This window comes from Plantibacter sp. ME-Dv--P-095, from assembly GCF_030209365.1.
Lineage (GTDB): Bacteria > Actinomycetota > Actinomycetes > Actinomycetales > Microbacteriaceae > Plantibacter.
In genome coordinates this window covers 399,375-456,569 of the sequence record NZ_JARVSB010000009.1, presented here as the reverse complement: position 1 = coordinate 456,569, position 57,195 = coordinate 399,375, and the positions used below count along the sequence as shown (strand labels likewise).

At 70.1% G+C, this 57,195-nt stretch carries 48 protein-coding genes and 1 riboswitch (2 of these 49 running past the window's edge); of the genes, 25 read left to right on the top strand and 23 right to left on the bottom strand.

The window, feature by feature from the left end; genetic code table 11:
- A protein-coding gene (locus tag QRN26_RS14200; RefSeq protein ID WP_285037270.1) for a CPBP family intramembrane glutamic endopeptidase crosses the window boundary here: on the top strand, positions 1-1,010 show its 3' portion. It extends 76 nt beyond the left edge of the window; only the last 1,010 of its 1,086 coding nucleotides appear in the window; the start codon falls outside the window, past its left edge; its stop codon occupies positions 1,008-1,010.
- Positions 1,011-1,099: 89 nt separating this feature from the next.
- Positions 1,100-2,566, top strand: coding sequence for an LCP family protein (locus QRN26_RS14195; protein WP_285037269.1), 1,467 nt, complete (start codon positions 1,100-1,102; stop codon positions 2,564-2,566).
- Between the two features lie 11 nt (positions 2,567-2,577).
- Here the strand turns inward: QRN26_RS14195 and QRN26_RS14190 are convergent, their stop codons facing one another.
- Both QRN26_RS14190 and QRN26_RS14185 read right to left on the bottom strand, forming a co-directional pair.
- On the bottom strand, positions 2,578-3,483 hold the full coding sequence (locus QRN26_RS14190; RefSeq protein WP_285037268.1) for a LysR family transcriptional regulator: 906 nt from the start codon (positions 3,481-3,483) through the stop codon (positions 2,578-2,580).
- On the bottom strand, positions 3,480-4,340 hold the full coding sequence (locus QRN26_RS14185; protein ID WP_285037267.1) for an endo alpha-1,4 polygalactosaminidase: 861 nt from the start codon (positions 4,338-4,340) through the stop codon (positions 3,480-3,482). Before QRN26_RS14185 ends, QRN26_RS14190 begins: the two co-directional genes overlap by 4 nt.
- Positions 4,341-4,417: 77 nt before the next feature.
- Between QRN26_RS14185 and QRN26_RS14180 the strand changes: the two genes are divergently transcribed.
- The 3 genes from QRN26_RS14180 (at position 4,418) to QRN26_RS14170 (ending at position 7,638) form a co-directional block, all read left to right on the top strand.
- The gene (locus tag QRN26_RS14180; RefSeq protein WP_056012984.1) at positions 4,418-4,612 is read left to right on the top strand and encodes a hypothetical protein; all 195 of its coding nucleotides are present in this window, start codon (positions 4,418-4,420) and stop codon (positions 4,610-4,612) included.
- Positions 4,613-4,708: 96 nt separating this feature from the next.
- On the top strand, positions 4,709-5,284 hold the full coding sequence (locus QRN26_RS14175) for an isochorismatase family protein (protein ID WP_285037266.1): 576 nt from the start codon (positions 4,709-4,711) through the stop codon (positions 5,282-5,284).
- Positions 5,285-5,376: 92 nt separating this feature from the next.
- Positions 5,377-7,638, top strand: a complete 2,262-nt coding sequence (locus QRN26_RS14170; RefSeq protein WP_285037265.1) for an MMPL family transporter — start codon at positions 5,377-5,379, stop codon at positions 7,636-7,638.
- Between the two features lie 20 nt (positions 7,639-7,658).
- On the opposite strand, the gene QRN26_RS14165 is transcribed toward QRN26_RS14170, so the two are convergent.
- The gene (locus QRN26_RS14165; protein WP_285037264.1) at positions 7,659-8,453 is read right to left on the bottom strand and encodes an alpha/beta fold hydrolase; all 795 of its coding nucleotides are present in this window, start codon (positions 8,451-8,453) and stop codon (positions 7,659-7,661) included.
- 64 nt (positions 8,454-8,517) lie between these two features.
- Positions 8,518-10,224 (bottom strand): thiamine pyrophosphate-binding protein, encoded by a 1,707-nt coding sequence (locus QRN26_RS14160; protein WP_285037263.1) that lies wholly within the window; start codon positions 10,222-10,224, stop codon positions 8,518-8,520.
- 223 nt (positions 10,225-10,447) lie between these two features.
- Here QRN26_RS14160 and QRN26_RS14155 point away from each other — a divergent pair, with 223 nt between their 5' ends.
- Positions 10,448-11,635, top strand: a complete 1,188-nt coding sequence (locus QRN26_RS14155) for a DUF4192 family protein (RefSeq protein WP_285037262.1) — start codon at positions 10,448-10,450, stop codon at positions 11,633-11,635.
- Here the strand turns inward: QRN26_RS14155 and QRN26_RS14150 are convergent.
- Positions 11,620-13,077 carry a helix-turn-helix domain-containing protein gene (locus QRN26_RS14150; protein ID WP_285037261.1) on the bottom strand — a complete coding sequence of 486 codons (1,458 nt, stop codon included), beginning with the start codon at positions 13,075-13,077 and terminating at the stop codon, positions 11,620-11,622. The genes QRN26_RS14155 and QRN26_RS14150 overlap by 16 nt on opposite strands.
- Positions 13,078-13,200: 123 nt before the next feature.
- Here QRN26_RS14150 and QRN26_RS14145 point away from each other — a divergent pair, with 123 nt between their 5' ends.
- Positions 13,201-15,066, top strand: a complete 1,866-nt coding sequence (locus QRN26_RS14145) for a phosphoenolpyruvate carboxykinase (GTP) (protein WP_285037260.1) — start codon at positions 13,201-13,203, stop codon at positions 15,064-15,066.
- A gap of 377 nt (positions 15,067-15,443) precedes the next feature.
- Positions 15,444-16,196 (top strand): putative endonuclease domain-containing protein, encoded by a 753-nt coding sequence (locus QRN26_RS14140; protein ID WP_285037259.1) that lies wholly within the window; start codon positions 15,444-15,446, stop codon positions 16,194-16,196.
- Between the two features lie 69 nt (positions 16,197-16,265).
- Here QRN26_RS14140 and QRN26_RS14135 read toward each other — a convergent pair whose 3' ends face one another.
- From QRN26_RS14135 to QRN26_RS14105, 7 genes are all read right to left on the bottom strand, one after another.
- Positions 16,266-18,194 carry an ABC transporter ATP-binding protein gene (locus tag QRN26_RS14135; protein WP_285037258.1) on the bottom strand — a complete coding sequence of 643 codons (1,929 nt, stop codon included), beginning with the start codon at positions 18,192-18,194 and terminating at the stop codon, positions 16,266-16,268.
- A gap of 170 nt (positions 18,195-18,364) precedes the next feature.
- A complete protein-coding gene (locus QRN26_RS14130) occupies positions 18,365-19,711 on the bottom strand; it encodes an MFS transporter (protein WP_056012961.1) in 1,347 nt (448 codons plus the stop codon).
- Positions 19,712-19,915: 204 nt separating this feature from the next.
- Positions 19,916-20,386: a 6,7-dimethyl-8-ribityllumazine synthase gene (ribH, locus tag QRN26_RS14125; protein ID WP_056781598.1), complete on the bottom strand. Its 471-nt coding sequence runs from the start codon at positions 20,384-20,386 to the stop codon at positions 19,916-19,918.
- A 79-nt stretch (positions 20,387-20,465) separates the two neighbouring features.
- The gene (gene ribA / locus QRN26_RS14120; protein ID WP_285037257.1) at positions 20,466-21,743 is read right to left on the bottom strand and encodes a GTP cyclohydrolase II; all 1,278 of its coding nucleotides are present in this window, start codon (positions 21,741-21,743) and stop codon (positions 20,466-20,468) included.
- Positions 21,740-22,438 (bottom strand): riboflavin synthase, encoded by a 699-nt coding sequence (locus QRN26_RS14115; RefSeq protein ID WP_056012952.1) that lies wholly within the window; start codon positions 22,436-22,438, stop codon positions 21,740-21,742. The genes ribA and QRN26_RS14115 overlap by 4 nt, the downstream gene beginning before the upstream one ends.
- The gene (ribD, locus tag QRN26_RS14110) at positions 22,419-23,537 is read right to left on the bottom strand and encodes a bifunctional diaminohydroxyphosphoribosylaminopyrimidine deaminase/5-amino-6-(5-phosphoribosylamino)uracil reductase RibD (protein ID WP_285037256.1); all 1,119 of its coding nucleotides are present in this window, start codon (positions 23,535-23,537) and stop codon (positions 22,419-22,421) included. The genes QRN26_RS14115 and ribD overlap by 20 nt, the downstream gene beginning before the upstream one ends.
- Before the next feature lie 80 nt (positions 23,538-23,617).
- Positions 23,618-23,779: riboswitch (FMN riboswitch) on the bottom strand.
- Between the two features lie 98 nt (positions 23,780-23,877).
- Positions 23,878-24,864: a sugar-binding transcriptional regulator gene (locus QRN26_RS14105; protein ID WP_285037255.1), complete on the bottom strand. Its 987-nt coding sequence runs from the start codon at positions 24,862-24,864 to the stop codon at positions 23,878-23,880.
- 134 nt (positions 24,865-24,998) lie between these two features.
- Here QRN26_RS14105 and QRN26_RS14100 point away from each other — a divergent pair, with 134 nt between their 5' ends.
- The 3 genes from QRN26_RS14100 (at position 24,999) to glpK (ending at position 29,250) form a co-directional block, all read left to right on the top strand.
- The gene (locus tag QRN26_RS14100) at positions 24,999-26,735 is read left to right on the top strand and encodes a glycerol-3-phosphate dehydrogenase/oxidase (RefSeq protein WP_285037254.1); all 1,737 of its coding nucleotides are present in this window, start codon (positions 24,999-25,001) and stop codon (positions 26,733-26,735) included.
- A 149-nt stretch (positions 26,736-26,884) separates the two neighbouring features.
- Positions 26,885-27,637, top strand: a complete 753-nt coding sequence (locus QRN26_RS14095; protein ID WP_082456118.1) for an MIP/aquaporin family protein — start codon at positions 26,885-26,887, stop codon at positions 27,635-27,637.
- 98 nt (positions 27,638-27,735) lie between these two features.
- Entirely contained in the window at positions 27,736-29,250 is a 1,515-nt protein-coding gene (glpK, locus tag QRN26_RS14090; RefSeq protein WP_285037253.1) for a glycerol kinase GlpK, read from the top strand.
- 116 nt (positions 29,251-29,366) lie between these two features.
- Here glpK and trpS read toward each other — a convergent pair whose 3' ends face one another.
- The 3 genes from trpS to QRN26_RS14075 form a co-directional block, all read right to left on the bottom strand.
- Complete coding sequence (trpS, locus tag QRN26_RS14085; RefSeq protein ID WP_285037252.1) at positions 29,367-30,371, bottom strand: tryptophan--tRNA ligase; 1,005 nt, start codon at positions 30,369-30,371, stop codon at positions 29,367-29,369.
- Positions 30,372-30,441: 70 nt separating this feature from the next.
- Entirely contained in the window at positions 30,442-31,287 is an 846-nt protein-coding gene (locus QRN26_RS14080) for an exodeoxyribonuclease III (RefSeq protein ID WP_056012940.1), read from the bottom strand.
- A 48-nt stretch (positions 31,288-31,335) separates the two neighbouring features.
- Positions 31,336-32,619, bottom strand: a complete 1,284-nt coding sequence (locus QRN26_RS14075) for a YihY/virulence factor BrkB family protein (protein WP_285037251.1) — start codon at positions 32,617-32,619, stop codon at positions 31,336-31,338.
- 111 nt (positions 32,620-32,730) lie between these two features.
- Here QRN26_RS14075 and ptsP point away from each other — a divergent pair, with 111 nt between their 5' ends.
- The gene (gene ptsP, locus QRN26_RS14070) at positions 32,731-34,389 is read left to right on the top strand and encodes a phosphoenolpyruvate--protein phosphotransferase (RefSeq protein WP_056781614.1); all 1,659 of its coding nucleotides are present in this window, start codon (positions 32,731-32,733) and stop codon (positions 34,387-34,389) included.
- An 83-nt stretch (positions 34,390-34,472) separates the two neighbouring features.
- Here ptsP and QRN26_RS14065 read toward each other — a convergent pair whose 3' ends face one another.
- The 5 genes from QRN26_RS14065 to QRN26_RS14045 form a co-directional block, all read right to left on the bottom strand.
- Positions 34,473-35,240, bottom strand: coding sequence for a succinate dehydrogenase iron-sulfur subunit (locus QRN26_RS14065; protein WP_056012929.1), 768 nt, complete (start codon positions 35,238-35,240; stop codon positions 34,473-34,475).
- A gap of 2 nt (positions 35,241-35,242) precedes the next feature.
- A complete protein-coding gene (gene sdhA / locus QRN26_RS14060; protein WP_285037250.1) occupies positions 35,243-37,045 on the bottom strand; it encodes a succinate dehydrogenase flavoprotein subunit in 1,803 nt (600 codons plus the stop codon).
- Positions 37,046-37,071: 26 nt separating this feature from the next.
- Positions 37,072-37,518 (bottom strand): succinate dehydrogenase hydrophobic membrane anchor subunit, encoded by a 447-nt coding sequence (locus QRN26_RS14055; protein ID WP_056012923.1) that lies wholly within the window; start codon positions 37,516-37,518, stop codon positions 37,072-37,074.
- Entirely contained in the window at positions 37,518-37,946 is a 429-nt protein-coding gene (sdhC, locus tag QRN26_RS14050; protein WP_255353633.1) for a succinate dehydrogenase, cytochrome b556 subunit, read from the bottom strand. The genes QRN26_RS14055 and sdhC overlap by 1 nt, the downstream gene beginning before the upstream one ends.
- A gap of 195 nt (positions 37,947-38,141) precedes the next feature.
- Positions 38,142-39,266, bottom strand: a complete 1,125-nt coding sequence (locus tag QRN26_RS14045; protein ID WP_285037249.1) for a magnesium and cobalt transport protein CorA — start codon at positions 39,264-39,266, stop codon at positions 38,142-38,144.
- A gap of 107 nt (positions 39,267-39,373) precedes the next feature.
- Between QRN26_RS14045 and QRN26_RS14040 the strand changes: the two genes are divergently transcribed.
- Together QRN26_RS14040 and QRN26_RS14035 are read left to right on the top strand one after the other, a co-directional pair.
- On the top strand, positions 39,374-40,489 hold the full coding sequence (locus tag QRN26_RS14040; RefSeq protein ID WP_056012915.1) for a mannose-1-phosphate guanylyltransferase: 1,116 nt from the start codon (positions 39,374-39,376) through the stop codon (positions 40,487-40,489).
- A gap of 13 nt (positions 40,490-40,502) precedes the next feature.
- Positions 40,503-40,991, top strand: coding sequence for a hypothetical protein (locus QRN26_RS14035; RefSeq protein WP_285037248.1), 489 nt, complete (start codon positions 40,503-40,505; stop codon positions 40,989-40,991).
- A 4-nt stretch (positions 40,992-40,995) separates the two neighbouring features.
- On the opposite strand, the gene QRN26_RS14030 is transcribed toward QRN26_RS14035, so the two are convergent.
- A complete protein-coding gene (locus tag QRN26_RS14030; RefSeq protein WP_285037247.1) occupies positions 40,996-41,985 on the bottom strand; it encodes a LasA N-terminal domain-containing protein in 990 nt (329 codons plus the stop codon).
- 263 nt (positions 41,986-42,248) lie between these two features.
- Here QRN26_RS14030 and QRN26_RS14025 point away from each other — a divergent pair, with 263 nt between their 5' ends.
- The 10 genes from QRN26_RS14025 (at position 42,249) to QRN26_RS13980 (ending at position 53,400) form a co-directional block, all read left to right on the top strand.
- Positions 42,249-43,952 (top strand): ABC-F family ATP-binding cassette domain-containing protein, encoded by a 1,704-nt coding sequence (locus QRN26_RS14025; RefSeq protein WP_285037246.1) that lies wholly within the window; start codon positions 42,249-42,251, stop codon positions 43,950-43,952.
- Positions 43,953-44,248: 296 nt separating this feature from the next.
- Positions 44,249-45,355, top strand: a complete 1,107-nt coding sequence (locus QRN26_RS14020) for a BMP family lipoprotein (RefSeq protein WP_056012905.1) — start codon at positions 44,249-44,251, stop codon at positions 45,353-45,355.
- A gap of 138 nt (positions 45,356-45,493) precedes the next feature.
- The gene (locus tag QRN26_RS14015) at positions 45,494-47,008 is read left to right on the top strand and encodes an ABC transporter ATP-binding protein (protein WP_056012902.1); all 1,515 of its coding nucleotides are present in this window, start codon (positions 45,494-45,496) and stop codon (positions 47,006-47,008) included.
- Entirely contained in the window at positions 47,005-48,291 is a 1,287-nt protein-coding gene (locus QRN26_RS14010) for an ABC transporter permease (protein ID WP_082456121.1), read from the top strand. The genes QRN26_RS14015 and QRN26_RS14010 overlap by 4 nt, the downstream gene beginning before the upstream one ends.
- Positions 48,288-49,589, top strand: coding sequence for an ABC transporter permease (locus QRN26_RS14005; RefSeq protein ID WP_056012898.1), 1,302 nt, complete (start codon positions 48,288-48,290; stop codon positions 49,587-49,589). The genes QRN26_RS14010 and QRN26_RS14005 overlap by 4 nt, the downstream gene beginning before the upstream one ends.
- Before the next feature lie 2 nt (positions 49,590-49,591).
- Complete coding sequence (locus QRN26_RS14000) at positions 49,592-50,011, top strand: cytidine deaminase (RefSeq protein ID WP_285037245.1); 420 nt, start codon at positions 49,592-49,594, stop codon at positions 50,009-50,011.
- Complete coding sequence (locus QRN26_RS13995) at positions 50,008-51,300, top strand: thymidine phosphorylase (RefSeq protein WP_056012892.1); 1,293 nt, start codon at positions 50,008-50,010, stop codon at positions 51,298-51,300. The genes QRN26_RS14000 and QRN26_RS13995 overlap by 4 nt, the downstream gene beginning before the upstream one ends.
- 112 nt (positions 51,301-51,412) lie before the next feature.
- On the top strand, positions 51,413-52,543 hold the full coding sequence (locus QRN26_RS13990) for an adenosine deaminase (protein ID WP_056782009.1): 1,131 nt from the start codon (positions 51,413-51,415) through the stop codon (positions 52,541-52,543).
- A 120-nt stretch (positions 52,544-52,663) separates the two neighbouring features.
- The gene (locus tag QRN26_RS13985) at positions 52,664-53,131 is read left to right on the top strand and encodes a PTS sugar transporter subunit IIA (protein ID WP_285037244.1); all 468 of its coding nucleotides are present in this window, start codon (positions 52,664-52,666) and stop codon (positions 53,129-53,131) included.
- Positions 53,128-53,400, top strand: coding sequence for a PTS sugar transporter subunit IIB (locus tag QRN26_RS13980; RefSeq protein WP_285037243.1), 273 nt, complete (start codon positions 53,128-53,130; stop codon positions 53,398-53,400). Before QRN26_RS13985 ends, QRN26_RS13980 begins: the two co-directional genes overlap by 4 nt.
- A 74-nt stretch (positions 53,401-53,474) precedes the next feature.
- On the opposite strand, the gene QRN26_RS13975 is transcribed toward QRN26_RS13980, so the two are convergent.
- Positions 53,475-55,175 (bottom strand): phospho-sugar mutase, encoded by a 1,701-nt coding sequence (locus QRN26_RS13975; protein ID WP_285037242.1) that lies wholly within the window; start codon positions 55,173-55,175, stop codon positions 53,475-53,477.
- The gene (locus tag QRN26_RS13970; RefSeq protein ID WP_285037241.1) at positions 55,172-56,005 is read right to left on the bottom strand and encodes a purine-nucleoside phosphorylase; all 834 of its coding nucleotides are present in this window, start codon (positions 56,003-56,005) and stop codon (positions 55,172-55,174) included. Before QRN26_RS13970 ends, QRN26_RS13975 begins: the two co-directional genes overlap by 4 nt.
- A 128-nt stretch (positions 56,006-56,133) precedes the next feature.
- Between QRN26_RS13970 and QRN26_RS13965 the strand changes: the two genes are divergently transcribed.
- A protein-coding gene (locus QRN26_RS13965; RefSeq protein WP_285037240.1) for an NAD(P)H-quinone dehydrogenase crosses the window boundary here: on the top strand, positions 56,134-57,195 show its 5' portion. Its footprint extends 375 nt past the window's final position; only the first 1,062 of its 1,437 coding nucleotides appear in the window; its start codon is at positions 56,134-56,136; the stop codon falls past the right edge of the window.

Sequence of the window (57,195 nt, the reverse complement as noted above, 5' to 3'; positions counted from 1 at the left end):
TCGCCCAGCAACCCGAGTCGGCCGCCGACCGCCAACGCCGCCGCAACCGTGAGGCGGCGCCGATCCTGCCGTCGCGGGTCCCGTGGGTCGCGGTGACCGTCTTCACGGTCCTGGCGATCGGGCTCGCCTGGCTCGTCGCGTCCCCGCTGTGGTTGTCCGGCGAGGGCCTCGCGAACCCGTGGTTCCAGCTCATCGCGCTCGGCATGATGTACACGCCGATGGTCGCGGCGGTCGTCGTGGTCTGCTTCGTCGCCCGACCGCGGAGCATCCCGCGGCTGCTCGGCCTCGCGCCACTGCGTCCGCTCGCCCGCACCCTCGGGCTGTGCGCGGCCGCCCTCGTCGGCTTCCCGGTGCTCGCGTTCGGTGCCATGCTGCTCGGGCAGGCCATGGGTCTCATCTCCCTCGACCTCGTCAACCTCTCCGGTCTCGCCGCCATCCTGGCCGCATCCGGTGCCGGGGAGCCCTCGCGGGATCAGCTCACCACGATCGCCCTCGCCCAGATCCTCACCCTGCCGATCAGTGTGCTCGTGGCCTCACTGTCCGCGTTCGGTGAGGAGCTCGGGTGGCGGGGCTGGTTGTTGCCGAACCTCCTGCCGCTCGGCACCTGGCCCGCCCTCCTCATCTCGGGGGCCGTCTGGGGCGTGTGGCACGCGCCGCTCATCCTCCTCGGCTACAACTACCAGCGGACGGACGGCGTGGGCCTCCTCCTGATGGTGGGCTGGTGCATGCTCCTCGGCGTCGTCATCGGGTGGTTGCGACTGCGCTCGGCCTCGGTCTGGCCGGCGGTGATCGCGCACGGTGCCGTGAACGCCGCCGTCGGGGCGCTCCTGCTGTTCGCCAGCCCCACGTCCATGCAGGACACCGGGAGTGTGTTCGGCACCCTGCTCGGCTGGCCGGGCTGGATCCTCCTCGCCATGACCGCCCTCCTCCTCGTGGTGACGGGGCAGTTCCGTCGGCGTGCGGTTCCGGGGCTCCGGGCCGCCGAGGTAGCGGAGCGGACGCCCGCCTAGCGCGGTTCGGACGGCCGCATGCGCGTCGTGCATGCGTCGTGCCGCGGAGGGTGCTTGTCCTCCGAGCAGGCACTTGGTGCACTGGTCCGATGCGCAGACCCGACCTCCCCGAGGCGCCCAGCCGCCCGCACGCCTCCCACGCTCGCCGCCGCGGTGGTGACGCGAGCCCGCGGGTCCGTCGGCGCCGCCTCGTCGTCGGGATCGCCGGCGGCCTCGTGCTCGCGATGCTCGGCGGTCTCGGTGCCCTCGCGCTCCGGCTGCAGGGGAACCTCAGCTCCGAGGCGATCGCCGCTCCGACCGGCCGTGCGACGGAGCCGGCGGAGCCTGGCGCGCCGGACCCGGCGATCAACGTCCTCCTCCTCGGCTCCGACAGTCGTGACCTCGCGCTCGGCGACTACGGCGAGGACACCGGCACCAAGCGCAGCGACGCGATGGTGCTCGTGCACGTGTCCGCGGGCAACACCCGGATCGACGCGATGCAGATCCCACGTGACACGCTGACCGACCTGTCGATGTGCACGGACACCGGGCGGGGGACACCCGACGACTACGGCATGGTGAACGCCGCCCTGAACTCCGGGGCCGCCTGTTCGGTCGCCGCGGTGCAGGCGATGACCGGTGTGCCGATCGACCACTTCGTCGAGCTCGACTTCAGCGGCTTCCAAGCGATCGTCAACGGCATGGACGGCTTGGCCGTGTGCCTGCCGACGGACATGGAGGACCCGTATTCGAACCTCGCCCTGCCCGCCGGGGCACAGGTCATCGACGGGACGCAGGCGCTCGCGCTCGCCCGCACCCGGCACGCGGTGGGCGACGGCAGCGACATCTCGCGCCTCGGCAACCAGCAGATGGTGATGTCCGCGATCGTGCAGCGGGCGCTGAGCGCCGAGGTGCTCACCCGGCCGGACCGACTCATCCGCTTCCTGGACGCGGTCACGTCCTCGCTCACGGTCGACACGGCACTCGGCGACCTCGCGAGCCTGACCTCCCTCGCGCACCGGGTCTCACAGGTGCCCGCCACGGCCATCACCTTCCTGACGATGCCGTGGACCGAGGCGCCGTCGGACGCGAACCGGGTGGTGCCGAGCGATGACGCCGCAACGGTGTTCTCGAGCCTCGCCACGGATGTCCCGGTACCGATCGCGGGAGCCGCCGACGCGTCACCCGCCGAGCCGGTCACCCCGGTCGAACCGGTGCGGGTCGAGGCGGTCAGCGTCCTCAACGGTTCGCAGACGAACGGGGTCGCGACGGCGACGGCCGACCGATTGACCGCCTTCGGCTACGTCGTCGCGACGATCGGCGACGCGGAGACGGACACCCCGGTCACCGTCCTCCTTGCGCGCGATTCGGACGCGGCCCGGGCGACAGCCGCCTCCCTCGCCCAGGAGTTGGGGATCACGGTCGTCGTGAGCGGCGAACCGGGACCGGACGACGAGGACGTCGTGCTCGTCATCGGAGACGACTTCGCCGCACTGACCGAGGCCGCTGTTGCGGCGCCCGCGCCGGCGCCGGTCGAGGTCGAGTCCCGCAACGCCGCCGCGGACCTCTGCGGCTGACGCGGAGCGCCTCACCGCCCGGGCGAGACCTGCTCCGTCAGTCGCAGGAACGCGCTCACAGCGGGCGTCCCGACGGTGTCGTGGCGGACGAGGAGCCCGATGCTCCGGGTGACCGGGGTCGGGAACCGGCGGACGCGCGCACCGTTCGCCGCGGCCCAGTCCGCCAATCGCTCCGGTACCACCGTCAGGCCGACACCCGCGGTCGCGAAGCGGGTGAGCGCGTCGCGTTGGGTCGTCACGACGATGCGCGGTGGTTGCACGCCGAAGCTGGCGTAGGCCTCGTCCGTCACGGCGCGCATCGACGTCCCGCGCGGGAGGGTCACGAGGGTGTTCGCAGCCAGCTCATCGCCGGTGATGGTCGGCGGGGTGTGGTCGGCCTCGCGCTCGGCGTCGGTCCTGAGGCCGGGGAGGACGATCGCGAAGCGCTGTTCCTCGAGGAGCCGCACCTCGACGCCGGGGCCGGCGGCGGCCACATCGGCCACGCCGAGGTCGATGCGCCCGAGGTCGATGGCCTCGAGCAGCTCGGCCGAGTCGACGGCGCCTGTGACCTCGATGCGGACGTCGGGGTGTGCGGCGTGGAACCGGGCGACGAGCTCCGGAACGTGGGTCGCGACGAGCGAGGGGAGCGCGCCGATCCGGAGCGTGCCGACGGTGAGCGCGTGCTGGGCGTCGGCGAGTGCGCGGAGCCCGTTCGCCTCCTGGAGCATCCGCCTCGCCGGGCCGAGCACCGACCGTCCGGCATCGGTGACCTGCATGCGCCGACCGACCCGGGTGAAGAGCGCGAGCCCGAGCTCGGCCTCGCAGCGTTGGATGCGTCGCGTGAGCGAGGGCTGGGAGATCCGGAGGACGTCGGCGGCGGCAGCGTACGAGCCGTAGTCCACGACGGCGACGACGGCTTCGAGCTGCTCGAGGTTCACCGGCAGGCTTCGTACACGTGGTCGGCGGCGTCGGCCGGAGCGAGGTCGCGGTCGCGCAGGATCGTGGAGAACGGGACCTGCGGGTCGGCGCAGACCTCGTCGAAGGTGCCGCGCAGATCGTCGGTGTACTCGATGTCGAGCACGGCCCCGCCGTACACCTCGGTGTAGGTGCCGCACTCGTCGAAGCGGTGGCACTCCTCGGCCACGGCGAAGTCGAAGCCGACGTCGTCCCGCCCCCGCGTGCCGAGGTCGCCGGCGTTCTTCTGCCCGATGAGGAGCCCGGCGTCGTGGGCGAGGTCGGCGTAGCGGGTGGCGAGGGCCATCGCGTCGTCCACGGTGAGTCGGCCGTCGGACCGCGTGTACGAGTCGAGGTTGTCGATCTCGACGGCGTCGAAGCCGGCGTCCGCGCAACGGGTGATGCTCGTGCCGACCCGCTCGGCGATGCGGGCGCGACGGTCGTCGGTGGAGAGGTCGAAGATCAGCTCGTCGGGCCAGTTCTCGTCGATGATCGGCTCTCCCGCCTCGTCGGTGAGCACGAGGTCCGGCTCGGCGAGCCACGCGTCACGGTCGGCCGGCTGACTCTGGAACCCGTTCACGTAACAGATCGAGTACCGGTCAGGGTCCGGGGTGTCCGTGCTGTCGCGGACGACGCCACCCACGCCGGCAGCCGGTTCGTATCCACCGCCGAGTTGGTAATCGAACACGATGTCCGTCGGGAACCCGCTTGCCGCGGTGGCCGATCCGGTGCTGGAGGCGGCCTCGCTCTGGGCGGAGGAGCACCCGGCGGCGACGAGCGTGATGGCGAGGACGCCGCCGGCCGCGAGGGCCGTGCGGGCACGGAGGTGGGGGAACGGCATGCGACCAGCCTAGGTCCCGGGCCCGGGCACGCCGGAGGGGCCGACCACACGTCCACGGAGCGGGTACCGTTGGGGGCATGAAGTATCTGGTGCTGTTCGCCGCGGGTGCCGCGCTCATCCTCCTCGGGATCGTCTTCGCGCTGCTCCTGGAGCTGCCCGTCGGGTTCCGGATCGCCGGGCTCGTCGCCATGCTGCTCGGCACCGTGGTCATGGGCGTGAACGTCGGCCTGCAGTTCTTCGACCGCCGCCGCGAGCGGGCCCGCCGCCTCTGACGCCCGCCGGCGCAAGCACCTGACGCCGCCCGATCCCGCGCGTTACCCTCGAAGCCACCCGCCTCAGCCGAAGCGGGACGACAACCGGGAGGCTTCGTGGCGCGCGCGCTCTTCATCATCGACGTACAGAACGACTTCACCGAGGGCGGTGCGCTCGGGGTGACCGGTGGCGAGAACGTCGCCGCAGGGATCACGCAGCTCCTCGCTGAACACGGGGACGACTACGCGCACGTGTTCGCCTCCCGCGACTGGCACGACGCCGAGGGCGACAACGGCGGTCACTTCGCCGCGGGCGAGCCCGACTACACGACCACCTGGCCCGTGCACTGCGTCGCCGGGAGCGAGGGCGCCGAGTACCACCACGCGCTCGACACCAAAGCGGTCGACACCCACATCCGGAAGGGGCAGGGAGCCCACGGGTACTCGATCTTCGAGGGCGTCACCCCCGAGGGCCGACGCTTGGAAGAGGTCCTCGCGGACTCCCAGGTCACGGAGGTCGACGTCGTCGGCCTGGCGACCGACTACTGCGTCCGCCGGAGTGCGCTCGACGCCATCGGGCACGGCCTGCAGGTCCGGGTGCTCACCGACCTCGTGGCGCCGGTCGACGAGGCCGCCGGAGCGGCGGCGCTCGCCGAGATCGTCGAGGCCGGGGGAGTGCTCGTCACGCGCTGAGACCCCGCCGGATCGGACTCGCACACGCCACCCGTCGCAGATAGTAAGCTAGCTGCATAATATTCGGGACAGGGCGAGGACGGGGCACGCGCATGACGCACGGGCGACACGGTGAGGCATCGACGACCACGGCGCCGCGGCGCGATCGGAACGGGGCACCGCGCTGGCTGCGCATCCTGCTGCCAGCGGTCCTCATCCTCCTGTGGCTCATCGCCGCCGGCGTCGGCGGGCCGTACTTCGGCAAGGTGAGCGAGGTCGCGACCAACGACCAGACGAGCTTCCTCCCCGCGAGCGCCGACGCCACGGAGGTGCAGGCCGCGCTCGACGGGTTCCGTGACGGTGACGACATCCCGGCCCTCGTCCTGTTCGTGCGGGAGGGCGGGATCACCGACGACGACCGCTCCGCCATCGACGACGAACTCGCGACGATCGCTTCGACCGAGGGCGTCGCCGACGGGGTCTCACCGGCCATCCCCTCCGAGGACGGCGAGGCGCTCGAGGCCTTCGTGCCGATCAGCGGCGACGCGGAGGTCGGCGACGTCGTCGAGGCCCTGCGCGCCCAGCTCGGGGACGCGATGCCGTCGGGGGTGGAGGTCTTCGTCACGGGTCCCGCCGGGTTCACCGCGGACCTGACCGCCGCCTTCGCCGGCATCGACGGCATCCTGCTCCTGACGGCCCTCGGAGCCGTCTTCCTCATCCTCATCGTCGTCTACCGGTCGCCCGTGCTGCCGTTCCTCGTGCTCGGCACCTCGCTCTTCGCGCTCTGCACGGCGCTGCTCACCGTGTGGTGGCTGGCCAAGGCCGGCGTCGTGCTCCTGAACGGTCAGGTGCAGGGCATCCTGTTCATCCTCGTGATCGGCGCGGCGACGGACTACTCGCTGCTGTACGTCTCGCGGTACCGGGAGGCGCTCCGCGACCACGAGCGCCGATGGGATGCGACGTGGGCGGCGCTCCGCGGTTCCCTCGAACCGATCGTCGCCTCCGGAGGCACCGTGATCGCCGGGCTGCTCTGCCTGCTGCTCAGCGACCTGAACTCGAACAAGGCACTCGGGCCGGTGGCCGCGATCGGCATCGTCTTCTCCGTGCTCGCCGCACTCACCTTCCTGCCGGCCCTCCTCCTCGCCTGCGGCCGGAGCTCCTTCTGGCCCCTGCGCCCGAAGGTCGGCAGCGAGCACCGGGTGCAGGCCGCGACGGCCGATGACGACGCGGTGCCGACCACCGGCCTGTGGGGCGGGATCGCCCGCCTCATCTCTCGCCGCGCCCGCGTCGTCTGGATCGGGAGCACCCTCCTCCTCCTGGTCGCGAGTCTCGGTGTCGTCCAACTCCAGGCGGACGGCGTCGCGCAGAGCGACCTCATCCTCGGGACCTCCGAGGCGCGCGACGGGCAGCTCGCGCTCGGTGAGCACTTCCCGGCCGGGTCGGCGAGTCCGGTCTCCGTCCTCACCGGGAAGGACGACGCCGCCGAGGTCATCGCCATCTTGGAGGACACCGACGGGCTCGACGGTGTCCAGGTGCTGGCGAGCGGCACGGCGACCGGCACCGCGGACGCGACGGTGCGCGACGGGGAGGCGGTGTTCACCGCGCCACCGACCGGTCCTCCGGGGACCCCCGCGTCGCCGGCCGAGCCCACCGTCGACGACGGCCGGATCGTGCTCCAGGCGACCCTCGACACGGCACCCGACTCCGCAGCCGCGGAGGAGACCGTGCGACAGCTGCGCACCACCATCGACGCCGCCGTCGGCACCCACACACCGGTCGGCGGGGTCACCGCGACCGCGATCGACTCGAACGACGCCGCCATCCACGACCGGAACCTCATCATCCCCGTGGTGCTCGTCGTCATCCTCCTCATCCTCATGCTGCTCCTGCGGTCGGTCCTCGCGCCGGTCCTGCTCATCCTCAGCGTGGTGGTGTCCTTCGGAGCGGCGCTCGGGGTCTCCGCCCTCGTGTTCACGCACGTCCTCGGCTTCCCCGGCGCAGATCCGAGCGTGCCGCTCTACGGCTTCGTCTTCCTCGTCGCGCTCGGGATCGACTACAACATCTTCCTCATGACGCGGGTGCGCGAGGAGTCGCTCCGGGTCGGCACGAGAGCCGGGGTGTTGCGCGGTCTCGCGATCACGGGCGGGGTGATCACCTCGGCCGGCCTCGTGCTCGCGGCCACCTTCGCGGCGCTCGGCGTGATCCCGATCCTGTTCCTCGCGCAGATCGCGTTCATCGTCGCGTTCGGCGTCCTCCTCGACACGATCATCGTGCGCACGCTGCTCGTCCCGGCCCTCAGCCACGACATCGGCAGCGCCATCTGGTGGCCGTCGAAGCTCGCGAAGGGTCGCGCCGAGCACCGACACGCCGCCTGAGCGGGGGTCGCCCGGACGTCCTACCCCTGCTCGGCGAGGAACGTCAGGACCGCGTCCTTGAACACGCGGGAGGACACGGCGTTGAAGTGCTCGCGGCCGGGCAGTCCGACATACCGCGCTCCGGCCGCCTCGGCCAGGCGCCGACTGCCGTCCGCGACCGCGTCGTCGTCCCCGGTCACGAGGAGCATCGGGAGGGGCGGCACCTCGGCCGTGGTCGGCTGCGGACCGCCGCGGAGGCCCTCCACCAGGGCGATCAGGGCCTCGACGTCGTTGCCGGGGACCCCCTCCGCCATCGACACGTACGTCTCGGTGAGCCGGTGCGTGATCGTCGCGCCGGTCCTGACCCGGAGCCGGGCCTCGTCGAGGTCGAAGCCGCGGAGCGAGTCGCCCTCGGGGAGCCCGCCGAGGCTGAGCGAGCGGACGCGGTCGGGATGCCGGACACCCAACCGCCAGCCCACCCGTGAGCCGAGCGAGTAGCCGAGGTAGTGCGGCTCGTCGACGCTGTAGCCGTCGAGCACGGTGAGGACGTCGTCGACGAGGCCGTCGAGTCGGTAGGCGCTCGGATCCGTCGGCTTGTCCGACGCCCCGTGTCCGCGCTGGTCGATCGTCACCAGCCGGTACCCGGCTCGGGTGAGGGTCCTGGTCCACCCCGCGAGGTCCCAGTTGAGTCCAGCGCTCGAGGCGAAGCCGTGGACGGCGACGACCGTCTCCGCGCGGTCGGCGTCGGCCGCCGGCTCGTGCACGTAGGTGGCGACCCGGAACCCGTCCGACGACATGACGTAGGTGGGCGCGATCGGCTCAGGCTGGGGAAGCACCCGACCACGATACTCGCCGCGGGGAGCGGTTCGGTGCGCGTCGGAGGCACCGTCGCGGCGTGGCTCAGTCGACGGCGATCGGGCGAGGCCCCTGGTGCATCATCTCCGACAGGTACGGTGCGACGACACTCGTGGAGATGCGGCAGTCGAGCAGGAGGACGCCGTCCGCCCCGGCGTGGACCCAGTCGGTGAGGCCGTCGAGGTCGGCGAGGGTGTCGATCGTGAGGCCCTGACCGCCGAGCGCACGGGCGAGCGCAGCGAAGTCCACCTCGTCGATGAGCATGGGGGCCTGGTCGAGCCCGCGTGAGCCGTACTGGTGGACCTCGGCGCCGTACGCGGCGTCGTTGAACACCACGACCACACCGCTCCGGACGGTGCGGATGACGGTGTCGAGGTCGGGGAGCGCCATGAGCCCGCCCCCGTCGCCCGTGCAGAGGACGGTCGTGCCGGGGTGCCCGACCGCTGCGGCACCGACCGCGCTCGGGAAGCCGAGTCCGATGGTCTGGTAGGCGGTGCCGACCATGACGAGGCGGTCGGGGGAGGGGATGTCGAGATAGCTCGGTGCCCAACCGATGAAGTGGCCGCCGTCCTGGACGACCGTGCGGTCCTGCGGCAGCAACTCGTTCAGTCGGTGCGCGAGGCTGCGGGGGTCGAGTCGGCCGTCGGCGCACACGCCGACGCCGGGATCGCGGTCGAGGTGGGGTGCCGGCCGGACGGCGCCTCCGGCGGTGAACCAGCCGGAACCGGCCGCACCGTCCAGGCGATCGAGCAGGCCGGCGGCGGCGAGTGCCGCGTCGCCGCGGACGAGCTCGTCGACCCTGGCGTTCGTCGGGGCGTCGGCGAGGTCCACCTGGATCACGTGCGCCTCGGGGGAGAAGGCCTCACCGAACCGCATCGTGAACTGGTTGAGACCGGCGCCCACGACGAGGACGACGTCCGCATCGGCGATGGTCCGCGCCGCGCGTTCCGTGGCGAAGCCTCCGGCGACACCGAGGTCGCGGTCGCTCACCCCGAACAGTCCGAGCCCGAGCGCCGTGGTCGCGGTGTAGGCGTCCAGACGTTCCGCGAGTTCCCCGAGGACGGGCCCGGCGTCGGCCAGCCAGGCGCCACGGCCGGCGAGGATGAGCGGTCGACGCGCGGAGCGCAGGGCGGCTGCCGCGGTGTCCAGACGCCGCGCGACCGGTTCCACGCGGGACGGCCGGACGAGGGCGGGGTGATGCGGCGTGCCGTCGGCTCGCAGTGGTTCGTCGGACGCCACGGCGGCGAGGTCGTACGGGATCGCGAGCACGACGGCCGTGCGACGGTGGACGGCGTGTTCGATGGCCCGCAGGGTGGTCGCGGTGGCGTCGTCGCGGCCGACGGTGAAGGTGGCGGCTCCGAGCCCGGCGGCGATCTGGAACTGGTCGACGTCCCAGGGCCTCGTGCCGGTCGTGGGCGCGTCCCCGACGACGAGGACGAGGGGGATGCGCGCCATGACCGCTTCGGCGAGCGGGGTCAGCGTATTGGTGAATCCGGCGCCGTACGTGGCCGTGGCGGCGGCCAGGGCGCCACCGGCGCGGACGTAGGCGTCGGCTGCTGCGACCCCGCCGGCTTCGTGCCGCATGGCCGTGATGCGCGTGCCGGTGGCGGCGAGGGCGTCGAGGAAGTGCGCGTTGCCGTTCCCCATGACCCCGAACACGTCGGAGACGTGGCGGCTGAGGGCTTGGGCCACACGGGCGGAGACGGTGGACGGGGTGACCGCGGGAACGGTCGACGGAGCGTGTTCGGACATGGCGTGACCTTCGAGAACGTGGACGGATGGGATTCCGTGTGTGTCTCGCCGGTGCTGACCGCGCTATCGCCCTTTTTTCGAGCAACGACTCCGGTGTCGCGGAGTCTGACGAGCACACTCTACTCCGCGGGGACCCCGCTGCACAGTGCGGTCTTCGCGTCATCCACTCGACATCCGCGACACCCGCCGGACAGCCCGGCGACGTCCGCTGGAGGCTGTCCTCATGACCCACATCGTGCAGGCCAATGCGGCCGAAGACCTCCTCGCCCTCGTCCCCGGACTCATCGGAAGCACCCCGAGATCGAGTCTCGTCGTCGTCCTGTTCGCGGGTTCCCGCAGTCGCGGCGCCCTCCATATCCATCTGCCCGCCGGGACGGACGTCGACCGGCGGGTGGCGGAGGCGGCTGCGGAGCACGCTCTCGGGTTCGCCTGCCGGGCGCCGGGTGTCGACGCCATCGTGCCGGTGGTCTACACGGACGACGCCTTCGGAGCCGCGGCGGAGCCGCCGGGCCGCGTCATCGCGGATGCGATCCTCGGCTTGGCGAGCGCGCACGGGTTCGCGGTCAAGGATGCGCTGTGCTCGGCCACCGACGGTTGGGGCTCCTACCTCGATCCCGGACTCCCCTCCGGAGGGCGGTCGCCGGCGATCGTGGCCTCGGCGGCGGTCCCGCCCGTCCCACCGCTCCCGACCGAGCTCGTCACCACCCAGGTGCCGTCGGTGGACGCGGCGACGTTCGCCGCCGTCGACCTCGAGTACCGGGTGCTCAGTGCACGGCTGGCCTCCATGCTCGACGCGGCCACCGATCACGCCCGCACGAGCTGGCGGATCGATGTCGGCGACACCGTGGAACGACTCGACGGCCTCCCCGAGGTCTTCGAGGACGCCCTCGCCCGAGGCGTCGAGGCGATGACCCCTCGGGAGGTCGCTTTCCTGTTACTCAGCCTGGGGCGCCCCTGGGCGAGCGATCTCGCGCTCATGCAGTGGGCGTTCGGGCGAGACCTGGGGGAGGAACTCGACGACGCCGAACGCGCGTACGGGCATCTCCCGGTCGGGATGGACGACCCGGAGGTGTTCCACCGGGTCGCCCACCTGCTGGTCGGCGACGGACCGCATCCCGACGTCCAGCGCATCCGGGCGGCGAGCAGCCTGCTCCTCGGCGTCACGGCGCGCGCATCCGAGTCGGCGCGCGTTGCACCGCTCGCGATGCTCGCCTGGCTGGCCTGGGCGCTCGGTCAGAGCAGCCGTGCTGCCGCCTTCCTCGACGAGCTCGACGCCACCGAGTTGGACCATCCGCTGGCGTCGACCGTCGCGTCGCTGATCCGCCAGGGGCACCTGCCGGCCTGGGCCTTCCGGCCGTCGGCCGAGCCCGGGGGATCCGTTGTCGCCGCGAACGGTCAGCCCGCCGCGTGACGCTCGAGGAAGTCGTAGACCTCGGAGTCGTCCACGCCCGGGAACGTACCGCTCGGCAGTGGCGACAGGATGTGCGTGTGCAGGCGGGCACTGGGCCAGGCCTGCTCGCGCCACTTGTCGGCGAGGACGGAGGGAGGCCGTCGGCAGCAGGTCGGGTCGGGGCACGTCGACACTGCGCGGGTCGTCGTCTCCCGCCCACGGAACCACTTTGCCTCGCCCCAGGGCACGCCGACCGAGATCGAGAACTCACCCGCCTCGGTGGTACCGGTCTGCGTCGCGCACCAGAAGGTCCCGGCCGGGGTGTCGGTGTACTGGTAGAGCTCGGTGGTGCGGTTGGTCCGGGCGAAGGCGTTGCGTGCACTCCACTTCCGGCACACGATCTGGCCTTCCACGGCGCCCGTCACGTCGACCGGGAGCGGGAGCGCGTCGTTCTCGTAGGCCTTCGAGATCGCGCCGTCCTCCGAGACCCGCAGGAAGTGCAGGCGCATGTCGAGTCGCGCGGTCGCGAGGTTCGTCAGTCGGAGCGCCGCCGCCTCGTGGGTGACCCCGAAGGCGTCCCGGAAGTCCTCCACGGCCAGGTTGCGGTCTCGCTTGGCCTGCTGCAGGAAGGACACCGCAGCTGTCTGCGGCATGAGCGCCGCCGCCGCGAAGTAGTTGATCTCGAGCCGCTGTCGGAGGAACTCCGCATAACTCGTGGGGCGCTGGTGTCCGAGCAGTCGGTGGGCCATCGCCTGCAGCGCCATGGATCGCAGGCCGTGTCCGCCGGGGATCGACGCCGGCGGCAGGTAGATCCGACCGTTCTCGAGATCGGTGACGCTCCGAGCCGAGTGCGGGAGGTCGTTGACGTAGATGAGGTCGAAGCCGAGTTGCTCCGCCATGACGCTCACCGTGCGGTGTGTGAGGGCGCCGGTGCTGTGACCCGCCCGCAGGACGCGGGACTCGGCGAGTTCCTCGATCTCCGGGAGGTGGTTGTCGCGCTCACGCATCCACTCCCGCAGTTCGGTGTTGGCGCGTCGGGCCTCCTCCGGCGTCGCGATCGCCTCGTTCGCGTGCCGTTGCAGTTCCCGGTGCAGTCCGACGAGTGCGCGGAGGGCGTCGTCCGGGATGCCCTTCGACGGCTTCACCTGGGGGAGGGTCAACTCGCTGTACAGGGCGCTCCGTTGCAGCCGGTCCAGTTCGATCTCCAGCGCAGCGCGGGGATTGGGCGCCTCGGTCGAGAGCAGGTCGTTCAACTCGACGCCGAGGGCGGCGGTGAGTTCCTGCAGGACCGACAGTTTCGGCTCCCGTTTGCCGTTCTCGATGAGCGAGAGCTGACTCGCGGCCAGACCGACCCGCTCACCGAGATCGTCGAGGGTGAGTCCACGACGCGTCCGGAAGTGACGGATCCGGCGCCCGAGGGTGAGCAGGTCTGCGGCGGCGTTGCCGGAGGGGTTCGGGGTCATTCCTTCACCATATCGAAAGATCTGGGGTTCTTGTCGTCGATCACACCGATAAGAATCCCGGATTCGGGCGCAGAGTGGGTCCACACCCACTTCTTGACTGTCCCACCAACGCCGGAGGAACACATGTCCATCGCCGAGCTGCTCTCCGATCCGACCCCCGCCCCCACGACGCGGCGGCTGCTCCGAGCGGTGCAGCCGCCGACCTCCTCGGGGCTCGCCGAACTGCATGCGTGGGTGGACGAACTCGCCACCCTCCTCGAACCGTCCGCCATCCACTGGGTCGACGGCTCGGCGAGTGAGTCGCACCGGCTCACCCACCAGCTCGTCGCCGAGGGGAAGCTGATCAAGCTGAACCCCGAATGGCGGCCGAACAGCTTCCTCGCCCGCAGCGACCCGAGCGACGTCGCGCGGGTGGAGGACCGCACCTTCATCTGCTCCGAGACGGAGGGGGACGCCGGACCGACGAACAACTGGCGCGACCCGGCCGCCATGCGGGCGGAATTGCGCGGGGTCTTCGCCGGCAGCATGCGCGGCCGGACGATGTACGTCGTCCCGTTCTCGATGGGTGCCGTCGGCGGGCCGCTGTCGCAGCTCGGGGTGCAGATCACCGACTCGGCCTACGCCGTGCTCAGCATGGGGATCATGACCCGGATGGGCGACCGCGTCCTCGAGCTCATCGCCGACGGTGCGCCCTGGGTGCGCACCGTCCACTCGGTCGGTGCCCCGCTCGAGGCGGGGCAGGCCGACGTCGTCTGGCCGTGCAACGACACGAAGTACATCGTGCAGTTCCCCGAGACCCGCGAAGTGTGGTCCTATGGCTCGGGGTACGGCGGCAACGCCCTCCTCGCGAAGAAGTGCTTCGCCCTGCGGATCGCCTCGGTCATCGGGCGGGATGAGGGCTGGCTGGCCGAACACATGCTCCTCGTCCGGGTGACCTCGCCCGAAGGCCGTGCCTTCCACCTCGCCGCAGCCTTCCCCTCGGCCTGCGGCAAGACGAACCTCGCGATGCTGCGGCCCACGATCCCGGGATGGCGGGTGGAGACCCTCGGCGACGACATCGCCTGGATCCGTCCCGGCGAGGACGGCCGCCTGTACGCGATCAACCCGGAGGCCGGTTTCTTCGGCGTGGCGCCCGGCACGGGAGCGACGACGAACGCGACGGCCGTCGACACCCTGTGGGGCAACACGATCTTCACGAACGTGGCCCTCCGCGACGACGGGGACGTGTGGTGGGAGGGGCTCACCCCCGAACCGCCGGCGCACCTCATCGACTGGCAGGGTCAGGACTGGACGCCGGACTCCGGTCGCCCGGCGGCGCACCCGAACTCACGGTTCACCGTCGCAGCGGCGCAGTGCCCGTCGATCGCCCCGGACTGGGACGCGGCCGACGGTGTGCCGCTCGACGCGATCCTCTTCGGCGGACGCCGGGCCACGAACGTGCCGCTCGTGGTGGAGGCGAGCAGCTGGGAGCACGGCGTGTTCATGGGCGCCACGATCTCCTCCGAACAGACGGCGGCAGCGGAGGGCATCGTCGGCGAGCTCCGCCGCGACCCCTTCGCGATGCTGCCGTTCTGCGGCTACAACATGGCCGACTACTGGGGCCATTGGCTGCGCGTCGGTGGAGCGCTCGATCACGGCATGGCACCGCGCATCTTCCAGGTCAACTGGTTCCGCAAGGACGCCGACGGCTCGTTCCTCTGGCCGGGCTTCGGTGAGAACGCCCGGGTCATCGAGTGGATCGTCCGCCGTCTGGAGCACGGGGCCGGGTCACGTGCGTCGGCCATCGGTGGGCTACCGCTCGTCGACGAGCTGAACCTCGACGGCATCGACCTGCCGGAGGACGCCCTCGACGCCCTGTTCGCCGTGGACCGCGACTCCTGGCTCGCGGAATGCGACCTCACCGAGGCCTTCTTCGACACCTTCGGGAACCGTGTCCCGGCCGCCCTCCGGGCCGAACTCGCCGCCCTCCGCTACCGCCTCCGCGCCTGATCCTCGTCATGCATTCGCCCATCTTTGGGCGAATGAAGGTTCGTTCGCCCAAAGATGGGCGAACGAACCGGCGACGAGGGTGCTCCACAGCTCGCGAACGAGGGCAGAGGTCGTCGTGAGGTGGCCGCGCTGCTCGGTCGGCCGCTGGATCGCGCGACGATCGAAGCATGACGCCAACCGATCTGCCCGATCACGACGCGTTCTCCGTCCGTTCGGCGCTGGAGCATGGCGTCTCACCCGAGCGCCTCCGCACGACGCGTGTTCCAGCACCGTTCCCGGGGGTTCGGAGCTTCGCTGCACCACGCAGGGGCGCTGACCTGCCTCCCGGGCAGCGGTATCTCGCGCACCTGGAGCTGTGTCGGGCGTACGCGCAGCGAATGGCGCCGACGCAGTTCTTCTCGCACCTGTCGGCCGCACACCTCCTGAATGCTCCGCTCCCGGCGCGGCTGTGCTGGGACGAGGTCCACGTCGGCGTCCGGCCGCCGGACCGGGCGCCCAGGGTCGCCGGGGTCGTCGGCCATCGCCTGACCGGCCTCGTCGGCGATCCCATCCTCATCGAGGGGCTCGCGGTCGTGAGTCCCGCCGACATGTGGTGTCAGCTCGGACCGAGTCTCACCATCGACGAGCTGGTCGCGTTCGGCGATCACCTGGTCCGTGAGCGAGGTGCCTCGGGCCGGTGGCGGCATGAGCGCATTCCAGGGCTCTGCTCAATCGACGACCTCGCAGCGGCGCTGAGCAGCTCCCGACACCTCGGCGCCGGGTCCCTCCGTGCCGCGCTCCCGCAGATCCGCGGTGGTTCCGAATCGCCGAAGGAGACGGAACTCCGACTCGCCTTCGTTCGCGCCGGTCTCCCGGAGCCGGTGCTCAACCACGAACTCCGTGATCGCTGGGGGCGGTTCATTGCGCGTCTCGACCTCGCCTACCCGGCGTATCGTGCAGCGTTCGAGTACGACGGGCGCCAGCACGCCACCGATGCGGGCCAGTTCGCGAAGGACGTCGACCGGATCCATGCCGTCACCAGACTCGGCTGGTCCCACGACCGCTTCCTCGCACATCATCTGCAGGCGGGTGCCGCCATCGCGGTCGAGAGAGCCCGCGAGCGCCTCATCGCGGCAGGATGGCGTCCGTGATCCCATTCATTCGCCCATTTTTGGGCGAATGAGGGTTCGTTCGCCCAAAGATGGGCGAACGGACCGGGGTCAGACGAGGAGCTGGTGCTTCGCGAGCTCCCGGTAGAGCGGCACCTCGGTGACGAGCTCACTGTGCGTGCCGACCCCGACGACGCGACCCTCGTCGAGGACGACGATCTGGTCGCTGTCGACGACCGTCGAGAGGCGGTGGGCGATCACGATGAGCGTGCGCCCCGTGGCGACCGCGTCGATGGCCTCGCGCATCATCTGCTCGTTCACGCCGTCGAGACTGGACGTCGACTCGTCCAGCAGCAGGATGGGAGGGGCCGCGAGGATGGCCCGTGCGATCGCGAGCCGCTGACGCTCGCCACCGGAGAGCATGATGCCGTCCTCGCCGACGGGAGCCGACAGGCCGAGCGGGTTGCGGTCGAGCACGGCACCCAGGTTGACCGCGTGCAGCACCCGGACGCAGTCGGCGTCGTCGGCGTCCGGCGAGGACAACAGCAGGTTGTCGCGCAGCGTGCCGGCGAGCACCGGGGCGTCCTGCTCCACGTAGCCGATCTGGTGCCGGAGCTCGGTCCGGGGGATGGTGCGGATGTCGACACCACCGAGGCGGATGGCGCCCGCGGTCGGGTCGTAGAAACGCTCGATGAGGCCCAGGATGGTGCTCTTGCCGGCGCCGGAGGGCCCGACGAGCGCGGTCCGTCTGCCCTGCGGCACCTCGAAGGAGACGCCGCGGAGCACCTGGCGGCCGAGGGCGGACTGCGCTTCCGTGAGCCGGGCGGCGTCGGCGGCAACGGTCTCCGAGGGCGCCGAAGCGTCATCCGAGACCGTGGCTGCCAGCGCCTCCGCAGCCGCACGTTCCCGCTCGATGACTGCGGCATCCGGGTAGGCGAACACCACCTCGTCGAACGCGATGGCGGGGGCGTCGGCGGTGGCGGAACCGGCACGGGTGACGCGCGCGGCGATCTCCGCGTCGTCGTCGCCCTCGTCGGGGAGGTCGAGGATCTCCTGGATCCGGCCGAGGGCGCCGAGGGCCTGGTTGACGCTGGTGATCGCGCCGAAGGCCTGACCGAGCGGCATGATCATCATGAACAGGAACAGGATGAATGCGACGAGGCTCGCGATCGTGATCGCGCCCGACGCGACCCGGAAACCGCCGACCCCGAGCACCACGAGGAACGAGGTCTGCATGGCGATGCCCGCGACCGGGACCACCAGCGAGGAGATCTTCGCGATCCGGACACCGACGCCGTAGGCCTCCTTCGCGACGCCGTCCACCGCATGGATCTCACGGTCGGTGGCGTTGGACGCGCGGATGGTGCGGATGGAGCTGATCCCGCGCTCGACGGCGGCGGCGAGGTCGCCCACCTTCGTCTGCTGTTCGCGGCTCGCCACGCGGATCCGACCGCTGAGGGCGACGACGACGACGACCGAGACGATCACGACGAGCAGGGTGAGCCCGAGGAGGACGGGATCGATGATCGCCATCGCGATGAGCGCCCCGAGGAAGGTGATGGCGCCGCCGACGGCGTCGACGAAGCCCTGGGTGAGCACGGCGTAGAGCATCGTCGTGTCGCTGCCGACGCGGGAGACGAGGTCGCCGGTGCGGCGCGTGTCGAACTGGCTGATGGGGAGTCGGAAGATGCGGGCGATGAGCTGGCGGCGGGACGAGTAGACGACCCCGGTGCCGGCCCGCTGCAGGAGGTAGTGCTGGTACCCGCTGATGACGCCGGAGACCACGACGAGCCCGACGAGCAGCCAGGCGAGGTTGCCGAGCGACCTGCCGGCCTCGACGACGCCGATGACCTGGCTCACGATGAGCGGTTGGGCCAGGGAGGCCGCAGCCCCGATGACGCTCAAGATGATGACCACGACGAGGATCGAGCGGTGCTCGAAGATGTACGGCATGAGCTGCTTGAGGCTCGCGCGCGGACCGTCGTCCTTCGGCCGGCTGAACGGACTGCGGCTGCGTGCGGGGCGCGCTGGGGTGCTCATGGTGCTCTTCCTCTGAGGTGCGGTGCGCGGGCTCGGAGACGTCCATGGCGACGGCGCACCGTCCTCCAACTCTAAGCGACCGCCGCCGATGCCCGGGCCGCAACCGATGCACCGAGGGCCGGTGCCCGGAGGAGTCCTCCGTGCACCGGCCCTCGGTGAGGCGACGGGGGTCAGGCGTCGATGTCGACGTCCTTCGTCTCCTTCGAGACGATCAGCGCCGTGAGGGTGATGGCGGCCATCACCGACAGGTAGACGCCGACCCAGAATGGGCTCCCGCCACCGGCGCTCCAGAGCGCGACCGCGATGAACGGCGCGACGGCCGCACCGAGGATCGACGACACGTTGTACGAGATGCCGGAGCCCGTGTACCGGACGTTCGTGGGGAACAGCTCGGGGAGGAGCGCGCCCATCGGACCGAAGGTGAAGCCCATGAGGCTGAAGCCGATGATCAGCCAGATCATCACCCCGGTGAACCCGGCGTCGAGGAGCGGCACCCACACGAGCCCGAACACGAGGATCGCGCTGGTCACCACGATGAGCGTCTTGCGTCGGCCGTACTTGTCGGCGAACGGGCCCGAGACGAGGGTGAAGATGCCGAAGAACACGACGCCGGCGATGAGCATGAGCACGAACGTCGTGTAGCTGTAGCCGAGACCGGCGACGGGGGCGTCGACCGGGGCACGGCCGTAGCTCAGGGAGAACGTCGTCATCAGGTAGAAGAGCACGTAGGTGGCGAGCATGAAGAACGTGCCGAGGAGGAGCTTGCGCCAGTGGAGCTTGACGACGCTGGCGAGCGGTGACCGCTGGACCTTGCCCTGTTCCTTCGCGGTCGTGAACGCGTTGCTCTCGACGAGTCGCAGGCGCACCCACAGGCCGACGATCACCATGACGACGGAGAAGAGGAACGGGATCCGCCAGCCCCACTCGAGGAAGGCCTCGGACGGCATCGACGGGTCGTCACTCGGCAGGATCGCCGCGATGATGAGGAAGAGGCCGTTCGCGATGATGAAGCCGATCGGCGCCCCCAGCTGGGGGAACGTGCCGAACAGGGCCCGCTTGCCCTTCGGGGCGTTCTCGGTCGCGACGAGCGCCGCGCCGGACCACTCGCCGCCGAGGGCGAAGCCCTGGCCGATGCGGAGGATCACGAGGAGCAGCGGTGCGACCCAGCCGACGAGCTGGTACGTCGGCAGGAGCCCGATGAGGAAGGTCGCGATGCCCATGGTGAGCAGCGCTCCGACGAGGGTCGCCTTCCGGCCGCGCTTGTCGCCGAGGTGGCCGAAGATGACGGCACCGACCGGGCGGGCGACCATGGCCGCGCCGAACACGGCGAACGAGGCGAGGAGACCCGCCGTGGGGTCCTCGCTCGGGAAGAAGAGGTGGGGGAAGACGAGGACGGCGGCCGTCGCGTAGACGTAGAAGTCGTAGAACTCGATCGTCGTGCCGATGAGGCTGGCGAGGACGACACGGGATCGCGGATTGACCGGGGCCTTGGTGACTGGTGTTGCTTCGAGAGACATGCGTGCGCGTTTTCGGTTCGGGGATGGGTGCCGTCGAAGCATCAGCACCGGTCGCGCACGCCCGCCGACGACGGCAGGATCAGAGGATGTCCAGCTTGTGGCAGGACCATGACACTGTACGCCGAACGGCGGCGTTCCGGTACTCGGATCCCGCTGACCGGGTGCCGTGGTACGGGGACGCCGCCGTTCGGCGGTGCGGAGGGCTCAGCCGCGGAGCTCGCGGAGGATGACGGCGGTCGCCACGGCGGCGTCCGCGGCCTCAGCGCCCTTGTCCTCCTTCGAACCGGGGAGGCCGGCGCGGTCGAGCCCTTGCTTCTCGTCGTCGAGGGTGAGGAGTCCGAAGCCGACGGGCTTGCCGGTCTGGACACTGACCTGGGTGAGACCGCTCGTGGCGGCGTCGGAGACGTACTCGAAGTGCGGGGTGCCGCCACGGATGATGACGCCGAGCGCGACGACCGCGTCGGCACCACCCTCGAGGGCCGCCTTGGCGACCACCGGGAGTTCGAAGCTGCCGGGGACGCGGATGAGTCGGTGGCCGGCGCCGCTGGCGTCGAGCGCCTTCACGGCGCCGGCGATGAGCCCGTCCGTGATGGTCTCGTGCCAGGTGCCGGCCACGATGACGATGTCGAGGCCGGTGCCGTCGACGCTGATGGTGGGTGATCCTTCGCCGCTCATGCGGGCTCCTGTCGTCGTTCCCGATCGGATCGGGGCTGCTGGTGTGGTGTTCCCCGAGGCTGTCGAGGGGCTGGTCGGACTACTGGTGCGGTTCCGGTTCGAGGTCGAACCCGATGCTGTGTCCCATGCGGTCGCGCTTCGTCTCGAGGTAGCCCTCGTTGTACAGACCGACGCCGACCACGAGCGGGACGCGCTCGCTCACGGCGATGCCGTGGTTGGTGAGCTGCCGCTCCTTCTCGGGGTTGTTCGAGAGCAGGCGGACGGAGGTGATCCCGAGGTCCGTCAGGATGGCGCTCGCCGCGGTGTAGTCGCGGGCGTCGGCCGGCAGCCCGAGCGCCAGGTTGGCGTCGAGCGTGTCGAGGCCGTCCTCCTGGAGTCGGTAGGCGCGCAGCTTGTTGATGAGTCCGATCCCGCGACCCTCGTGTCCGCGCAGGTAGACCACGACACCGCCGTGACGCTGGATGGTGTCGAGGGCGCTGTCGAGCTGGGGTCCGCACTCGCACTTGAGCGAGCCGAACGCCTCACCCGTGAGGCACTCCGAGTGGACACGGACGAGCGCGCCGGTGGCCTGCGGGTCGCCGGCGATGATGGCGAGGTGGTCGGCACCGGTGCGGCGGTCGCGGTAGGCGCGGAGCCGGAAGGAGCCGTGCGTCGTCGGGACGGTCGTCTCCACTTCGAACGACACGTTCGAGGACTCGGGGATGGTCGCCTGGTTCGCGCGTTCCTCGGCGCACACGGCGGCCGCGTCGGGGTTGTCCTCGAGGAAGGCGACGAGCGCCGCGATCGTGGTGACCAGCACGCCCTCCTGCTCACCGAGCGCGATGAGGCCGGGCAGCCGCATCATCTCGCCGTCGTCCGCGACGATCTCGGAGATCGCACCGACGGGGACGAGACCGGCGAGCTTCAGCAGGTCGACGGCGGCTTCGGTGTGTCCGTCGCGCTCGCGCACGCCGCCGTCGACGGCACGGAGCGGGACGATGTGTCCGGGCCGCGAGAGGTTCGCCGGCACGGAGGCCGGGTCCGCGAGCACCCGGAGGGTGTGGGCGCGGTCGGCGGCGCTGATGCCGGTGCTGAGGCGGTCGGCGGCGTCGACCGTGACCGTGTAGGCGGTGCCTCTGGCGTCCTCGTTCACGGCCACCATGGGCGGAAGGGCGAGTCGGTCCGCGATCTCGTTCGTCATCGGGGCGCAGATGAAGCCGGAGGAGTGCTTGACCGTCCAGGCGATCCACTCCTGCGTCGCGGATTCGGCGGCGAGGATGACGTCGCCCTCGTTCTCGCGCCCCTCGTCGTCGGCCACGATGACGGGTCGACCCTGACGGAGCGCCTCGAGGGCCTCAGGGATGCTGGCGATGCTCATGCGTTGCCCCTTTCGGTGGCGGTCGTGGCGAGCGGGTCCGCGGTGCGCGGCTCCGCGTCGGCACTGCTGGGGAGGTCGATTCCGGCACGGTGACGGTAGGCGAGCATCCGCTCGACGTGGCGCGCCAGGATGTCGGTCTCGAGGTTCACGTGGTCGCCGGGGATGCGGTCACCGAGGGTCGTCGCCGTGAGCGTCTCGGGGATGAGCGAGACCTCGAACCACTGCTCGGCGGCGTCGGGTCCGCTGACCGCGCTGACGGTGAGGGAGACGCCGTCGACGGTGATGGACCCCTTGTCGACCACGAGCGGAGCGAGGTCGTCCGGCAGGGAGATCCGGACGATCCGCCACGCGTCTCCCGGGACGGTGCTGACGATGGTGCCGGTGCCGTCGACATGGCCCTGCACGATGTGGCCGCCCAGGCGGTCGCCGACGCGTGCGGCGCGCTCGAGGTTGACGGCGCTGCCGACGGTGGCGCCGTCGAGCATGCTCATGGCGAGGGTCTGCGCCATGACGTCGGCGGTGAAGGTGTCGGCGGTCTGCTCGACGACGGTGAGACACACCCCGCTCACCGCGATCGAGTCGCCGTGGCGGGTGCCCTCGAGGACGACCGGACCCTGGACGGTGAACCGGGCGGACGCCTCGCCGTGGTCGATGGCGACGATGGTGCCGCGTGCTTCAACGATGCCCGTGAACATGGCTTGGTCCGTTCTCTGGGTGCGACACGGTGTGGCCGGCTGGAACCGACTCGACCGGGTGGCGGGTGGGGGTCGTGATGATGAGGAGGTCGTCGCCGAGGTGTTCGACACCGACGGGTTCGAGACGGATCGCGTCTCGGATGGTCTCCACGCCGAGGTCGCCGATCGCGAGTCGAGGGCCGCCGAGGAGGACCGGCGCGAGGTAGGTCAGGACGGTGTCGACGAGCCCGGCCCGGAGGAAGGCGGTGGCGACGGTCGGACCGCCCTCGACGAACACGCTGCGGACTCCCGTGCTGCGGAGCTCGGCGAGGAGCGCCGCCGGGTCGTGTCCGTGGTGCAGGATCGCCGCTCGAGGGTGGCGGTGCACCGCTGCGCCGGCGGGGATGGCGCGGTCGCCCATGACGACGGGGACCGGTTGCTCCGGGAGGAGGGTCCCGTCCGCGTGTCGTGCGGTGAGGCTCGGGTCGTCCGCGAGGACGGTGCCGGTGCCGACGAGGATCGCGTCGTGCGCCGCCCGTCGTCGGTGCACGTCGATCCGTGCGGCCTCGCCGGTGATCCACCGGCTGGTGCCGTCGTTCGCCGCGATCCGGCCGTCGAGGGTCGAGGCCCACTTCACGGTGACCAGCGGGCGTCCGAGACGGGCCACGGTGAGCCAGTCGTCGAGGAAGGCCTCGGCCTCGTCGGCGAGTACACCGGAGACGACCGCCACGCCCGCGGCCCTCAGCCGTTCGGCGCCCCCGCCGGAATGATGGCCGGGGTCGTCGACGGCGAACACGACGCGGTCGACGCCGGCCTCGATCAGCGCGACGGCGCAGGGGCCGGTCCGTCCGGTGTGGTTGCAGGGTTCCAGCGTGATGACGGCGGTGGTGCCGCGAGCCGCCCCCGGCGCGAGCCGGGAGAGTGCGTCGACCTCCGCGTGAGCGGTGCCGGCACCGCGGTGCCAGCCCTCGGCGAGGACGGTTCCGTCGGCGTCGAGGATGACGCACCCGACGCGTGGGTTCGCACCGCGGGCCGGCCCGTTCGCGGCGAGTTCGAGCGCGCGCAGCATCGCCTGCCGTTCGCGGCTCGTCGCCGTGGGTGTCGCGGGTCCTGCGTCCATCGGTCCGTCTTCTCGGTCGGTACTGACACGGAATCCGGGGTCGCGGGCAGGTGCTCGCAGGCGTCGACCATCGGCCGACGCCCGTGCCTCCTTCCATCCGGACTCGAACGCCGCCTGCGAGCAGACGCGTTCATAACCGTCGGTCCTGGAGTTCCACCAGGTCAACCGGGCATCGCTTGCGCGTTGCACGGGTCGCGGACTATCACCGCCGGTTCGGACTCTCACCGACCCCGGAGCACGTTACGTGTTGTCGAGTCTAGGTCAACGGGCTGAGTGGCCGCCCTATTCCCGGCTCGGATGACGCCCCGTTGCCGGGCTCCGTCCTGCGGGGTGGTCGCCCTCAGCGCTGGGCGTCGTGCTGGTCGATGGCCGCACGCGCGGTGCCCTCGTCGACCACGAGGTCGGAGATGAGCCCGCCGGCCAGTGCGCCGAGGAGCGGCGGGACCTTGGCCGCTCCGGCGACCACGCAGATCCGGCGGGAGACGCCGCGCAACACGTCGAGGTCCGGTCCGGACGCGCGGTTGTTGAAGGGGATGTCCCGCCATGAGCCGTCGGCGCGGAAGAACACCGTGGCGACGTCACCGACCGCACCGGCGCTCGCGAGCGCCTCGAAGTCGCTGTCGTCGAGGTAGCCGCCGACGTACACGTGGCTCGGCACCCCCGAGAGCTGCGATCCGAGCCCGAAGAGCGCGACGTCCATCCGCCGCTGGATCTCGAGCACCCGGCGGATGCTGCGCTCCCGCCAGAGCGCGAGCTTCGTCGCCGGGTCGTCGAAGAACGCGGGCACGGCGAACTGCTGCGCATAGGCGCCGTACGCGTCCGCGTAGCGGTGGAGGATCTCGCTCGCGTAGAGGATGCCGGAGGTCCGGGTGTTGGCCGCGCCGTTCAGCTGGACGATCTGCGAGTTGTGGGTCCGCTTCGGGGTGAGGTGGCGCGCGACGGCGCTCACGGTCGACCCCCATGCCAGACCGAGCGTCATGTTCGAGTCGAACACGGAGCCGAGAAAACGTGCAGCCGAGAGGGCGACGCGTTCCAGGCGGTCGATGTCGCTCGTGTGGTCGGGGACGGGGACGATGTGGGCGGTCACCCCGAACCGGTCGCGGAACTCCGCCTCGAGCCGCGAGGGCATGTCGTGCGGCGACCGGACCTGGATGTCGACGAGCCCGCTCTCCCGCGCGTATCCGAGCAGGCGCGACACCGACGACCGCGAGGTGTGGAGCTCCTGGGCGATGGCCTCCATGGTCAGGTCCTGCACGTAGTACAGCTGTACCGCGCGGAGCGCCTCAGCCGTCCGGTCCGGCTGGCTGAGCGCGTCTGCGAGCGACATCGGGTCTCCTTGCACGTTTGTTCACTAGGGCTGTTCAGAGTTGCAGGTGCTGTCACGATGTATTCAGTCACATCATTCAGCGGCGCGCAAACCCGGCGGCGTCGCGTTCCAACCGCGAAGAAGCGAGGCATCTCATGTCCCTCAAGTCGTCAGCTCCCCGTCCGACCGTCCAGTCCGTCATCGACCGCCCGCAGGCGTCGGTCCTCATCGTCGGCGGCGGCATCAACGGCATCGCGACCTTCCGCGACCTCGCCCTCCAGGGCGTCGACGTCACGCTCGTGGAGCGCAACGACTGGGCCTCCGGTGCCTCGGCCGCGTCGAGCCACATGATCCACGGCGGCATCCGCTACCTGGAGAACGGCGAGTTCCGTCTCGTCCAGGAGTCGGTGCAGGAGCGCAACGGGCTCATCAAGATCGCGCCCCATTACGTGAAGCCGCTCGAGACCACGGTCCCGATCTTCTCGACCTTCTCCGGCATCCTCTCCGCCCCGCTGCGCTTCCTCACCCACAAGCAGGGCAAGCCCCAGGAGCGTGGTGCGCTGCTCATCAAGGTGGGCCTCACCGCCTACGACTCCTTCTCTCGCGACGGCGGCAGCGTCCCGCGCCACCGCTTCCACGGCCGGAAGAAGTCGCTCGCCGACCTGCCGAAGATGAACCCGGGTCTCAAGTACACGGCGACCTACTACGACGCCTCCATGCACGACCCGGAGCGTCTCGCGCTCGACGTGCTCATGGACGGTCTCGCCGCCGGACCGCACGCCCGCGCCGTCAACTACGTCGAAGCGGTCGGCATGGGAGCGGATGGCGTCGAGCTGCGCGACACCGTGACCGGCCAGACCTTCACCGTCGCGAGCGACGTCGTCGTCAACACCTCCGGTCCCTGGACCGACCTGACGAACGCCGGCCTCGGCGAGCCGACCACGTACATGGGCGGCACCAAGGGCTCGCACATCGTGCTCGACAACCCGGAGCTCTACGCCGCCACCAAGGGTCGCGAGATCTTCTTCGAGCACGAGGACGGCCGGATCGTCCTCATCTACCCGCTCAAGGGCAAGGTCATGGTCGGGACGACCGACATCGAGGCCGACCCGAGCACGCCGAGCGTCTGCACCGAGGAGGAGGTCGACTACTTCTTCGACCTCGTCAAGCACGTCTTCCCGACCATCGCGACGTCGCGCGAGCAGATCGTCTACCGGTTCTCCGGGATCCGCCCGCTGCCGAAGCATGACGACGAGGCCCCCGGTTTCGTGTCGCGCGACTACCGGATCGAGCGACGCACGGCCGCTGCACGTCCGTCCACGACCGTCTTCAGCCTCGTCGGCGGCAAGTGGACCACCTTCCGGGCACTCGCCGAGCACCTGGCGGGCGACGTGCTGCAGGTCATCGGCGCCCCGCGTCCCGTCGAGACCCTCGGGCTCGCGATCGGTGGCGGCGCCGGCTTCCCCCGCACCGACTCCGCGACGCGCACCTGGGTGGCGGCACACGAGGACGGTGTCGGCGTGCAGCGCGCCGAGCAGCTCCTGCACCGTTACGGCACGAAGGCCGCAGCGCTCCTGGAGCACCTGGCCGAGCACGGAGACGACCGACTGCAGGGCGCGGCCGACTACAGCGTGCAGGAGCTCGAGTACCTCGTCGAGCAGGAGCAGGTCGTGCACCTGTCGGACGTGCTGCACCGCCGGACGAGCCTCGCGTTCACCGGCTCGCTAACGGCCGCGCTCGTCGACGAACTGGCCCGCGTCGTGGGCGGCGTCCTCGGTTGGGACGACGCCGAGCGCACGGCCCAGATCGAGTCGGCCCTCGACCGGCTGCGCGACGCGCACCAGGTCGACCTGCGCCTCGGCACGAGCCAGGAGGCCCCGGCGTTCTCATAATGCACGAACGTGCAGGCAAGGGCCTTGTCCTGTGCAAGTCCAGCTGACTACCTTACAAACAACTGGTCAGTGAAACCCTCGCCCGGTGGGGGCTCGCGCGCAGGCGCAGCCCCCGTCGGGGACCACACCTATGAAAGGTCAATGAAGACATGAACCTCGGAACCATCTTCCTCTCCGAGACCGTGGGGACGGCGATGCTCGTCCTCCTCGGTACCGGTGTGGTCGCCACGGCGATCCTCACGAAATCCAAAGGTCTGGGTGGCGGCTGGCTGCTCATCAACTTCGGTTGGGGCCTCGCGGTCTTCGCCGGTGTCACGGTGTCCTACGCCTCCGGCGGACACCTGAACCCCGCCGTCACGATCGGCTTCCTCACCACCGGGTCGATCGACTTCGTCACGGCGCTCGTCTACTGGGCGGCGCAGATGGTCGGTGCCTTCATCGGTGCCGTGCTCACCTACTTCGCCTTCAAGCAGCACTTCGACCAGGAGGAGGACCCGGGCAAGAAGCTCGGTGTCTTCTCCACCGGCCCCGAGATCCGCAGCTACGGCTGGAACCTCGTCACCGAGGTCATCGCGACCTTCGTCCTCGTCTTCGTCGTGATGTCCTTCGGCAAGACCGGACCCGACGCCGTGGTCATCGAGGGCGTCCCTGGAGGACTCGCCGCCTTGGGCGCCCTGCCGGTGGCCCTGCTCGTCGTCGGTATCGGTGCCTCACTCGGTGGCCCGACCGGCTACGCGATCAACCCCGCCCGTGACCTCGGCCCGCGCATCGCCCACGCCCTCCTCCCCATCAAGGGCAAGGGCAAGAGCGACTGGTCGTACGCCTGGGTGCCGGTCGTCGGCCCCCTCCTCGGTGGTGTCCTCGCCGCGCTCGCCTCGATGGTGCTCCTCCCGGCCGTCTGACCTGACGCCGCGACGGGGCGCTGACGCGGCCGTCGCGGCACCCCGGGGTACCGGTTCCGGTGCCTCACCTCGTAACGCATGCAACGAAGGAGTATCCAATGGCGGACTACGTCATCGCAATCGACCAGGGGACGACGAGTACCCGGGCCATCGTCTTCGACAAGAGCGGATCGATCGTCTCGACCGGCCAGCTCGAGCACGAGCAGATCTTCCCGAAGGCCGGCTGGGTCGAGCACAACCCGAACCAGATCTGGAACAACACCCGCGAGGTCATCGGCCAGGCGCTCAGCAAGGCCAACATCACCCGGCACGCCATTTCGGCGATCGGCATCACCAACCAGCGCGAGACCGCGGTCGTGTGGGACAAGACCACCGGTCAGCCCGTCTACAACGCGATCGTCTGGCAGGACACGCGCACGCAGGACATCGTCAACCGCCTCGCGAAGGACGGCGGGGTCGAGCGGTTCAAGAAGACCGTCGGTCTGCCGCTGGCGACCTACTTCTCCGGTACGAAGATCGTCTGGATCCTCGAGAACGTCGAGGGTGCGCGCGAGAAGGCGGAGGCCGGCGACCTCCTCTTCGGCACGACCGACAGCTGGGTCATCTGGAACCTCACCGGCGGCGTCAACGGTGGCGTGCACGTCACCGACGTCACCAACGCGTCGCGCACGCTGTTCATGGACCTCGAGACCCTGCAGTGGGACGACGAGATCCTCAAGGCGTTCGACGTCCCGAAGTCGATGCTCCCCGAGATCAAGAGCTCGTCCGAGATCTACGGCCACGCATCCGACGACAGCCTGCTCCGCGAGACGCCCATCGCCGGCATCCTCGGCGACCAGCAGGCGGCGACCTTCGGTCAGGCCGCCTTCCAGCAGGGCGAGGCCAAGAACACCTACGGCACCGGTAACTTCATCATCTTCAACACCGGTGAGGAGATCGTCCACTCCGAGAACGGTCTGCTGACGACGCTCGGCTACAAGCTCGGCGACGCGAAGCCGCACTACGCGCTCGAGGGGTCGATCGCGGTGACCGGTTCGCTCGTGCAGTGGCTGCGCGACAACCTCGGCATGTTCTCCTCCGCTCCCGAGGTCGAGGCGCTCGCCAAGACCGTCGAGGACAACGGTGGCGCGTACTTCGTGCCGGCGTTCTCCGGGCTGTTCGCGCCGTACTGGCGCCCGGACGCCCGCGGTGCGCTCGTCGGGCTCACCCGCTACGTCAACAAGGGCCACATCGCTCGTGCCGCCCTCGAGTCGACCGCGTTCCAGACGGCCGAGGTCATCGACGCCGTCAACGCCGACTCGGGTGTCCCGCTGACGGAGCTCAAGGTCGACGGCGGCATGACCGCCAACGACACGCTCATGCAGTTCCAGGCCGACATCCTCGGTGTCCCGGTCATCCGACCGGTCGTCGCGGAGACCACGGCGCTCGGCGCGGCCTACGCGGCCGGTCTCGCTGTCGGCTTCTGGTCCGACCTCGACGACCTCGCGAAGAACTGGCAGGAGGACAAGCGCTGGGAGCCCAACATGGACTCCGAGGAGCGCGACCGCCTCTACCGCAACTGGAAGAAGGCCGTCACGAAGACCTTCGACTGGGTCGACGACGACGTGCAGTAGTCCCGATAGACCGGAACGGCCCGTCCTCCTCGTGGAGGGCGGGCCGTTCCGTCGTTCGGGATCATCTCCCGTGGGAGATCTCCGGCGCACTCGCCCCAGCCGGGCGGACGGTGGAATCAGGCGCGGCGGAGCAGCCCCACGCGGTCGTAGACCTCCGCGAGCGTCGCTTCGGCCACCTCGGAGGCGCGAGCCGCGTTGACGGCGAGCAGGCGGTCGAGTTCGGCCGGGTCGTCGAGGAGTTCCAGTGCCCGCGCGCGCACCGGTTCCAGTTCGCCGACGACCACCTCGGCCAGGCCCTTCTTGAGATCGCCGTAGCCGCGGCCCTCGAACTCGCCGACGACGGACTCGATGGGGGAGCCGGTGATCGCGGAGTAGATGCTCAGCAGGTTCGAGACCCCGGGCTTCTCCTGGGCGTCGAAGGCGATGACGCCATCGGTGTCGGTCACGGCGCGCATGATCTTCTTCTGCGTGACCTTCGGCTCGTCGAGCAACCACACGATCCCGGCCGGGGTCTCCGCCGACTTCGACATCTTCGACGTCGGGTTCTGGAGGTCGTAGATGCGCGCGGACTCCTTCTGGATCTGCGCCTTCGGCACGACGAAGGTCTCGCCGAACCGACTGTTGAAGCGCTCGGCGAGGTCGCGCGTGAGTTCGATGTGCTGCCGCTGGTCGTCGCCGACCGGCACGATGTCCGTCTGGTAGAGCAGGATGTCGGCGGCCATGAGGATCGGGTACGCGAAGAGCCCGACCGAGGAGGCGTCGCGGCCGTGCTTGGCCGACTTGTCCTTGAACTGCGTCATGCGCGCGGCTTCACCCATGCCGGTGATGGTGTTGAGCACCCAGGCCAGCTGGGCGTGCGCGGGCACGTGCGACTGCACGTACAGCGTCGAGACCGAGGGGTCGATGCCCGCGGCGATGTACTGGGCGGCCGTCCGGCGGGTCTTCTCGCGCAGCTCGGCGGGATCCTGCGGGACCGTGATCGCGTGGAGGTCGACGATGCTGAAGAAGGCGTCGTGTTCCTGCTGCATCTGCTTCCACTGCAGCAGGGCGCCGATGTAGTTGCCGAGGTGGAGGGAGTCGGCGGAGGGCTGCATACCGGAGTAGAGGCGTGGCTTGGTCATGTGGATTCTCGCAGAGGGGTGAGCGGCCGGAGCCGGTGGCACGGGGTGATGGGTGGCGCGGTGCCGGTGGTCAGAGGGAGTAGTCGACGACGACGGGGGCGTGGTCGGACCATCGCTGGTCGTACGCCGCCGCACGGTCGATCGTGTAGCCGGACGCCCGAGCGGCGAGCTCCGGGGTGGCGAGCTGGTAGTCGATGCGCCAGCCGGTGTCGGTGTCGAAGGCCTGGCCGCGCTGCGACCACCAGGTGTAGGGCCCGGGGACCTGGCCCGCGGCCTGGCGCCCGACGTCGACCCAGCCGAGGCCCGTCCCGGTCACGCCGTCGACACCCGTGACCGTCTCGCCGTCCGGGCCGAGGTAGCGGTCGAAGTAGGAGCGTTCGGCGGGCAGGAAGCCGGCACGCTTCACGTTGCCCTTCCAGTTCTTGATGTCGAGTTCGGTGTGGCCGACGTTGAGGTCGCCGACGACGAGCGACAGCGGGTTGTGCTCGCGCAACGCTGGCAGCCGCTCGAGCATCGCCTCGAGGAAGCGGAACTTCTCGACCTGCTTGGGGGTGTCGACCTCGCCGGAGTGCACGTAGGTGCTCACGACGGTGACGAGGGTGCCGTCGACGTCGAAGTCGGCCTCGATCCAGCGACCGGCGCTGTCGAAGTCGTCGTCGCCGAGGGTGACGCGGTGGATCCCGGCCGAACGGCGGCTGACGATGGCGACGCCGGCGCGTCCCTTGGCGGTCGCGGCGTCGTGGAGGATGTTCCACTCCGGGCCGAACAGGCCTTCGAGGTCGCTCGTCGCGGCGCGGACCTCCTGCAGGGCGAGGATGTCGACCCCGCGGTGCTCGAGCCAGTCGCCCATGCCCTTCCGGAAGGCCGCGCGGACTCCGTTGACGTTGACACTGGCGATGCGGAGGGGTGCAGACATGCCTCCAGCTTAGTCGCGGGGGCTGACAACGCTCCGGCCCGGAGGCCGTCAGGAGCGACGGCGGTGGGGCGCGATGGGGCCGTCCGTCACGGCACCGCCGGAGCCTGCTTGCTGCTGTCGGTCGACCTCGGCCACGGCCTCCTCGGCGCGGTGCAGGCGCCGTCGGGCGAACCAGACCGCCGGGCCCTTCGCACGTCGGCGGGCGTCCCGTGCCTCGCGCAGTTCGACCTCGGCGAGGAGGCGTCTGGCGGCGGCCTGCTCGGCTGCCTGTTCCTCGGGCGTCGTCGTCCGGACGTTGACGCCCTGGTCCTCGAGGCCGACGGCGATCCACGACGCGGAGAGGAGGATCACGCGGCTCACGAGGTTGAACCACAGCATCAGACCGATGAAGACCGCGAAGGTCGCGAGGAGCGGGTTCCGGGAGGCGCCGGCGATCACCGCGCTGCTCGCGACGCTCAGGAGCGAGAGGACGAGGCTGCCGAGGAGCGCGCCCCCGAAGAGGTTCCGCCACGGGATCCTGATGCGGCTGAGCACCCGGTACATCGCGCCGAGCGTGACGAGGTTGACGACCACCGCGACGATCAGACCCACCAGGCGACTCCCGGCCGTCAGCCAGAAGGTGCCGTCGAGTCCGACGAGCGACAGCAGCCAGCTCAGTGCCTGGGTACTGGCCACCGAAAGGGTCGCCGACACGAGGAGCAGGACGCCGAAGGCGAGGGCGAGGACGAGGTCGACGACCTTCAACAGGAAGAAGCTCGCCGCGACCTTCGGCAGCGCGAAGATCGACCTGACGGCCTGCCGCGTGTAGTACAGCCACCCGATCGCCGTCCAGATGAGACCGACCGCGGCGATGACGCCCGTCCAGCCGAGGAGGGAGGCGCTCGAGAGCTGTTCCTCGGCGATGATCCCCTCGCCGTCCCTGCCGATGAGTCCGGGGACCGCGCGGTTGATGATCTCCACGAGGGCTTGGAAGACCTCGGCGTTGTTCCCGAGCCAGATGCCGGTGATCGCGAAGCCGACGTACACGGCGGCGAACACGGCGAACACGGCCTGGAAGCTGATGCCCGCGGCGAGCAGGTTCCCGTCCATGTCGAGGTAGCGCTGGACGACCCGGTACGGTTTCAGCCGCATCACCCAGGTCGTGGCGCGTTCCGCGCGCGCCGCCGGCGGGGCCAGCCGGCGGACGAGGGGGTTCTCGCTCCGCTGGATCCACTGGAACACGAGCGGCGGCGGGGTCTGTTGGAGCGTGCGGCGGGGGAGTGGCGTCCGCTCGTCGTCGTCGTGACCGTCAGCGTCGGTGGCGTCCTTCGTGGAGGCGCGCGGACTGGTCACCCTGCCAGCCTACAAGCGGCCGCACCGCCTCGTCGGCTGCCCGCACGACGGCCCGTCGGCAGGCACCGACGGCCTCCTGGTCGCCGTCGGGCGGTGCACTAGGGTCGAACCATGCGCGAGGCGGAGGGGCGACGCACCTTCACCGGGACCGGAGTCGGACGCGGCGTCGTCGCCGGACCGGTGCTCCGTATGCCGGAGCCACTCGCCGAGCCGTCCGCCGATCCCTTCCGCGGCGATGTCGCGCAGGAACAGGCCAGGGCGGCACGAGCGCTGATCGACACGCGGGCCGACCTCGAGGCGAGAGCCCGTCGAGCCGGGGGCCACGCCCAGGACGTGCTCGAGGCGCAGGCGGTCATGGCCGACGACCCGGCGCTCGCCGAGGAGGTGGCGGCCCGGATCGCCGCCGGGCGGACGGCCGAACGTGCGGTCTTCGAGGCCTTGGCGACTGTGCAGCAGGTCCTCTTCAACCTCGGTGAGCCGATGGCCGCACGGGCGACCGATGTCGGAGACGTGTCGCAGCGCGTCATCGCGCGGCTGCTCGGTCGCCCCGTCCCCGGCCCGCCGGACTCGGACGAGCCGTTCGTCCTCGTCGCGGCGGACCTCGCGCCGGCCGATGCCGCGCTCCTCGACCTCGACCTGGTCCTCGCGCTCGTCACCAGTGGCGGATCGGCCACCTCGCACACGGCCATCCTGGCGCGGGAGCAGTCCCTCATCGCCGTGGTGGGCGTCGCCGGGGCGGAACAGTTCGAGGATGGTGAGATCGTCCTCGTCGACGCCGGAGCGGGCGTCGTCACCGGCTCGCCGACCACGCGTGAGGTGCGGTCGGCCAGGTCCACCGCGGCGGCGCGGGTGCGCGTCTCGCCGCGGTCACCTGGGGAACTCGCCGACGGGACACCGGTGCCGCTGCTCGCGAACCTCGGCTCGGTCGACGCGGCGGCCGGTGCGCTGGCCCTCGGCGCCGAAGGGGTCGGGCTGTTCCGCACCGAACTCCTCTTCCTCGACCGTTCCGAGGCGCCGGGCGTCGCCGAGCAGGCGCAGCGGTACGGCGAACTGCTCGCCGCGTTCCCCGGCAGGCGCGTGATCGTGCGGGTCTTCGACGCCGGTGCCGACAAACCGCTCGCCTTCCTCGGCCCGGACGGCGTCGAACCGAACCCGGCGCTCGGCGTCCGAGGGCTGCGGGCCCTGCGCGCCCGCGAGGGGGTGCTCCGCGATCAGTTGACGGCGCTCGCCCTCGCGCAGGACGCCTCGGATGCGGAGCTCTGGGTGATGGCGCCGATGGTGGCCGACCTTCCCGAGGCGGCCGCGTTCGTCACGCTCGCGAAGCGTCTCGGGCTGCGGACGGTCGGGGTGATGATCGAGGTCCCGTCGAGCGCGCTGCTGGCGGCGCAGATCCTCGGCGTCGCCGACTTCGTCAGCATCGGGACCAACGACCTCACGCAGTACACGCTCGCGGCCGACCGCCTGTCCGCACCACTCGGCTCGTACCAGGACCCGTGGCATCCGGCGGTGCTGCGTCTCGTCAAACTCGTCGGCGACGCCGGACTCGCCTCGGGGCGCTCCATCGGGGTGTGCGGCGAGGCCGCTGCGGACCCCCTGCTCGCGGTCGTGCTGGTCGGGCTGGGGGCGACGAGCCTGTCGGTCGCGCCTGCAGCGCTCGGCGAGGTGCGCACCGAGCTGCGGCGCTACACGCTCGAGGCCGCACGCGCCATGGCCGTGGACGCGTTGAGCGCCGCGTCACCGGCCGAAGCCAGAGCCGCCGCGCTGGCCTGACGTCGCTCGACGACACGTCGCCACGCACGAACACGTCCGGCCCAGCGCGATGCGCTGGGCCGGACGGACGAACGGGGTGCGGGCTAGGAGACCTTGCCCGAGATCATGGCCTGCTTGACCTCGGCGATCGCCTGGGTCACCTGGATGCCACGAGGGCAGGCCTCGGTGCAGTTGAAGGTGGTGCGGCAACGCCACACCCCCTCCTGGTCGTTGAGGATGTCGAGGCGCACCTGCGAGGCGTCGTCGCGCGAGTCGAAGATGAAGCGGTGCGCGTTGACGATCGCCGCCGGGCCGAAGTACTGGCCGTCGGTCCAGAACACCGGGCACGACGAGGTGCAGGCGGCGCAGAGGATGCACTTGGTGGTGTCGTCGAACCGGGCACGCTCGGCGACCGACTGCACCCGCTCCTTGTTCTTCTCCGCGGGCTTGCCCGGGATGAGGAACGGCTGCACCTCGCGGAACGACGCGAAGAAGGGGTCCATGTCGACGACGAGGTCCTTCTCGAGCGGCAGGCCCTTGATCGCTTCGACGTAGATCGGCTTCGAGATGTCGAGGTCCTTGATCAGCGTCTTGCAGGCGAGTCGGTTGCGGCCGTTGATCCGCATGGCGTCGGAGCCGCAGATGCCGTGGGCGCACGAACGACGGAAGGTGAGCGTGCCGTCCTGCTCCCACTTGATCTTGTGGAGCGCGTCCAGGATCCGGTCCGTCGGGAACATCTCGACGTCGAAGTCCTCCCAGCGCGGCTCAGCGTCCACGTCCGGGTCGAACCGACGGATGATCAGGGTGACCGTGAAGGACTGGATCTCCTCGGGGGCCGCGGCCGGCGGGTTCTCGAGCGTTGCAGTGCTCATCGCTAGTACTTCCTCTCCATCGGCTGGTACCGCGTGATGACCACGGGCTTCCAGTCGAGCCGGATGTGGTCGGCGGCGTCGGACGAGTGCGGGTCGCCCGACAGGTACGCCATCGTGTGCTGCATGTAGTTCTCGTCGTCGCGCTTCGGGAAGTCGTCGCGCATGTGGCCGCCGCGACTCTCCTTGCGGTTCCGCGCGGAGTACACGACGACCTCGGCGAGGTCGAGCAGGAAGCCGAGCTCGATCGCCTCGAGGAGGTCGGTGTTGAACCGCTTTCCCTTGTCCTGGACGGCGATGTTCTGGTACCGCTCGCGCAGGTTGTGGATGGTCGCGGTGACCCCGGCGAGCGACTCGTCGGTGCGGAACACCTGCGCGTTGCGGTCCATCTCCTCCTGGAGCTCCTTGCGGATCGTCGAGATCCGCTCGGTGCCGTTGGAGTTCCGCATCTGCTCGACGAGACCGGCGACGAAGCCGGCCGGGTTCTCGGGCAGCGGGGTGAAGTCGATGTTCTGGACGTACTCGACCGCGTTGTTGCCGGCGCGCTTCCCGAACACGTTGATGTCGAGCAGCGAGTTCGTGCCGAGGCGGTTGGAGCCGTGGACGGAGACGCAGGCGCACTCGCCGGCGGCGTAGAGGCCGGGGACGACGGTGTTGTTGTCGCTCAGCACCTCGGCCTTGACGTTCGTCGGGATGCCGCCCATCGCATAGTGCGCGGTCGGCATGACCGGCACCGGCTCGGTCACCGGGTCGACACCGAGGTAGGTGCGGGCGAACTCGGTGATGTCGGGGAGCTTGGTCTCGAGGACCTCGGCACCGAGGTGCGTGCAGTCGAGGTAGACATAGTCCTTGTTGGGCCCGGCGCCGCGGCCCTCCGCGACCTCCTGGACCATGCATCGCGCGACGATGTCGCGGGGTGCGAGGTCCTTGATGGTGGGGGCGTAGCGCTCCATGAAGCGTTCGCCGCTCGCGTTGCGGAGGATCGCACCCTCGCCTCGGGCACCCTCGGTGAGGAGGATGCCGAGACCGGCCAGGCCGGTGGGGTGGAACTGGAAGAACTCCATGTCCTCGAGCGGGAGGCCCTTGCGCCAGATGATCCCGACGCCGTCGCCCGTGAGGGTGTGCGCGTTCGAGGTCGTCTTGTAAATCTTGCCGAAGCCGCCGGTCGCGAAGATGATCGCCTTCGCCTGGAAGACGTGGACCTCGCCGGTGGAGAGCTCGTACGCGACGATGCCGGACGGCTTGTCGACGCCGTCGACGTTGGTCATGATGAGGTCGAGCGCGTAGTACTCGTTGAAGAAGTTGATGCCGAGCTTGACGCAGTTCTGGAACAGCGTCTGCAGGATCATGTGGCCGGTGCGGTCGGCCGCGTAACAGGCACGGCGGACGGGGGCCTTGCCGTGGTCGCGCGTGTGCCCGCCGAAGCGGCGCTGGTCGATCTTGCCCTCCGGCGTGCGGTTGAAGGGCAGGCCCATGTTCTCGAGGTCGATGACCGCGTCGATGGCCTCCTTCGCGAGGATCTCAGCGGCGTCCTGGTCGACGAGGTAGTCGCCACCCTTGATCGTGTCGAAGGTGTGCCACTCCCAGCTGTCCTCCTCGACGTTGGCCAACGCCGCCGCCATGCCGCCCTGCGCGGCACCCGTGTGGGAACGCGTCGGGTACAGCTTGGAGATGACCGCGGTCTTCGCCCCTGGACCGGCCTCGATCGCGGCGCGCATGCCGGCACCGCCGGCACCCACGATCACGATGTCGAACTGGTGGTAGTGGATGCCGTCGATGACGGTGGACTCGGTGGTTTCTGTAGTCACGGTTTCCGTTGCTCGGTCTCGGTTGCTCAGTTGGCGGGGCAGAACGACGCGAGCAGGTCTGCCGGTGCGCCGGCGGGGCACGGGTCGAAGGTGAAGACGACCAGGGTCCCGAGGATGATGAGGATGCTGACGGCGGCGAGGATCGCGACCTTGAGCACGCCGCGGATCGTGCGACCCGTCGCGTAGTCGTTCACGATCGTGCGCATGCCGTTGCCGCCGTGGATGAGCGCCAGCCACAGCATGGCGACGTCCCACCACTGCCAGAACGGGTTCGACAGCTTGCCGCCGACGAACGCGAAGTCGATGGCCTTGATGCCGTCGCCGACCATGAGGTTGACGAACAGGTGACCGAAGATGAGGACGAGGAGGATCACGCCGGAGACGCGCATGTAGATCCAGCCCCACTTCTCCCAGTTGACGCCCTTGCGGCGCGCGGGACGTGCGGGGGTGCGGGGAGCGGCGATCGTCGTCATCAGTGGCCCATCTCGCTGAACACGTTGATCAGGTGGCGCGGCGTGAAGCCCAGCATCGTGACGACCCAGAGGCCGATGACGATCCAGAACATCGGGCGCTGGAACCTCGTGCCCTTCGACCAGAAGTCGATGAGGATGATCCGGATGCCGTTGTACGCGTGGTACGTGATCGCCGCAACCAGGGCGACCTCGCCGAGGCCCATGATCGGGTTCTTGTACGTCCCGATGACGGCGTTGTAGGCCTCAGGCGAGACCCGCACCAATGCGGTGTCGAGGACGTGCACGAGGAGGAAGAAGAAGATGGCGACGCCGGTGATCCGGTGGAGCACCCACGACCACATGCCTTCACGACCCCGATACAGGGTGCCGGCCGGGCGTTTGGATGTCGTGGATTCCAACGGTGACGTACGCGTGAGACTCGCGGTCACGAGGTCCTCCCTGATATTCGCTATCTGCGGCAGATCGTTCTGCCGTGCGGGGGTTGTTGCCTGCCGTGCGTCGAATCGGCGCGCTGACCCCAAGTGTAGGCGCGGGACCCGTCGTTCCGCCGCTAAGGCTGGCCTAACTGTCTCGATGACGAGAGAGTCGCGCCACCCGCTGGACACCCGATGGACGGCTGCCGTTCACAACCAGTTCCGTCGTTTGAAGACCTTGTAGAGGATCACGCTGGTCGTGGCCATGAGCGCGAGCGCCATCGGGTATCCGAACCACCACGACAGCTCGGGCATGTGGGTGAAGTTCATGCCGTAGATGCCCGCGATGAGGCTCGGGCCGAAGAGGATGGCCGCCCAGGAGGAGATCTTCTTCACCTCGTCCCCCTGCTTGAGGCTCGCCTCCGTCATCTTGGCCATCTCCTCGTTCTGGCGTTGGCCGACGAGGGTGCTGTTGACGGTCAGGATGTCGCGGAGGAGCTCGCGATAGGCGTCGATGCGCTGGTTGACGCTCGTCAGGTGGTCGGCGACGTCGCGGAGACCACGCTGCAGCTCGTCGGCCACACCGTACTTCGCACTGCCCTGCTCGAGCGACAGCATGACGTCGCTCAGCGGGTGGGTGGCGCGTTCGAAGGCGATGACCTCCCGGGAGAGCTGGTAGATGCGTCGCGACACCTGCGACTCACCGACGAACACCTGCTCCTCGATCTCGTCGATGTCGTTGGAGAGTCCGGCCACCACCGGGCCGTACCCGTCCACGACGGCGTCGATGATGGCGTAGAGGATCGCCTGCGGTCCGTACGCGAGGAGCTCGTGCTCCTGCTCCATGCGGGCGCGCACGTGCGAGAGGTCGGGGGACTCCGCGTGCCGGAGGGTGATCACGAAGTTCGGGCCGACGAAGACGTGCAACTCGCCGAACTCGACGGACTCGGTCTCGTCGATGTAGTTGGCGGCTCGGAGGACGACGAAGAGGACGTCGTCGTACCGCTCGATCTTCGGCCGCTGATGGGCCGTGATCGCGTCCTCGACGGCGAGCGGGTGGAGCCCGAACTCCGCCGCCAGGATGCCGAGCTCGCCCGCGTCCGGGCGGTAGAGCCCGATCCACGCGACACCCTCCGGCGTCTCGTGGAGTGCCCGGAAGGTGTCCTCCAAGGACGTGAGGGTGGAGCTGCGGGAGCCGTGACGGTAGATGCAGGCGTTGACGATGCTGTTCCGGCCGTCGAGGTCGGCGGGGTCGGGCGGGCCGACGGGCGGTGGGGGAGTCTGCTTGCTGCCGAAGGACGGGATCGGGATCCCGAGGACGTTGCGTCCAGCCATGCGCGTACCGATCTTTCTCGTGCTCGAACTGGCGCTCATCGTAAACCCGTCAGATGACGGTTCCGTGCCGTCGTCGCACGGCGGGACCCTGCCGGTACGCTGGGGCGATGACCACGCCCCTCGAACGCTTCTACGCGGTGATCCCGGCCGGCGGCATCGGCAGCCGGCTCTGGCCGCTCTCTCGCGCCGACGCACCCAAGTTCCTCCACGACCTCACCGGGTCCGGCAGCACGCTGCTGCGCGCCACCTGGGACCGCCTCGCGCCCATCGCCGGCGACCAGCGCATCATGGTCGTCACGGGACGCGCGCACCGGGCGGCCGTCGAACAGCAGCTGCCAGACCTCGCCGACGCGAACGTCGTCCTCGAGAGCGAACCGCGTGACTCCACGGCGGCGATCGGCCTCGCCGCGGCGATCCTCGTGCGCCGCGAGCCCGACGTCATCGTCGGCTCCTTCGCCGCCGACCACGTCATCCGCGGCGATCGGCTGTTCCGGGCCGCGGTGGCCCAGGCGGTCACCGCCGCCGAGGAGCGGTACATCGTCACGATCGGCATCCAGCCGACCGAGCCGGCGATCGGCTTCGGCTACATCAAGAGCGCTCACGATCTGGGCATCCGCGGGGCGGAGGGCGTCATGCTCGTCGACTCCTTCGTCGAGAAGCCCGACCTCGCCACGGCCAAGCGCTACGTCTCGAGCGGCGAACACCTCTGGAACGCCGGCATGTTCATCTCGCGCGCCGACGTCCTGCTCGAGGAGATCGGTCGGCAGAAGCCGGAGCTCCTCGCGGGACTCCTCGAACTCGCCGAGGTCTGGGACGACGCCGCAGCGCGCGGTCCGGTCGTCGACCGCGTCTGGCCGGCCCTCGAGAAGATCGCGATCGACTACTCGGTGGCCGAGCCCGCTGCGGCCGCCGGTCGCATGGCCGTCGTGCCGGCGCACTTCGACTGGGACGACGTGGGGGACTTCGCCTCGCTCGCGAAGCTCAACTCCGGTGGACGCAAGTCCGACCTCGCCATCCTCGGCGAGAACGCACGGGTGCTGTCCGACGCCTCCAGCGGCATCGTGGTCAGTCAGACCGGCCGGGTCATCAGCCTCATCGGCGTGCAGGACATCGTCGTCGTCGACACCCCGGACGCCCTGCTCGTCACCACGAGCGCGAACGCGCAGCGGGTGAAGAGCGTCGTCGACGCCCTCAAGCTGTCCGGCCGCGACGACGTCCTCTGATCGGCCGCCGACGGTGACCGCGCTGCACGAGCTGCTGGTGCAGGCGGCGGCGCGTCTGCAGGCGGCAGGGGTTCACGACGAGGCGCTCGCGGAGGTCTACACGCCGCGCGGGATCCCACTGGTCAAACGGGCGCCCGCGCTCCGGCCCATCGGCCGGGCGTGGCGCCTCGGCGTGGTGCTCGTGTCCGTCGACGGCCGCCTCTTCACCGCGGCGGAGTCCACCCGCGCCGTCGAGCCGAAGTGGTTCAACCACCGATCCTCCGAGGTCGAGCACCGGCGGATCGCCCAGCAGGCGGCGCACCGTGGCCCGTTCGCCGAGGGGGATGTCGTGAACTTCGAGGTCGTCGAACTGGCGCTGGACGAGGCGTCGCTCCGGGCGGGCTCCGGCCCGCTCTCCATCGTCGACGACACGGTCATGCTCCGCTGGGCCGGCCACGACCTCGGTCTCACGCCGCTCGACGCCTACCTCGACGACCGGGTCTCGCTCCTCATCGGGGAGTGAGGCGTCAGACGGCCGGGCCGAACCACTCGGTGTAGAGCCGCCAGAAGTTGCGGTTGCCGTAGGCGCTGCAGGCGTCGCCCGTGCCGGACACGTTGGCGAGCGCCGCGGCGTTCGGCTGGTACGGGGTGTAGAGGTACAGGTTCGCCGTGGCCTGGTTGCGGATGTCCACCTGGGTGCCCCCGCACGCGGCGTCAGGGCTGTACTGGATGTACACCGACCCGAGGTGGTACGCGCGCTGGTACGACTCGCCCGGCACGTTCAGCGGGTAGAGCGTGTACTGCCGGAACTGCCACGCGGACCGGTAGACCTGGTTCTGGAAGCCGAAGTAGTCGGCGTCGCAACTGGCGCTGAAGTTCGGCCCGGTGTCGGGGCAGCCCCAGCCCATCGCCCGGGCGTAGCCGTACTCGCTCGGTCCGGTGATGAGCGACTGCTCCTTCTGCATGAGGACGAGCAGCACCTTCGGGTTGATCCCGCACGCGTGCGCGACCTTGGTGACGATCCGGGCGGCCGATTCGTTGACAGCGCCCCGGTAGGCCTCGCAGTGCCCGGGTTCGGCGGCCGAGACCGACTCCGTGCTGTCGCGGAAGTCCGCCAGGCACGGTACGCCGTCCTTCGGCGTGCAGGGCTGGGAGGCGAAGAACGCCTGGACGTCCGCCTCGCTCATCGCGTTGGCGTCGTAGAAGTTCTCGTCGCTGATGATCTCGCCGGGATCGAAATCCGTGCCGCGGACCGTGGGCGGTGCCGGCGCTGCAGGGGCCGGGGTCGAAGGCTTGGCCGTCGGCTTGGGCGTCGCCGGGGTGCCGCCGGTCGGCTTCGGCGTCGGGGTGGGCGTCGCCGTGGCCGCCGCCTGATCGCGCGTGGCCGCTGCGGCGCTCGAGCCGGGGACTCCGCCGAACAGGAGCGCGGAGACGCCTACCGCCGCGACCAACGCCGTCACGATCGATCGACGCGCCGATCGACGCCGCACGAGCGAAGGGATCGACGGAGCACGCATGGTCACCAGCCTAATCGGGGCGGGTGGCACCGAGGGCTTGCGAGCGTCGACACACGCCGGATAGCCTGGTCGCACTGTGAAGAACTGAGCGAATCGACGTCCCGCGCCTGCGGCCCGAGCATCACGTCCGTGATGTGCCCGGCGGGAATCCATCGAGGTATGCCAGTCGCTTCACGTCCCGCCGTCGGTTCGAGCCCTGCGCTCGCTCCCGACGCTTCGGACGACGATCGCGCGAGGTGTGCCCCATCTCGAAAGGGGCCTCCATGCGAGCACCCATCACCTACGCATCATCCGTCGTCTCCGGTTCGGCCCAGATGTTCGGTCGTTCCATCGACATCCAGCAGCTGCGCGCGGACGGTGTCACCCGCGCCTACGGTGACCGTGTCGTCCTGCGCGACGTCGACCTCGTCGTCCCGGCCGGCGAGCGCCTCGGCCTCATCGGCGAGAACGGCGCAGGCAAGTCGACCCTGTTGCGGATCCTCGCCGGGCTCGACGAGCCGGACGACGGCGAGGCCGTCCGACCGGTGCGCACCGGCATCCTCATGCAGGAGTTGGAACTGCCGGAGGAGACCTCCGTCGGCGAGCTGCTCGAGCTGGCGCTGCGCGACGTCAGGGCGGTCGAGGAGGAGCTCGAGACCTCAGCAGCGGCGCTCGGCGGGACCGGGGCGTCCGCCGACGCTGCCGATCACCGCTACGCCGCCGCGCTCGACGCAGCGGAACGAGCCGACGTCTGGTCGGCGGACGCCCGGTTGGACGCGGTCGTCGCCGGCCTCGGACTCGCTGGAATCGAGCGGTCGCGGCGCCTCGGCGAGGTGAGCGGCGGGCAGCGTTCCCGCTTCGCCCTCGCCGCACTCCTGGTCGCGAGACCGACCGCCCTGCTGCTCGACGAGCCGACCAACCACCTGGACGACGAGGCGGTCGCCTTCCTCCGCGACCAACTGTCGACCTGGCCCGGTCCCGTGCTGTTCGCCAGCCACGACCGTGCCTTCCTCGACGAGGTGGCGACGGGGCTTGTCGACATCGATCCGTCCCGGCCGGTCCCGGTCGGCGAGGCCTCACCCGTCGTGGTGTTCGGCGGTCCCTTCAGCGAGTACCTGGGGTGGAAGGCCGCGGAACTCGAGCGGTGGTCGGCGCGCTATGAGGAAGAACAGGTGGAACTCGGTCGACTCGCGTCCGCCGTGCACGATGTGGCCCCGCGGATCAACCACGACCGAGGCATCCGGGACAACAACCGGATGGCGTTCGGGATGCGCGGCGACCGGGTCGAACAACAGATCAGTCGGCGGGTGCGGAACGCGCAGCTCCGGCTCGAGACCCTGGAGCGTGAACAGGTACGACGTCCGCCTCGCCCGCTCTCGTTCGCGGGGATCCCGAGCGGTTCGACGGTCCTCGACGAGGGCGAGCAGCTGCTCGACCTCGCCGACGCCCGCATCGACGGCCGGCTGCACCTCGACCGTCTGCGGATCGCGCCCCGGACGCGGTTGCTCGTCACGGGGGCGAACGGTTCAGGGAAGTCGACGCTCCTGTCGGCGCTCGCCGGCTCGCTCCGCCTCGACTCGGGGACGCTCCTCCGGCGGAGGGGGTTGCGGGTGGGGCTGCTCGAGCAGGACGTCGTGTTCGCTGCAGCAGGACGATCCCCTCGGGAGGTCTACGAGCGCACCCTCGGGGAGTCGCGAGCCGCGCGCACCCCGCTCGCGGGTCTCGGCCTGCTCTCGCCGCGCGACCTCGACCGTCCGGTCGGGGTGCTCTCGGTCGGGCAGCAACGCCGACTCGCGCTGGCGCTCATCATCGCCAGACCGCCGCACCTCTTCCTCCTGGACGAGCCGACGAACCACCTGTCGCTCACGCTGGCGACCGACCTCGAGGAGGCGCTCGGGACGTACCCCGGCGCGGTCGTCATCGCGAGCCACGACCGGTGGTTGCGTCGGAGGTGGGACGGCGAGACGCTCGCGCTCCACCGCCGGTGAGCGCGGATGCGGTCGGTTCCGAGCCGCGCACCGAAACGCACTCGGTGCCCGGCTCGGAACCGCAAGCACCCGCAGCGCAAGCCGAGCCGACGGGTGGTTCGGCCTGCTCACCTGCGCAGCGGAGACCGGCCACGGTGCGCGTCTGCGCAGCCCCGTGTTTCCGGCGGATGACGCCGACGCCACCGTTCTGTAACGCTTCGGTCGCGAAGCCGGGATCGTCCATCCGGGCGTCGTCACATTGGGTAACGTAACCCCATACGCCCCGTGACCCGCGGGGCTGCATCTTGGAGGCTACCTTGGCAATCACAACTCGGAAGGCCGCTGCGGGCGCAATCGCCGGCGTCGGTCTCATGGCACTGCTCGCCGGCTGCGCATCGGCTCCCAGCACCGGTGGCGGCGACGCGACGGGTGCCGCATCCGACTTCCTTCCCTGCATGGTCTCCGACGCCGGTGGCTTCACCGACAAGTCGTTCAACCAGCTCGGCTACGAGGGTCTGACCGAGGCGGCGAAGGAGCTCGGTGTCGAGCCCATCACCGTCCAGTCCGACAAGGCCGACGACTACAAGCCGAACCTCCAGAGCCTCGCGGACCAGGGCTGCTCGCTCATCGTCAGCGTCGGCTTCGCCCTCTCCGCCGACACGGTCGAGGCGGCGCTCGCCAACCCCGACGTCGACTACGCGATCATCGACGACGCGGCCGACAACGACTTCGACGGCAAGGTCGACGCTCCGAACATCAAGCCGATCCTCTTCGACACCGTGCAGGCGGCGTTCCTCGCCGGCTACGCGGCGGCCGACTACTCGAAGACCGGCGTCGTCGGTACCTTCGGTGGACAGCCCTTCCCGTCCGTCCAGATCTTCATGGACGGCTTCGCCGAGGGCGTCGCCTACTACAACGAGCAGAAGGGCAAGAGCGTCCAGGTCGTCGGATGGGACGTCGCCGCTCAGACCGGCTCGTTCACCGGAGGCTTCGAGGCCAACGACACCGCCAAGCAGCTCGCCCGCACGCTGATCGATCAGAACGCTGACGTGCTCCTGCCCGTCGGTGGCCCGATCTTCCTCAGCGCCATCGCCGAGATCCAGGAGACCGGCAAGGACATCGCGATGGTCGGTGTCGACGCCGACCTCTACGAGACGAACGCCGAGAACAAGGGCCTCTTCCTCACCTCCATCCTTAAGGGCATGAAGGCCGGCGTCGCCGACACCGTGACCGAGGCCGGCGGCGGGAAGTTCGACGCTGCCGCCTACATCGGCACCCTCGAGAACGAGGGCGTCGGCATCGCGCCGTTCCACGACTTCGAGTCCAAGGTCTCCCCGACCCTGGCCGACGAGCTCGACACGATCAAGGCCGGCATCATCGACGGTTCCATCAAGGCGACCTCGGTCTCCTCGCCCGTCAAGTAGTCCCTCTTTCCCGGGCAGACGCCCGGAACTCCGGGGGGAGGTCGCGAATCGCGGCCTCCCCCCGGTCTGTTCGCGGCATGGTCGACGGCGATCCCGACCGTCTGTGCCGACACCCGACACGTGACTAGATTGGGACCCATGAAGCTCCAGCTCCGCGGCATCACCAAACGGTTCGGCGCCCTCACCGCCAACGACCACATCGACCTCACCGTCGAACCGGGGGAGATCCACTGCCTCCTCGGTGAGAACGGCGCAGGCAAGTCCACCCTCATGAACGTCCTGTACGGCCTCTACCAGGCCGACGAGGGCGAGATCCTCCTGGACGACGTCGTCCAGCACTTCCAAGGCCCGGGCGACGCCATGGCCGCAGGCATCGGCATGGTCCACCAGCACTTCATGCTCATCCCCGTCTTCACCGTCGCCGAGAACGTGATGCTCGGCCACGAGCAGACCAAGGGCGGTGGTCGCCTCGACGTCGCAGCGGCCCGCAAGCTCGTGACCGACATCTCCGAGCGGTTCGGCTTCAGCCTCGACCCGGACGCCCTCGTCGGCGACCTCCCCGTCGGCGTGCAGCAGCGGGTGGAGATCGTCAAGGCGCTCTCCCGCAACGCCAACGTCCTCGTCTTCGACGAACCCACCGCGGTGCTCACGCCGCAGGAGACCGACGAGCTCATGGCGATCATGAAGCAGCTGAAGAGCGAGGGGACGTCGATCGTCTTCATCACCCACAAGCTGCGCGAGGTCCGCGAGGTCGCCGACCGCATCACCGTCATCCGTCTCGGGAAGGTCGTCGGCGAGGCCTCGCCCACGGCGACGAACGCCGAGCTCGCTTCGCTCATGGTCGGCCGTCCGGTCGAGCTCACCGTCCACAAGGAGGCGCCGAAGCTCGGCGAGGCCACGTTCCGCGTGCAGGACCTCTCGGTCGTCGACCACCTGGGCCAGCTCGTCGTGAACGCCGTCAGCTTCGATGTGCACGAGGGCGAGGTGCTCGCGATCGCCGGCGTGCAGGGCAACGGTCAGACCGAGCTCACCGAGGCGATCCTCGGTCTGCAGCCCCACACGAAGGGCAGCATCAAGCTCGACGGCGTCGAACTCGTCGGTTCCACCCCGCGGAAGGTGCTCGACGCCGGCGTCGGGTTCGTGCCGGAGGACCGCTCGGAGGACGGGCTCGTCAAGCAGTTCACGATCGCCGAGAACCTCATGCTCGATCGCTCGACGGGTGCGCCCTTCGTGAAGGCCGGCACCGTGCAGCGCGGCTTCCGCGACGACTTCGCCCGCGAGAAGTCGCAGGAGTTCGACGTCCGCTCCCAGGGCATCGAGTCGCCCGCCGGCTCGCTGTCGGGCGGCAACCAGCAGAAGGTCGTCCTGGCGCGCGAACTCAGCCGTGACCTGCGGCTGTTCGTCGCCGCCCAGCCCACCCGCGGCATCGACGTCGGATCGATCGAGTTCGTGCACAAGCGCATCGTCGCGACGCGCGACGCGGGCATCCCCGTCATCGTCGTGTCGACCGAGCTCGACGAGGTCGTCGCGCTCGCCGACCGCATCGCCGTCATGTACCGCGGCGGCATCGTCGGGATCGTCCCGGCCTCGACCCCCAGAGAGGTCCTCGGCCTCATGATGGCCGGCGAACTCCCGGCAGGAGCAGCAGCATGAGCGACACGTCCCACACCCCGCCCGGAACGGTCCAGCCGGTGGCTCCCGGCGAGGCGAAGCCCGACACGACGCAGCCGCGCTCGAACAAGGTGCTGGCCGAGATCCTCAACTCGAGCATCGTCATCTCCATCCTCGCGGTGGTGCTGGCGATGGTCGCCGGTGCCGTCCTCATCGCCCTGACCGACCCGAAGGTCCACGCGGCCGCCGGGTACTTCCTCGCTCGGCCGGGCGACACGATCGCCGCGGTCTGGCAGTCGGCGACCGGCGCCTACGGAGCCCTCTTCCAGGGCTCCATCTACAACTTCCGCCGGCCCGACTTCCTGAACGGCATCCGTCCGCTGACCGAGACCCTCACCTTCGCGACGCCGCTGATCCTCGCGGGTCTCGGTGTCGGGCTCGCGTTCCGCGTCGGGATGTTCAACATCGGTGGCCGCGGCCAGATGCTCATCGCCGCCGCCTGCGCCGGCTGGGTCGGGTTCACCCTCGACCTCCCGCCGGTCGTTCACCTGCTCGTCGCCGTCGCGGCCGGCATCGTCGGCGGTGCGTTCTGGGGTGGCATCGTCGGTGTCCTGAAGGCCAGGACGGGCGCGCACGAGGTGATCATCACGATCATGCTCAACTACGTCGCGTTCTACCTGATCACGTTCATGCTCTCCACCCAGGGGCTCCTGCAGGCTCCCGGATCGAACGTGCCGAAGAGCGCGGGGATGGCGGAGAACGCCGTCCTGCCGAAGCTCCTGGGCGACCGGTACAACCTCCACGCCGGATTCCTCATCGCGATCATCGCGGTCGTGTTCGTGTGGTGGCTCTTCAGCCGGTCCTCCATCGGGTTCCGCTTCCGGGCGGTGGGGGAGAACCCGAACGCCGCGCGCGTCGCCGGGATCGACGTCAAGAACACCTACGTGTACGCCATGCTCCTCTCCGGTGGGCTCATCGGCCTCGCCGGGGTCTCGCAGGTGCTCGGGACGGTGACCTCCGGCTTCGACAACGGCATCGACGCGGGCATCGGCTTCGACGCGATCACGGTCGCCCTCCTCGGTCGGAGTCGGCCGGGCGGCATCCTCATCGCCGGCATCCTGTTCGGCGCACTGAAGGCCGGCGGGTACTCCATGCAGGCGACGCAGGGCGTCAACGTGCCGATCGACATCGTCCTGGTCCTCCAGGCCCTCATCGTGCTGTTCATCGCGGCCCCGCCGCTCGTCCGCGCGATCTTCTTCCTGCCGAAGCCGGACGGATCGGCGCGCCGCACGCGTCGCGCCACCAAGAAGGAGGTGTCCGCATGAGTGCGTTCACGCTCGACAAGCAGCAGCCCCAGCCCGCTCCCGACGCACCGATCGTCCTCGAGACGGTCGTGGTCCGGAGCTGGAAGGCTCCGATCGCCTTCGGGATCTTCACCGTCATCGCGTTCCTGCTCTTCGTCATCTGGCACCGGGACGGCAACAGCACCTTCCGCCTCTCCAGCGAGGGTGACGTCATCCAACTGCCGACGGTGGTGCTGCCGTCCACCGTCACGGGCATCGTCGTCACGATCCTCCTCGCGGCGATCACGGCGCTGAGCGCCTACCTCGTCACGACCGGCAAGCGCATCCCGCTCTGGCTCATCACCGTGTTCGGCGTGCTCTTCATGGTCGGGTTCCTGTCCTGGGCCGCCGCGGGCAAGGCCATCCCGATCACGGGGCTGCTGCTCGGCACGGTCGCGCTGAGCGTCCCGCTCATCTTCGGAGCGCTCGGTGGTGTCATCTCCGAGCGCGTCGGCGTCGTCAACATCGCGATCGAAGGGCAGCTCCTCGCCGGAGCGTTCTCGTCCGCCTTCGTGGCGTCGGTGACGGGCAACGCGGTGCTCGGTCTGGTCGCGGCGATGATCGCCGGCATGCTCGTGAGCTTCCTGCTCGCGGCGTTCTCGATCAAGTACCTCGTCGACCAGGTCATCGTGGGTGTCGTCCTGAACGTCCTCGTCGTGGGGCTCACGAGCTTCCTGTACGCACAGGTGCTCACGAAGAACGAGGCGCTCTTCAACAGCCCGCCGAAGTTCCCGCGCATCAACATCCCGATCCTCAGCGAGATCCCGCTCATCGGGCCGGTGCTGTTCCGGCAGACGATCATCATCTACCTGATGTACATCGCCGTCGCCGTGGTCTTCTACTGCCTCTTCTCCACCCGCTGGGGTCTCCGCCTCCGCGCGGTCGGTGAGCACCCGCAGGCGGCCGACACCGTCGGCATCAACGTGAACCGGACACGCTTCTGGAACGTGGCCCTCGCCGGCGCGATCGTCGGTCTCGGCGGCGCGTACTTCACGCTCGGCTCGGTCGGTGCGTTCAACAAGGAGATGACGGCCGGTGCGGGCTACATCGCGCTCGCGGCGGTCATCTTCGGGCGATGGGACCCGCTGAAGGCGACGCTCGCGGCGCTGCTGTTCGGCTTCACGCAGAACCTGCAGTTCGCGTTGAGCGCCATCGGTTCGCCGGTGCCGAGCGCGTTCATGCTGATGCTGCCGTACGTCGTGACGATCTTCGCGGTGGCGGGCCTCGTCGGGGTCTCCCGGGGTCCGGCCGCGGCCGGCAAACCCTACGTGAAGGGCTGACCGTGAGCGACACATCGACCGGCCCCGAGATCGACTGGGAGGCCCTCCACGGCGCCGCCCGCGAGGCGATGGGCCACGCCTACGTTCCCTACAGTCGCTTCCCGGTGGGCGCGGCGGCACTCGTCGACGACGGCCGGATCATCTCGGGCTGCAACGTCGAGAACGCCAGTTACGGCCTGACGCTGTGCGCCGAGTGCGCCCTCGTGTCCGTACTGCACATGACGGGCGGTGGACGCCTCGTCGCCTTCGCCTGCGTCGACGGCAAGGGCGAGCGCCTCATGCCGTGCGGACGCTGCCGCCAGTTGCTGTACGAGCACTCGACGGCGGGCATGCTGCTCGACACCGTCTCCGGCATCCGCACGATCGACGAGGTCCTCCCGGACGCCTTCGGACCTCGCCAACTCGAGGAGTACCACGCATGAGTCCCGTAGAAGCCTTCGACGTCGTCGACCTCATCCGCACGAAGCGCGACCGGGGTGAGCTGACGACGCCGCAGATCGACTGGTTGATCGACGCGTTCACCCGCGGCTACGTCGCCGACGAGCAGATGTCGGCGCTCGCGATGGCGATCCTCCTGAACGGGATGGAACGCCGCGAGATCCGCGACCTCACGATGGCGATGATCGCGAGCGGCGAGCGCATGAGCTTCGCCGAGCTCGACAAGCCGACCTCGGACAAGCACTCGACGGGCGGCGTCGGCGACAAGATCACCCTGCCGCTCGCCCCGCTGGTCGCCGTGTTCGGCGTCGCGGTCCCGCAGCTGTCCGGCCGAGGCCTCGGGCACACCGGCGGAACCCTCGACAAGCTCGAGAGCATCCCCGGCTGGCGCGCGGCCCTCACCAACGACGAGATGATGCGGCAGCTGACCGAGGTCGGCGCGGTCATCTGCGCCGCCGGCTCCGGGCTCGCACCGGCCGACAAGCGCCTGTACGCGCTCCGCGACACCACCGGCACCGTCGAGGCCATCCCGCTCATCGCTTCCAGCATCATGTCCAAGAAGATCGCCGAAGGCACGGGGGCCCTCGTCCTCGACGTGAAGTTCGGCTCGGGTGCGTTCATGCAGGAGTACGAGCGGGCTGAGGAACTGGCGCGCACGATGGTGGCGCTCGGCACGGACGCGGGCGTCGCGACGACCGCGCTCCTGACGGACATGAACGTCCCGCTCGGCCTCGCGATCGGCAACGCCAACGAGGTCCGGGAGTCCGTCGAGGTGCTCGCCGGTGGGGGCCCGGCCGACGTCGTGGAACTGACCGTCGCGCTCGCGCGGGAGATGCTGACCCTCGCCGGACAGCCGGACGCCGACGTCGAGGGTGCGCTGGCGGACGGCCGGGCGATGGACGTGTGGAAGCGGATGATCCGCGCGCAGGACGGCGACCCGGATGCACCACTGCCGGTCGCCAAGGAGACCCACGTCGTCACCGCCTCCCGCGACGGCGTCCTGGCGACGCAGGAGGCCCTGCCCTTCGGGATCGCCGCCTGGCGTCTCGGCGCCGGTCGGGCACGCCAGCAGGATCCGGTCGTCCACGCTGCGGGTATCGACCTGCACGCCAAGCCAGGTGACGAGGTCCGAGCCGGACAGCCGCTGTTCACCCTGAGCGCGGACGACGGCGCCCGGTTCCCGCGGGCGCTCGAGGCGCTCGAGGGCGCGTATTCGATCGCCGACTCGGCGGCACCGCGCGGGCCCATCGTCCGGGCGCGCATCGAGGCCTGACCCGTCCTCCGGTCCGCTCCGTCAGCCCGTTCCCGCTCCTCGCGGGTGGCGGGTCGGAGCGGGCAGGCGGACGCCATGTCGCCGGACGCGCGTGCGCGGTACAGTGAACCCCGTGACCTCTGCAGATGAATCCCCCCTCTCCGGCGTCGACGTCAGCGCGCTGCCCAAGATCTCGCTCCACGACCACCTCGACGGCGGCGTGCGCCCCGCGACCATCATCGAACTCGCGGAGGCGGTGGGCGTCGACGTCCCCGTGTCCGACGCGGACGGCCTCGCCGACTGGTTCTACACCCAGTGCAACGCCGGCTCGCTCGTCGAGTACCTGAAGACCTTCGACCTCACCACCGCGGTCATGCAGACGGAGGAGGGGCTCGTCCGCGTCGCGCGCGAGTTCGTCCAGGACCTCGCGGCCGACGGCGTCATCTACGGCGAGGTGCGGTGGGCCCCCGAGCAGCACCTCACCCGCGGGCTGAGCCTCGACGCGGTCGTGGAGGCCGTCCAGGAGGGCATCGAGCTCGGCATCAAGGACGCCGCCCACACGGGTGCGGACATCCAGATCGGGCAGCTCATCACGGCCATGCGCCACGCCGACCGCGCCCTCGAGATCGCGGAACTCGCCGTCCGGCATCGCGAACGCGGGGTGGCGGGCTTCGACATCGCCGGCGCCGAGGCCGGGTTCCCGGCCAGCAAGCACCGGCTGGCCTTCGACTACCTCGCCCGTGAGCTGTTCCCGGTCACCGTGCACGCCGGCGAGGCGGACGGCGTCGAGTCGATCCGCAGCGCCCTGCTCGACGGCCGTGCGCTCCGCCTCGGTCACGGCGTCCGCATCGCGGAGGACATCTTCATCGAGCGCGACGACGCCGAGTCCCTGTACGCCACGCTCGGCCCGGTCGCGGAGTGGGTCCGCGACCGCCGGATCCCGCTCGAGCTGAGCCCGCAGTCGAACCTCCAGACCGGCGCGATCGCGGCCTGGGGCGACGACCTCGAGGACCACCCGTTCGACCTGCTCTACCAGCTCGACTTCGCCGTCACGGTGAACGTCGACAACCGGACGATGAGCGACACGAGCCTCACCAAGGAGCTCACGCTGCTCACGGAGGTGTTCGACTACGACCTCACGGACCTCGAGACCTTCCAGCTGAACGCGGCCGCCGCCTCGTTCCAGCCGTTGGAGGTCCGCGAGGCCCTGGCGGACCGCATCTCGGAGGCGTTCGACGAATTCCTCGACGACGACGAGGACTGATCCTCGGCGCGTGTGCCACTCGGACGACCACTCGAGCGGCACACGCGCGGCGGGCTTCCAGCCTCGGAGCGATACGCTTGTCCCGACCCGCACGGGTCGACCGATCCTCTGATTGAAGCGATGCCACTCCCAGATCTCTCCGAAGCAACAATCGCCCTCCGCGTCGATGCGGCGGACTGGCGAGAGGCGATCCGCGCGGCCGGTGCACTGCTCACGCAGACCGGCGCGACTGACGAGGCGTACACGCAGCGCATGATCGACGTGGTGGAGGAGTTCGGCGCCTACGTCGTCATCGCCCCCGGCCTCGCACTCGCCCACGCGCGCCCCGGGGCCGACGTCCACCAGGACTCCCTCGTCGTCGCGACGCTCGCGGAGCCGGTCCGGTTCGGGCACCCGCACAACGACCCGGTCTCGGTGGTCCTCGGCCTCGCGGTCACCACGGCGGAATCGCACGTCGGCTGGGTGGCGGAGATCGCCAACGTCTTCAACGACCCGACGGCGATCCCACGGCTGGCGGCCGCCGCCGACGCGGACGAGGTGCGGGCCGTGTTCCGTGCCGAGCTCCTCGGCCACGGAGGTCCCGCGTGAAGATCGTCGCGATCTGTGGTTCCGGAGTGGGGTCGTCCGCGATTCTCAAGCTGAACGCCGAACGTGCCCTGGAGCGACTCGACCTCGAGGCCGACGTGATCGCCGGCGACATCGAGAGCCTGTCGATGACGGCTGCCGACGCCCAGGTCATCCTGACGTCTCCCGAACTCGTCGAGCGCATCGGCAAGACCTTCGCCGACATCGTCGTGATCGACAACTACTTCGACCTCGCCGAACTCACCGAGAAGCTCGAGCGCGCCCTCGGCTGAGGGCACGCCGAACGGCTCGGCGGCCGGACCGTTCGTCGGCGGACCGCGTCCGGTCCTCTGATCCGGCCGACGGGCTAGGCGACGAGCTCGGTCAGTTCGCTGCGCAGCGCGACCAGGTGTGCCGCGACCGTCGCCGCCCGTTCGCCCGCATCGCCCTCGCTCGACTGCACGTCGACGTACACCTTGAGCTTCGGTTCCGTCCCGCTCGGGCGGATCATCACCCGGGTCCCGTCGTCGAGCCACAGCCGGAGGACGTCGCTCGGCGGGAGGCCTTCGAAGCCGTCGACGAGATCGTCGATCCGCGTCACCGCCGCCCCGGCGATCCGGGTGGGCGGAAGCTCTCGGAGCGCCGCCATGACCTCGCCGATGCGGCTGAGCTCCGCGTAGCGGATGGAGATCTGATCGCTGCCGAAGGAGCCGAAGGTCGCCGCGAACCGGTCGAGCAGACCGGCGACGCTCTCGCCCGCCTGCGCAGCCGACGTCGCGAGTCCGAGGAACGCCACTGCGGCGGAGATGCCGTCCTTGTCGCGCACCGTCTCGGGGTTCACGAGGTATCCGAGCGCCTCCTCGAATCCGAAGCGCATGCCGGGGGTGCGGGAGATCCACTTGAACCCGGTGAGCGTCTCGCGGAACGCGAGACCGTGGGCCTCGGCGACCGTCCGCAACGCGGGGGAGGAGACGATCGAGCAGGCGAGGGTCCCCTCCGGTGCCGCATCGCCGTCGAGTTCCGCACTCGCGAGCTGCGCCGCGCGCCACCCGAGGAGCAGGCCGACCTCGTTGCCGGTGAGTCGTCGGTAGCCGGAGGCCTCCGTGGCGTCCGGGATGGCGATCGCCAGGCGGTCGGCATCGGGGTCGTTGGCGATGATGAGGTCGGCACCGGTCGCTCGCGCCGTCGCGAACGACAGGTCGAGGGCGCCGGGCTCCTCAGGGTTCGGGAAGCTCACGGTGCGGAACGTCGGGTCCGGCTCGATCTGCTCGGTGACGAGTTCCGGTGCCGGATACCCTGCGGTCTCGAGGACGCGACCGGTGGTCTCCCAGCCGACGCCGTGCATCGCCGTGTAGACGACACGGAGCTGGTCGCCGGCCGGAGCCGGGGCCACACCGGCTGTCGCCGCGACGTAGGCGTCGACGACGTCCTCGCCCGCGACCTCGAACGCGTCGCCGCGTGGCAAGTCCTGGACGGACGCCGTGGTGGCGATGTGCTCGATGTGTGCGGCGATGGCCGCGTCGGCGGGGGAGACGATCTGCGAGCCCTGGTGCTCGCCGCCGAGGTACACCTTGTAGCCGTTGTCGGCCGGCGGGTTGTGGCTCGCCGTGACCATGACCCCGGCCGAGGCGTCGAAGAACCGGACGGCGAAGGCGAGGACCGGGGTCGGCAGCAGCCGGGGGAGCAGGATGGCGCGGACGCCGGCACCCGTCATGAGCTCGGCGGTGTCCTGAGCGAAGACCGCGGAGTTCTTCCGGCCGTCGTACCCGATGACGATGCTCGGGGTGACCCCGTCAGCGGCCTGCTCGAGGAGGTAGGCGGCGAGGCCCGCCGCTGCCTGGGAGACGAGCACGCGGTTCATGCGGTTGGAACCGGCTTCGATGCGGCCGCGCAGCCCGGCCGTGCCGAACTGCAGGCGGCTGTCGAAGCGGTCGTGCAGCTCGGCGACCGCGACCTCGTCGGCGACCCTGGCGCGCTCGACGAGGCCGGCCAGTTCGGCCCTCGTCTCGTCGTCGGGGTCCTGTGCGAGCCAGGCCTCCGCGATCGCGAGCAGCGTCGAGGCGCTCACAGGGCGGCGACGATCTGCGCGAGGAGCCTGCTGATCACCGGCTCGGCCGTCTGGCCGGCCTCGATGACCTCGGCGTGGCTGAGTGGCGTCTTCTGGATGCCGGCGGCGAGGTTGGTGATGAGGGACATGCCGAGCACCTCCATGCCGGCCTGACGGGCGGCGATGGCTTCCAGAGCCGTCGACATGCCGACGATGTGACCGCCGATCGCCTTCGCCATCTGCACCTCGGCAGGGGTCTCGTAGTGCGGCCCACGGAACTGCGTGTAGACGCCCTCGTCGAGCTCCGGTGCGACCGAGTGTGCGAGATCGCGCAGGCGCTTCGCGTACAGGTCGGTGAGGTCGATGAAGGTCGCGCCCTCGAGCGGCGAGTCCGCGGTGAGGTTGATGTGGTCGCTGATGAGGACCGGCGTCCCGGGGGTCCAGTGGTCCTTGATGCCGCCGGCGCCGTTGGTGAGGATCATGATGCCGGCACCCGTGGCCGCTGCCGTCCGGACGCTGTGCACCACGCGGCGCACGCCGTGGTTCTCGTAGTAGTGGGTCCGGGCGCCGATCACGAGGGCGCGCTTGCCGCTCGGCAGCAGGACCGAGCGCAGGGTGCCGACATGGCCCTCGAGCGCGGGCTTCGAGAAGCCGACGATCGCGGAGGCCGGGATCGTCGCCGTCGTCTCACCGATGAGGTCGGCGGCCTTGCCCCAACCGCTGCCGAGCGTGAGCGCGATGTCGTGGCGCTCCACGCCGGTCTTCTCGGCGATCTGACCCGCGGCTTCTCGGGCGATCTCGAAGGGATCGACATCGGACAGATCGAGCGGGTTCGCAGCAGTTTCGGACATCCTCTCACTCTAGACAGGGGCGGGGCCGGACCCCAACCGTGCGGACCCCGCTCATCCGTGCAACGCGGTCGTCGCCGGAGCGCGGAACGGGTTTGGTCCCGCCCCTGGTCGCGCGCGAGAATGGTCGCATGGCCTACGAGTTCGAACGCAAGCAGCGAGTGGCGATCATCGGAGGCGGACCCGGCGGGTACGAGGCGGCGCTCGCGGGTGCTCAGCTCGGCGCCGACGTCACCCTGGTGGAACGGACGGGCGTCGGCGGCGCGGCGGTCATCACCGACGTCGTCCCGTCCAAAAGCCTCATCGCCACGGCCGACGCGGTCGGTGCCATCGGCGAGGCGGCGGATCTCGGCGTGCAGTTCTTCGTCCGCTCGGAGACCACCGGCAAGCCCAGTCGTCCCGAGGTCGCCGTCAACCTCGCCGCGGTCAACAAGCGTCTGCTCGGGCTCGCGCGCCAACAGTCCGAGGACATGCGGGCCGGGCTCATCCGCGCCGGCGTCCGGATCGTGAACGGCCAGGGACGCCTCGACGGCCCGAACGAGGTCATCGTCTCGACCGACCGCTCCGCCGGCACCGATTTCGACCGCATCGAGGCCGACACCGTGGTCATCTCCGTGGGTGCGAGTCCGCGGCAACTACCGTCGGCGTTGCCCGACGGCGAGCGCATCCTCACCTGGACGCAGCTGTACAACCTCACCTCGGTCCCCGAGCACCTCATCGTCGTCGGCTCCGGGGTCACGGGGGCCGAGTTCGCCTCGGCGTACACCGCACTCGGTTCGAAGGTCACGCTCATCTCCAGCCGCGACCAGGTCCTTCCGGGCGAGGACGCGGACGCCGCAGCGGTCATCGAGAACGTCTTCAAGCGCAACGGCATGACGGTGCTGTCGAAGTCCAGGGCCGACTCGGTCACCCGGACCGAGCACGGCGTCGTCGCGACCCTCTCCGACGGCCGGACCATCGAGGGCTCGCACTGCCTCATGGCGGTCGGTTCGGTCCCGAACACCGCCGGCATCGGGCTCGAGGAGGCCGGTGTCCAGCTGACCGACTCCGGCCACATCCGCGTCAACCGGGTGGCACGGACGAGCGTCCCCAACATCTACGCCGCGGGTGACTGCACGACGTTCCTGCCGCTCGCCTCCGTCGCGTCCATGCAGGGACGCACCTCGATGCTGCACGCCATGGGTGACGCCGTG

What these genes read in the sequence shown, in the direction of transcription:
- QRN26_RS14195 (WP_285037269.1), top strand. Translation starts at nt 1,100, where the DNA reads ATGCGCAGACCCGACCTCCCCGAGGCGCCCAGCCGCCCGCACGCCTCC.
- QRN26_RS14185 (WP_285037267.1), bottom strand. Translation starts at nt 4,340, where the DNA reads ATGCCGTTCCCCCACCTCCGTGCCCGCACGGCCCTCGCGGCCGGCGGC.
- QRN26_RS14180 (WP_056012984.1), top strand. Translation starts at nt 4,418, where the DNA reads ATGAAGTATCTGGTGCTGTTCGCCGCGGGTGCCGCGCTCATCCTCCTC.
- QRN26_RS14170 (WP_285037265.1), top strand. Translation starts at nt 5,377, where the DNA reads ATGACGCACGGGCGACACGGTGAGGCATCGACGACCACGGCGCCGCGG.
- QRN26_RS14160 (WP_285037263.1), bottom strand. Translation starts at nt 10,224, where the DNA reads ATGTCCGAACACGCTCCGTCGACCGTTCCCGCGGTCACCCCGTCCACC.
- QRN26_RS14155 (WP_285037262.1), top strand. Translation starts at nt 10,448, where the DNA reads ATGACCCACATCGTGCAGGCCAATGCGGCCGAAGACCTCCTCGCCCTC.
- QRN26_RS14150 (WP_285037261.1), bottom strand. Translation starts at nt 13,077, where the DNA reads ATGACCCCGAACCCCTCCGGCAACGCCGCCGCAGACCTGCTCACCCTC.
- QRN26_RS14145 (WP_285037260.1), top strand. Translation starts at nt 13,201, where the DNA reads ATGTCCATCGCCGAGCTGCTCTCCGATCCGACCCCCGCCCCCACGACG.
- QRN26_RS14140 (WP_285037259.1), top strand. Translation starts at nt 15,444, where the DNA reads ATGGCGCCGACGCAGTTCTTCTCGCACCTGTCGGCCGCACACCTCCTG.
- QRN26_RS14135 (WP_285037258.1), bottom strand. Translation starts at nt 18,194, where the DNA reads ATGAGCACCCCAGCGCGCCCCGCACGCAGCCGCAGTCCGTTCAGCCGG.
- QRN26_RS14130 (WP_056012961.1), bottom strand. Translation starts at nt 19,711, where the DNA reads ATGTCTCTCGAAGCAACACCAGTCACCAAGGCCCCGGTCAATCCGCGA.
- ribH (WP_056781598.1), bottom strand. Translation starts at nt 20,386, where the DNA reads ATGAGCGGCGAAGGATCACCCACCATCAGCGTCGACGGCACCGGCCTC.
- ribA (WP_285037257.1), bottom strand. Translation starts at nt 21,743, where the DNA reads ATGAGCATCGCCAGCATCCCTGAGGCCCTCGAGGCGCTCCGTCAGGGT.
- QRN26_RS14115 (WP_056012952.1), bottom strand. Translation starts at nt 22,438, where the DNA reads ATGTTCACGGGCATCGTTGAAGCACGCGGCACCATCGTCGCCATCGAC.
- ribD (WP_285037256.1), bottom strand. Translation starts at nt 23,537, where the DNA reads ATGGACGCAGGACCCGCGACACCCACGGCGACGAGCCGCGAACGGCAG.
- QRN26_RS14105 (WP_285037255.1), bottom strand. Translation starts at nt 24,864, where the DNA reads ATGTCGCTCGCAGACGCGCTCAGCCAGCCGGACCGGACGGCTGAGGCG.
- QRN26_RS14100 (WP_285037254.1), top strand. Translation starts at nt 24,999, where the DNA reads ATGTCCCTCAAGTCGTCAGCTCCCCGTCCGACCGTCCAGTCCGTCATC.
- QRN26_RS14095 (WP_082456118.1), top strand. Translation starts at nt 26,885, where the DNA reads ATGAACCTCGGAACCATCTTCCTCTCCGAGACCGTGGGGACGGCGATG.
- glpK (WP_285037253.1), top strand. Translation starts at nt 27,736, where the DNA reads ATGGCGGACTACGTCATCGCAATCGACCAGGGGACGACGAGTACCCGG.
- trpS (WP_285037252.1), bottom strand. Translation starts at nt 30,371, where the DNA reads ATGACCAAGCCACGCCTCTACTCCGGTATGCAGCCCTCCGCCGACTCC.
- QRN26_RS14080 (WP_056012940.1), bottom strand. Translation starts at nt 31,287, where the DNA reads ATGTCTGCACCCCTCCGCATCGCCAGTGTCAACGTCAACGGAGTCCGC.
- ptsP (WP_056781614.1), top strand. Translation starts at nt 32,731, where the DNA reads ATGCGCGAGGCGGAGGGGCGACGCACCTTCACCGGGACCGGAGTCGGA.
- QRN26_RS14065 (WP_056012929.1), bottom strand. Translation starts at nt 35,240, where the DNA reads ATGAGCACTGCAACGCTCGAGAACCCGCCGGCCGCGGCCCCCGAGGAG.
- QRN26_RS14055 (WP_056012923.1), bottom strand. Translation starts at nt 37,518, where the DNA reads ATGACGACGATCGCCGCTCCCCGCACCCCCGCACGTCCCGCGCGCCGC.
- QRN26_RS14045 (WP_285037249.1), bottom strand. Translation starts at nt 39,266, where the DNA reads ATGGCTGGACGCAACGTCCTCGGGATCCCGATCCCGTCCTTCGGCAGC.
- QRN26_RS14040 (WP_056012915.1), top strand. Translation starts at nt 39,374, where the DNA reads ATGACCACGCCCCTCGAACGCTTCTACGCGGTGATCCCGGCCGGCGGC.
- QRN26_RS14030 (WP_285037247.1), bottom strand. Translation starts at nt 41,985, where the DNA reads ATGCGTGCTCCGTCGATCCCTTCGCTCGTGCGGCGTCGATCGGCGCGT.
- QRN26_RS14025 (WP_285037246.1), top strand. Translation starts at nt 42,249, where the DNA reads ATGCGAGCACCCATCACCTACGCATCATCCGTCGTCTCCGGTTCGGCC.
- QRN26_RS14015 (WP_056012902.1), top strand. Translation starts at nt 45,494, where the DNA reads ATGAAGCTCCAGCTCCGCGGCATCACCAAACGGTTCGGCGCCCTCACC.
- QRN26_RS14010 (WP_082456121.1), top strand. Translation starts at nt 47,005, where the DNA reads ATGAGCGACACGTCCCACACCCCGCCCGGAACGGTCCAGCCGGTGGCT.
- QRN26_RS14005 (WP_056012898.1), top strand. Translation starts at nt 48,288, where the DNA reads ATGAGTGCGTTCACGCTCGACAAGCAGCAGCCCCAGCCCGCTCCCGAC.
- QRN26_RS13995 (WP_056012892.1), top strand. Translation starts at nt 50,008, where the DNA reads ATGAGTCCCGTAGAAGCCTTCGACGTCGTCGACCTCATCCGCACGAAG.
- QRN26_RS13985 (WP_285037244.1), top strand. Translation starts at nt 52,664, where the DNA reads ATGCCACTCCCAGATCTCTCCGAAGCAACAATCGCCCTCCGCGTCGAT.
- QRN26_RS13970 (WP_285037241.1), bottom strand. Translation starts at nt 56,005, where the DNA reads ATGTCCGAAACTGCTGCGAACCCGCTCGATCTGTCCGATGTCGATCCC.